The 56124-nt window shown below is 71.8% G+C and carries 54 protein-coding genes (1 of these 54 only partly in view); 32 read left to right on the top strand and 22 right to left on the bottom strand.

Annotated elements, in window-relative coordinates; all coding sequences use genetic code 11:
* The 3 genes from CHC05_RS01880 to CHC05_RS01870 all read right to left on the bottom strand — a co-directional run.
* On the bottom strand, positions 1-663 hold the 5' portion of the coding sequence (locus tag CHC05_RS01880) for an elongation factor G (protein WP_089243950.1). 1278 nt of this gene lie to the left of the window's left edge; only the first 663 of its 1941 coding nucleotides appear in the window; it begins with the start codon at positions 661-663; the stop codon falls past the left edge of the window.
* A 121-nt stretch (positions 664-784) separates the two neighbouring features.
* Positions 785-1126, bottom strand: coding sequence for a thioredoxin family protein (locus tag CHC05_RS01875; protein WP_089243948.1), 342 nt, complete (start codon positions 1124-1126; stop codon positions 785-787).
* Complete coding sequence (locus tag CHC05_RS01870) at positions 1105-1488, bottom strand: MerR family transcriptional regulator (protein WP_089243946.1); 384 nt, start codon at positions 1486-1488, stop codon at positions 1105-1107. The genes CHC05_RS01875 and CHC05_RS01870 overlap by 22 nt, the downstream gene beginning before the upstream one ends.
* Before the next feature lie 84 nt (positions 1489-1572).
* Here CHC05_RS01870 and CHC05_RS01865 point away from each other — a divergent pair, with 84 nt between their 5' ends.
* On the top strand, positions 1573-5040 hold the full coding sequence (locus CHC05_RS01865) for an NACHT domain-containing protein (RefSeq protein WP_089243944.1): 3468 nt from the start codon (positions 1573-1575) through the stop codon (positions 5038-5040).
* On the opposite strand, the gene CHC05_RS01860 is transcribed toward CHC05_RS01865, so the two are convergent.
* The 4 genes from CHC05_RS01860 to CHC05_RS01845 form a co-directional block, all read right to left on the bottom strand.
* The gene (locus tag CHC05_RS01860) at positions 5037-5567 is read right to left on the bottom strand and encodes a DUF302 domain-containing protein (RefSeq protein WP_144022445.1); all 531 of its coding nucleotides are present in this window, start codon (positions 5565-5567) and stop codon (positions 5037-5039) included. The genes CHC05_RS01865 and CHC05_RS01860 overlap by 4 nt on opposite strands.
* A gap of 68 nt (positions 5568-5635) precedes the next feature.
* Positions 5636-7090 carry an NADP-dependent phosphogluconate dehydrogenase gene (gene gndA / locus CHC05_RS01855; protein ID WP_089243940.1) on the bottom strand — a complete coding sequence of 485 codons (1455 nt, stop codon included), beginning with the start codon at positions 7088-7090 and terminating at the stop codon, positions 5636-5638.
* Positions 7091-7209: 119 nt separating this feature from the next.
* Positions 7210-9102, bottom strand: coding sequence for a 4-alpha-glucanotransferase (gene malQ / locus CHC05_RS01850; protein ID WP_089243938.1), 1893 nt, complete (start codon positions 9100-9102; stop codon positions 7210-7212).
* Positions 9102-9452, bottom strand: coding sequence for a hypothetical protein (locus CHC05_RS01845; RefSeq protein ID WP_089243936.1), 351 nt, complete (start codon positions 9450-9452; stop codon positions 9102-9104). Before CHC05_RS01845 ends, malQ begins: the two co-directional genes overlap by 1 nt.
* Positions 9453-9600: 148 nt before the next feature.
* Between CHC05_RS01845 and CHC05_RS01840 the strand changes: the two genes are divergently transcribed.
* The 9 genes from CHC05_RS01840 (at position 9601) to CHC05_RS01800 (ending at position 16938) form a co-directional block, all read left to right on the top strand.
* Positions 9601-10098, top strand: coding sequence for an Asp23/Gls24 family envelope stress response protein (locus CHC05_RS01840; RefSeq protein WP_089243934.1), 498 nt, complete (start codon positions 9601-9603; stop codon positions 10096-10098).
* Positions 10095-10409 (top strand): hypothetical protein, encoded by a 315-nt coding sequence (locus CHC05_RS01835; RefSeq protein WP_089243932.1) that lies wholly within the window; start codon positions 10095-10097, stop codon positions 10407-10409. The genes CHC05_RS01840 and CHC05_RS01835 overlap by 4 nt, the downstream gene beginning before the upstream one ends.
* Positions 10406-10618, top strand: a complete 213-nt coding sequence (locus CHC05_RS01830) for a hypothetical protein (RefSeq protein ID WP_089243930.1) — start codon at positions 10406-10408, stop codon at positions 10616-10618. Before CHC05_RS01835 ends, CHC05_RS01830 begins: the two co-directional genes overlap by 4 nt.
* Complete coding sequence (locus CHC05_RS01825; RefSeq protein ID WP_179266010.1) at positions 10615-11034, top strand: Asp23/Gls24 family envelope stress response protein; 420 nt, start codon at positions 10615-10617, stop codon at positions 11032-11034. The genes CHC05_RS01830 and CHC05_RS01825 overlap by 4 nt, the downstream gene beginning before the upstream one ends.
* Positions 11035-11044: 10 nt before the next feature.
* A complete protein-coding gene (locus CHC05_RS01820) occupies positions 11045-11578 on the top strand; it encodes a DUF6286 domain-containing protein (protein ID WP_089243926.1) in 534 nt (177 codons plus the stop codon).
* A complete protein-coding gene (gene amaP, locus CHC05_RS01815) occupies positions 11578-12150 on the top strand; it encodes an alkaline shock response membrane anchor protein AmaP (RefSeq protein WP_089243924.1) in 573 nt (190 codons plus the stop codon). The genes CHC05_RS01820 and amaP overlap by 1 nt, the downstream gene beginning before the upstream one ends.
* A 126-nt stretch (positions 12151-12276) precedes the next feature.
* Complete coding sequence (rph, locus tag CHC05_RS01810) at positions 12277-14850, top strand: rifamycin-inactivating phosphotransferase (RefSeq protein WP_089243922.1); 2574 nt, start codon at positions 12277-12279, stop codon at positions 14848-14850.
* Between the two features lie 27 nt (positions 14851-14877).
* A complete protein-coding gene (locus CHC05_RS01805) occupies positions 14878-16509 on the top strand; it encodes an AMP-binding protein (RefSeq protein ID WP_089243920.1) in 1632 nt (543 codons plus the stop codon).
* Positions 16510-16515: 6 nt separating this feature from the next.
* Complete coding sequence (locus CHC05_RS01800; RefSeq protein WP_089243918.1) at positions 16516-16938, top strand: hypothetical protein; 423 nt, start codon at positions 16516-16518, stop codon at positions 16936-16938.
* 45 nt (positions 16939-16983) lie between these two features.
* Here CHC05_RS01800 and CHC05_RS01795 read toward each other — a convergent pair whose 3' ends face one another.
* Positions 16984-17961: a sporulation protein gene (locus CHC05_RS01795; RefSeq protein ID WP_089243916.1), complete on the bottom strand. Its 978-nt coding sequence runs from the start codon at positions 17959-17961 to the stop codon at positions 16984-16986.
* Between the two features lie 134 nt (positions 17962-18095).
* Positions 18096-18935, bottom strand: a complete 840-nt coding sequence (locus CHC05_RS01790) for a L,D-transpeptidase family protein (RefSeq protein ID WP_089243914.1) — start codon at positions 18933-18935, stop codon at positions 18096-18098.
* A 28-nt stretch (positions 18936-18963) separates the two neighbouring features.
* On the opposite strand from CHC05_RS01790, the gene CHC05_RS01785 reads away from it, so the two are divergent.
* On the top strand, positions 18964-19683 hold the full coding sequence (locus CHC05_RS01785) for a M15 family metallopeptidase (RefSeq protein ID WP_089243912.1): 720 nt from the start codon (positions 18964-18966) through the stop codon (positions 19681-19683).
* On the opposite strand, the gene CHC05_RS01780 is transcribed toward CHC05_RS01785, so the two are convergent.
* On the bottom strand, positions 19670-20308 hold the full coding sequence (locus CHC05_RS01780) for a winged helix-turn-helix transcriptional regulator (protein WP_089243910.1): 639 nt from the start codon (positions 20306-20308) through the stop codon (positions 19670-19672). The genes CHC05_RS01785 and CHC05_RS01780 overlap by 14 nt on opposite strands.
* A gap of 71 nt (positions 20309-20379) precedes the next feature.
* On the opposite strand from CHC05_RS01780, the gene CHC05_RS01775 reads away from it, so the two are divergent.
* From CHC05_RS01775 to CHC05_RS01750, 6 genes are read left to right on the top strand one after another with little or no spacing between them, the layout of a single operon-like run.
* A complete protein-coding gene (locus CHC05_RS01775) occupies positions 20380-21102 on the top strand; it encodes a hypothetical protein (protein ID WP_089243908.1) in 723 nt (240 codons plus the stop codon).
* Between the two features lie 51 nt (positions 21103-21153).
* Positions 21154-21483, top strand: a complete 330-nt coding sequence (locus tag CHC05_RS01770) for a PadR family transcriptional regulator (RefSeq protein ID WP_089243906.1) — start codon at positions 21154-21156, stop codon at positions 21481-21483.
* On the top strand, positions 21480-22418 hold the full coding sequence (locus CHC05_RS01765; RefSeq protein WP_089243904.1) for a hypothetical protein: 939 nt from the start codon (positions 21480-21482) through the stop codon (positions 22416-22418). Before CHC05_RS01770 ends, CHC05_RS01765 begins: the two co-directional genes overlap by 4 nt.
* A 19-nt stretch (positions 22419-22437) precedes the next feature.
* Positions 22438-23088 carry an NIPSNAP family protein gene (locus tag CHC05_RS01760; RefSeq protein ID WP_245870613.1) on the top strand — a complete coding sequence of 217 codons (651 nt, stop codon included), beginning with the start codon at positions 22438-22440 and terminating at the stop codon, positions 23086-23088.
* Between the two features lie 26 nt (positions 23089-23114).
* Positions 23115-24137 carry a hypothetical protein gene (locus tag CHC05_RS01755; protein WP_144022444.1) on the top strand — a complete coding sequence of 341 codons (1023 nt, stop codon included), beginning with the start codon at positions 23115-23117 and terminating at the stop codon, positions 24135-24137.
* A gap of 41 nt (positions 24138-24178) precedes the next feature.
* Positions 24179-24661: a hypothetical protein gene (locus tag CHC05_RS01750; protein ID WP_089243898.1), complete on the top strand. Its 483-nt coding sequence runs from the start codon at positions 24179-24181 to the stop codon at positions 24659-24661.
* A 146-nt stretch (positions 24662-24807) separates the two neighbouring features.
* On the opposite strand, the gene CHC05_RS01745 is transcribed toward CHC05_RS01750, so the two are convergent.
* Genes CHC05_RS01745 through CHC05_RS01735 form a run of 3 tightly spaced genes read right to left on the bottom strand, consistent with a single transcriptional unit; the run spans position 24808 to position 27970 of the window.
* Positions 24808-25584, bottom strand: coding sequence for an ABC transporter permease (locus CHC05_RS01745; protein ID WP_089243896.1), 777 nt, complete (start codon positions 25582-25584; stop codon positions 24808-24810).
* Complete coding sequence (locus CHC05_RS01740; protein WP_089243894.1) at positions 25581-27050, bottom strand: ABC transporter permease subunit; 1470 nt, start codon at positions 27048-27050, stop codon at positions 25581-25583. Before CHC05_RS01740 ends, CHC05_RS01745 begins: the two co-directional genes overlap by 4 nt.
* The gene (locus CHC05_RS01735; RefSeq protein ID WP_089243892.1) at positions 27047-27970 is read right to left on the bottom strand and encodes an ABC transporter ATP-binding protein; all 924 of its coding nucleotides are present in this window, start codon (positions 27968-27970) and stop codon (positions 27047-27049) included. The genes CHC05_RS01740 and CHC05_RS01735 overlap by 4 nt, the downstream gene beginning before the upstream one ends.
* Before the next feature lie 111 nt (positions 27971-28081).
* Here CHC05_RS01735 and CHC05_RS01730 point away from each other — a divergent pair, with 111 nt between their 5' ends.
* Together CHC05_RS01730 and CHC05_RS01725 are read left to right on the top strand one after the other, a co-directional pair.
* The gene (locus CHC05_RS01730) at positions 28082-29191 is read left to right on the top strand and encodes a sensor histidine kinase (protein WP_089243890.1); all 1110 of its coding nucleotides are present in this window, start codon (positions 28082-28084) and stop codon (positions 29189-29191) included.
* Positions 29188-29853: a response regulator gene (locus CHC05_RS01725; RefSeq protein WP_089243888.1), complete on the top strand. Its 666-nt coding sequence runs from the start codon at positions 29188-29190 to the stop codon at positions 29851-29853. The genes CHC05_RS01730 and CHC05_RS01725 overlap by 4 nt, the downstream gene beginning before the upstream one ends.
* 16 nt (positions 29854-29869) lie before the next feature.
* Here the strand turns inward: CHC05_RS01725 and CHC05_RS01720 are convergent, their stop codons facing one another.
* A complete protein-coding gene (locus CHC05_RS01720; RefSeq protein WP_089243886.1) occupies positions 29870-30643 on the bottom strand; it encodes an SAM-dependent methyltransferase in 774 nt (257 codons plus the stop codon).
* 152 nt (positions 30644-30795) lie between these two features.
* Here CHC05_RS01720 and CHC05_RS01715 point away from each other — a divergent pair, with 152 nt between their 5' ends.
* On the top strand, positions 30796-31128 hold the full coding sequence (locus CHC05_RS01715; protein ID WP_089243884.1) for an Lrp/AsnC ligand binding domain-containing protein: 333 nt from the start codon (positions 30796-30798) through the stop codon (positions 31126-31128).
* Positions 31064-32413: a diaminopimelate decarboxylase gene (gene lysA / locus CHC05_RS01710; RefSeq protein ID WP_089243882.1), complete on the top strand. Its 1350-nt coding sequence runs from the start codon at positions 31064-31066 to the stop codon at positions 32411-32413. The genes CHC05_RS01715 and lysA overlap by 65 nt, the downstream gene beginning before the upstream one ends.
* Here lysA and CHC05_RS01705 read toward each other — a convergent pair.
* Genes CHC05_RS01705 through CHC05_RS01695 form a run of 3 tightly spaced genes read right to left on the bottom strand, consistent with a single transcriptional unit; the run spans position 32410 to position 34566 of the window.
* Positions 32410-32838, bottom strand: coding sequence for a hypothetical protein (locus CHC05_RS01705; RefSeq protein WP_089243880.1), 429 nt, complete (start codon positions 32836-32838; stop codon positions 32410-32412). The two genes, lysA and CHC05_RS01705, sit on opposite strands and share 4 nt — an antisense overlap.
* Entirely contained in the window at positions 32835-33404 is a 570-nt protein-coding gene (locus tag CHC05_RS01700; RefSeq protein ID WP_089243878.1) for an RNA polymerase sigma factor, read from the bottom strand. Before CHC05_RS01700 ends, CHC05_RS01705 begins: the two co-directional genes overlap by 4 nt.
* Positions 33394-34566 carry a S8 family peptidase gene (locus CHC05_RS01695; protein ID WP_089243876.1) on the bottom strand — a complete coding sequence of 391 codons (1173 nt, stop codon included), beginning with the start codon at positions 34564-34566 and terminating at the stop codon, positions 33394-33396. The genes CHC05_RS01700 and CHC05_RS01695 overlap by 11 nt, the downstream gene beginning before the upstream one ends.
* 123 nt (positions 34567-34689) lie before the next feature.
* Between CHC05_RS01695 and CHC05_RS01690 the strand changes: the two genes are divergently transcribed.
* The gene (locus tag CHC05_RS01690; RefSeq protein WP_089243874.1) at positions 34690-37287 is read left to right on the top strand and encodes a CHAT domain-containing protein; all 2598 of its coding nucleotides are present in this window, start codon (positions 34690-34692) and stop codon (positions 37285-37287) included.
* Positions 37287-37916: a LysE family translocator gene (locus CHC05_RS01685; protein ID WP_089243871.1), complete on the top strand. Its 630-nt coding sequence runs from the start codon at positions 37287-37289 to the stop codon at positions 37914-37916. Before CHC05_RS01690 ends, CHC05_RS01685 begins: the two co-directional genes overlap by 1 nt.
* A 63-nt stretch (positions 37917-37979) precedes the next feature.
* Here the strand turns inward: CHC05_RS01685 and CHC05_RS01680 are convergent, their stop codons facing one another.
* The gene (locus CHC05_RS01680; protein ID WP_089243869.1) at positions 37980-38924 is read right to left on the bottom strand and encodes a LysR substrate-binding domain-containing protein; all 945 of its coding nucleotides are present in this window, start codon (positions 38922-38924) and stop codon (positions 37980-37982) included.
* Between the two features lie 54 nt (positions 38925-38978).
* Between CHC05_RS01680 and CHC05_RS01675 the strand changes: the two genes are divergently transcribed.
* The 7 genes from CHC05_RS01675 to CHC05_RS01645 all read left to right on the top strand — a co-directional run bounded on the left by CHC05_RS01675 (position 38979) and on the right by CHC05_RS01645 (position 50749).
* Positions 38979-39860 (top strand): serine hydrolase, encoded by an 882-nt coding sequence (locus CHC05_RS01675; RefSeq protein WP_245870612.1) that lies wholly within the window; start codon positions 38979-38981, stop codon positions 39858-39860.
* A gap of 149 nt (positions 39861-40009) precedes the next feature.
* Complete coding sequence (locus CHC05_RS01670; RefSeq protein WP_245870611.1) at positions 40010-40936, top strand: MBL fold metallo-hydrolase; 927 nt, start codon at positions 40010-40012, stop codon at positions 40934-40936.
* Positions 40933-41478, top strand: a complete 546-nt coding sequence (locus CHC05_RS01665; RefSeq protein ID WP_089243863.1) for a DUF4232 domain-containing protein — start codon at positions 40933-40935, stop codon at positions 41476-41478. The genes CHC05_RS01670 and CHC05_RS01665 overlap by 4 nt, the downstream gene beginning before the upstream one ends.
* Before the next feature lie 9 nt (positions 41479-41487).
* Positions 41488-42114, top strand: coding sequence for a LysE family translocator (locus tag CHC05_RS01660; RefSeq protein WP_089243861.1), 627 nt, complete (start codon positions 41488-41490; stop codon positions 42112-42114).
* Between the two features lie 317 nt (positions 42115-42431).
* Positions 42432-45530: an OmpL47-type beta-barrel domain-containing protein gene (locus CHC05_RS01655; protein WP_425426696.1), complete on the top strand. Its 3099-nt coding sequence runs from the start codon at positions 42432-42434 to the stop codon at positions 45528-45530.
* A 15-nt stretch (positions 45531-45545) separates the two neighbouring features.
* Positions 45546-46739, top strand: coding sequence for a multicopper oxidase domain-containing protein (locus CHC05_RS01650; RefSeq protein ID WP_218824384.1), 1194 nt, complete (start codon positions 45546-45548; stop codon positions 46737-46739).
* A 38-nt stretch (positions 46740-46777) separates the two neighbouring features.
* Positions 46778-50749 carry a ThuA domain-containing protein gene (locus tag CHC05_RS01645; RefSeq protein WP_179266009.1) on the top strand — a complete coding sequence of 1324 codons (3972 nt, stop codon included), beginning with the start codon at positions 46778-46780 and terminating at the stop codon, positions 50747-50749.
* Between the two features lie 42 nt (positions 50750-50791).
* Here CHC05_RS01645 and CHC05_RS01640 read toward each other — a convergent pair whose 3' ends face one another.
* Positions 50792-51925 (bottom strand): anhydro-N-acetylmuramic acid kinase, encoded by a 1134-nt coding sequence (locus CHC05_RS01640; RefSeq protein ID WP_089243857.1) that lies wholly within the window; start codon positions 51923-51925, stop codon positions 50792-50794.
* Between the two features lie 85 nt (positions 51926-52010).
* On the opposite strand from CHC05_RS01640, the gene CHC05_RS01635 reads away from it, so the two are divergent.
* Both CHC05_RS01635 and CHC05_RS01630 read left to right on the top strand, forming a co-directional pair.
* Positions 52011-52556 (top strand): carboxymuconolactone decarboxylase family protein, encoded by a 546-nt coding sequence (locus CHC05_RS01635; RefSeq protein ID WP_089244678.1) that lies wholly within the window; start codon positions 52011-52013, stop codon positions 52554-52556.
* A 68-nt stretch (positions 52557-52624) separates the two neighbouring features.
* Positions 52625-53464, top strand: a complete 840-nt coding sequence (locus CHC05_RS01630) for an NmrA family NAD(P)-binding protein (RefSeq protein ID WP_089243855.1) — start codon at positions 52625-52627, stop codon at positions 53462-53464.
* Here the strand turns inward: CHC05_RS01630 and CHC05_RS01625 are convergent.
* From CHC05_RS01625 to CHC05_RS01615, 3 genes are read right to left on the bottom strand one after another with little or no spacing between them, the layout of a single operon-like run.
* Complete coding sequence (locus CHC05_RS01625) at positions 53461-53862, bottom strand: AtzH-like domain-containing protein (protein ID WP_089243853.1); 402 nt, start codon at positions 53860-53862, stop codon at positions 53461-53463. The genes CHC05_RS01630 and CHC05_RS01625 overlap by 4 nt on opposite strands.
* A gap of 6 nt (positions 53863-53868) precedes the next feature.
* Positions 53869-55440, bottom strand: coding sequence for a regulator (locus CHC05_RS01620; RefSeq protein ID WP_089243851.1), 1572 nt, complete (start codon positions 55438-55440; stop codon positions 53869-53871).
* Positions 55437-56117, bottom strand: a complete 681-nt coding sequence (locus tag CHC05_RS01615) for a cysteine hydrolase family protein (RefSeq protein ID WP_089243849.1) — start codon at positions 56115-56117, stop codon at positions 55437-55439. Before CHC05_RS01615 ends, CHC05_RS01620 begins: the two co-directional genes overlap by 4 nt.
* Positions 56118-56124: the final 7 nt, after the last annotated feature.

Below are 56124 nucleotides of genomic sequence, written 5' to 3'. Positions count from 1 at the left end.
CGAACCGGCGTACACGGGATGGATCCAGGATTTGGCGGTCTGGACGGCGAGCTCGGCGCGGAGCGTGCCCGCCGGGACGCCGCCGTCTTCGACGAAGGCGGCCAGGACGCTGTCGGAGCGTGTGGCGAGCAGGTCGGCCAGACCGGATTCACCGGGTACGAAGGTGGCCGCGCGCGTCCCAGCGTCCCGGACGGCGCCCATCGGCTGCGGGCACAGGCCGAGCCGTCGCGAGAGGTCGGCGAGCAGCGCTTCCGGCCGGGCACCGCCGCGGTCGACCTTGTTGAGGAAGACCAGCAGCGGGATGCCCAGGCGGCGCAACGCCCGGGTCAGCACCCGGGTCTGTGGTTGGACGCCCTCGACGGCGGAGACCACGAGGACGGCGCCGTCGAGCACGGCGAGGACCCGCTCCACCTCGGCGATGAAGTCCGGGTGGCCGGGCGTGTCGATCAGGTTGACGGTCACGTCGCCGATCGGGAACGACACGACGGCGGCCTTGATCGTGATGCCGCGTTGCCGTTCGAGGGCGAGCGTGTCGGTGCGGGTGCTGCCGTCGTCGACAGAGCCGAGCTCGTCGATCACACCGGCGGCGTGCAAAAGCCGCTCGGTCAGGCTGGTCTTACCGGCGTCGACATGGGCGAGAATTCCGAGATTGAGCGTGCGCAAGCGAGCTGTCCTTCGCGTGGGCGGCTGAGTGAACCGAACTGGCCGACGGAACGAACTCGCTAGCTGGACGCATCTCGGGAATCCTCTCTGTGTCGTGGTTTTTCAGCTCATCAGACACCGGTCAGGCCGGCAACCCGTTTTCCACGAGCAGGGTGCGCAGGGCCGACTTGGGGCGGGCGCCGACGGTGGCGCTGACCAGCTCGCCGCCACGGAAGATCAGAAGCGTGGGCAAGGACCTGACCTGGTACGCCCGACAGGTCGCCGGGTTCTCATCGGCGTCGAGGGTGGCCACGGTCATCCGCCCGTCGAGTTCGACGGCGAGCTCGGCGAGGCTACGCGAGATCGCGTGGCAGGGCGGGCACCAGTCGGCCCAGACGTCGACGACGATAGGCCGAGGCGACGCGAGGACGAGATCGGCGAAGGTCTCGTCGGTAACGGTGACTAGCAGGTCCTGCTGGAGCATGTGCTCTCCCGACTCTCGATGGCGACGGTCAGCTGGCCGTGGAGCCGCTCGCGCACCTGACGCATCCGCTCGATCCCGGCGTCCACCTCAGCGATCTTGCGCCGCAGCACGGCGACCGAGTCCGGACAGACGTCCCCGGACGAATGGCCGGCCCGCAGGCAGTCGACGAACGGACGTATGTCGTCGAGCCCGAACCCGATCCCGAGCAGAGTCCGGATCTCCCGCACCACCCGCAGGTCCGCGTCGTCGTAGACCCGGTACCCGTTGGCCGACCGCGCGGCCGACAACAGCCCGTGCGTCTCGTAGTAGCGCAAGGCCCGGGTGCTCGTGCCGGCCCGCTCGGCCAACTCCCCGATCAGCATGCACCCGACGCTAAACCTTTCCCCCGATGTCAAGGCAAGGCCGCCGCACTAGGCTGGGCATCCCTTCACGTCGGAGGCGTGTCGATGGTCACCGAAGCGACCCTGTTCCGGCTGGCGACGTCGGCGGCCACGATGACCTACCGGGCCTGGGCGCGGAAGCACCGGCTGACGCTGAAGAACGCGACACCAGACGCGCTGCTGGCGGGCCGGTTCACCGAGCCGTTCCAGCGCAGCCGGGCGACGCGCCGGCTCGGGGAGATCGCGGACGAGGTCGCGCGAAAGCTGGAGCCCATCCTCGCGGTGGAGTACCCGTCGCTGCTGGACAACGAGCGTGAGGCGGCGAGCCTGGCCGTCGCCGGCACGCTGGACCGCAGCGACCTGTCAGCCGCCGATTTCCTGGAGATGGATCTCGACCCGGCCGCCCTGGAGCAGCAGCTGAAAAACGACCCGACTTTCGTCCGTGAGGTCGCGCTGTTGAACGACGCGGGCCGGGTCTTCGTGGACCAGCTGGTCCGCGACCTAAGCAACTACGTCATCGACATGGTGATGAGCCTGCCGGACTTCCAGAGCGCCGCGGCCCGCGACCTGATGACCCGCGACAGCGAACTGCTGACGCTGGTGCGCCGCATCCTCGACGAGATGCCGACGGCCGCCAAGCTCAGCCCGGAGGGCTCGGATGACGAGTTTCTCGGGCGCTACCGGATGCACCTTGCCCGACACCTCGACTGGCTCCAGCTCTTCGGCCTGGATGCCAGTGGCACCCAGAGTCGCTACGCACTGAGCGTCGCTTACATCACGCTGACGGCTGAGAACGCGGACCGCGCCGACAAACGCATTCATGGTGCTTTCGCGGCTGACAAGCTTGATGCCTTGTGGGCTGGGGCACAGTGGTTAAGAGAATCCACTAACGTTCGGTTCTTGTCGCCGCCGACCGTCGTGACGGTTGCGGCGCCGAGCGCCTTTCGCATCCAAGATCGAGTCTTGCGCGCCCATTGGTCCCCGTTGAAGGGTTCGCGGACAGCCGCTAAGACGACGCATCTCTCGACGTTGGTGAGCTACGACGTCAAACATAGCTTGTTCGGCGAGTTTGGTAGTCGTCGGATCGACGAGTTACTCGCCTTCGCAGATAGCGCGCTCGTTGTCGGTGATGCGGGCTCCGGCAAGACGACGTTGCTCCAATGGCTCGCGGTGAACGCCGCCAAACAATCCTTCGTGGGTCCGTTGGAACTATGGAACGCGGTGGTTCCGGTCTTTATCCAGCTCCGGCACTACCGAGGCGCGAAACTCCCGACCCCTGGCCAGTTCCTGGAAACCGCCGCGCCGAACCTGGCCGACCGCATGCCCAAGGGCTGGATGAGCAGGCAGCTGGACAGCGGTCGCTGCCTACTGCTGGTCGACGGGCTCGACGAGTTGCCACCGGCTGAGCGTTCTGCGGTCAAGCCGTGGCTGCAGCGACTCGTTGACGAGTTCAACGTCAGGGTGATCCTGACCTCGCGTCCTGCCGCCGTGAAAGAAGGTTGGCTCGACGAGGTCGGGCTGGGTACCTACCGGCTGGAGCCGATGAGCCTCGCCGACGTCGTGCAGTTCATCAGACACTGGCACGAGTCTGCCGTGTCCGGCGTGGAGGACGGCAGCGAGAAGCGGGAAATCCTCGCGCTGGCCGTGCCTCTGGCCGCCCGCATCCTCAACCAGCCCGCCTTGCGTCAGTTGGCGACAACCCCGTTGCTCTGTGCTCTGCTCTGCGCGCTCAACCGTGGAATGCGCAGCTCGATTCCTCAAGACCGGATGCACCTGTACCGCGTCGCGCTGGAGATGTTGGTCGAACGCCGGGACGACGAGCGGAATGTCCCGAACGCCGAGATACGCCTATCGCTGCGCGAGAAGCTCGACATTCTCCAGAACATCGCCTGGTGGTTCCAGCTCGCCGAACGAAGTGAAGCCGATCGCTCCGACATCGAGCCGCAGGTGGCCAAGCGCCTGCGACTCACGGAGATCAGCCACTCCGCCGAGGAGGTCCTCGACTATCTCCTGCTGCGCAGTGGCGTCCTGAGGCAACCCTCGTCCGGCCGGGTCGACTTCGTGCACAAGACGTTCCAGGAATACCTGGCAGCCAAGGCCGCTGTCGACGAGAACCTGGTGTCGATGCTGATCGAACGTGCGCGCGAGGACTCTTGGCGCGAGGTCGTCATCATGGCCGCGGGCCACGCGTCGCTGAACCAGCGGGAAGAACTTGTCAACGGGCTCCTGGCCGCCGGTCGTGAACGACCGCGGCTCCGCCACCGGCTCCACCTGTTGGCGGTCGCCTGCCTGGAAACCTCACCACAGCTGAAGCCCGAGACACGCGAGCAGGTTGCTGTCGCTCTGGAAAACCTCGTTCCGCCGAAATCCATCCGCGACGCGCAGGCGCTAGCGGCGGCCGGCGTGGCGGCCGTGCCGCACCTGGCCGGGCTGGGCCGCCTACGCGCGAACGAGGCCGCCGCCACGGTCCGGGCGCTGGCCCAGATCGGCGGAGACCCGGCGCTCATCGCTCTGGCTGTGTACAGCACGGACCGCCGCCGATCGGTCGTACGCGAGCTGCTGCGGGCGTGGCGGAGCTTCCCGCCAGAGGCATACGTTCGGACCGTCCTTGCCGACTCCCCGCTGGAGGACGGGACACTGTCGTTGACGGACCTGGATCACCTTCCGTACCTCTCCGAGCTACGGATGCTCCGCGCGGTCAGGCTCAGCGTGCCGGCCGGCCGCGCGAACCTGGAGATCATCGGGCGGGTGCCGACGCTCACCGAGCTGAGCCTGGGCTTCGAGCCCGACCTGGAGTCGTTGGAGCCGCTCACCGGGCTGACCGAGCTCGCGAGTGTGCGGCTCGACACGTGCGGTGCGTTGCGCTCGCTCGCCGGGCTCGAGAGCGCGCCGCTCGCGTCGCTCGACGTCAGGAACTGTGGGTCGTTGACGGACATCACGGCCGTCTCACCGACGAGGCTTGCCCGGCTCGTGCTCGCCTTTACCCCCGTCAGCGATCTGAGCCATCTCACAGAGGCGCCCGCGCTGACCTACGTGGATGTTGCCTTCTCCGACGTGGACACGTTCGCCGTGCTCGCGGCGCTGCCCGCGCTGCGGCAGTTGCACGCACAGATGATCCCGGCCGCCGACCACGACGTGCTGGCTGAGAGTGGGTCGCTGCAGGATCTCACCGTCACGGTCCCCGACGATCGGGCCGACCTGGCGTTCCTGCCGGCGACGCTGCGTTCGCTCGTGGTCAACGGACGGAGCCACGCTCGGCTCAGGAGCCTGGGTGGGGTGGAAAGGTGCACCGAGCTCACGCACCTCACGCTGGCGGGCCTCCCCGAGCTCGAGGACATCATCGCCCTGGGCTCGCTCGAGAAACTCGAGTGGGTCTTCTTTCAGGGCTGCGAGGCCTTGGCCGATCTCGGCGTGCTGCTGCGGATGACAAGCCTGGTCGAGCTGGTCCTCTCGGACGTCCCACTCGCGGACGTGACCGCGTTGCGGCGGCCGGGCCTGAAGGTCACGGTCGACGGCGACGTCGTCCAGCTTTAAGGCCTCGTCAGCTCCGGTGGGACCGGCAGGTCGACCTTCTGCAGGACCGTGGCGATGGCCTCTTCGACCTGGGTCGCGTGGTCGGTCAGGTCCGCGATCGCGTAGCCCGCGAACAGGTCGCACGGTTTGTCGAAGGTCAGCGTCGAGTCATCGCCGGGCTGCTCTGAGATGGTCAGCCGCACCGGCAGATATTCGATGATCGCCGGGTCGTGTTTGTAGAGGCCCTCTTCGATCACCAGGTTGTCGGCCAGGTACGTGACCGCGCGCAGTTCGTGGCCTGCCAGCCGCATGACCGCGCTCGGGTCGAACGTCGAGATGTTGACCAGGCCGTCGCCCGCGCTGCGGTTCGACAGGTTTTCCAGGGCCGGCCAGCCTCCGCCGCCCTTGGCCTCCGCTACCGCCGTGCCCCAGGACCAGGACGGCACGGCACGTTCCCATTGCTTGCGGAACTGGTCGTACGACCGCCCCGTGTGGAACACGAAGCGCCGGACCGGCCGGCTCAGCACCGATACATCCTGCTCGCTCATCGTCCTCGCCTCTTCCCCGTCGCCGCGGCCCCAGGATGGTTGGGGCCGCGGCCGGAGGCGACACCCCGTTAGGCGTCGACCTCCCGCTTGTCGTCGGCCCACATCGTGTGGAAGGAGCCGTCGCGGTCGACGCGCTGGTACGTGTGCGCGCCGAAGTTGTCTCGTAGGCCCTGGATCAGTGCGGCGGGCAGCCGGGGGCGGCGCAGCGCGTCGACGTAGGCCAGCGAGGAGGAGAAGACCGGGGTCGGCACGCCGCCGCGGATCGCGGTGACCAGCACGCGGCGCCAGCTCTCGAAGCCGTTGGCAACAGCCTCGGCGAAGTACGGCGCCACGAGCAGGCTCTCCAGGTGCGGGTTCTCGGCGTACACCTCGCGGATCCGGTCGAGGAACTTGGCCCGGATGATGCAGCCGCCGCGCCAGATCGTCGCCATCGCGCCCGGGTCGATGCCCCAGTCGTTGTCCTTGCTGCCGGCGCGGATGTGGTCGAAGCCCTGCGCGTACGCGACGATCTTGGAGGCGTACAGCGCGTTGCGCACGTCCTCGACGAACTGCTTGCGGTCCTCGACGAGGCCCGCGATGTCGGTGTCGGCGGCGCGCCCCTCATAGGTCGAGAGAGCGGCAGCGCGCTGAGCCACGTGACCCGACAGCGACCGCGCGAACGTCGCCTCGGCGATGCCGGTGATCGGCACACCCAGGTCGAGCGCGCTCTGCACGGTCCAGCGGCCGGTGCCCTTCTGCTCGGCGCGGTCCTGGACCACGTCGATGAACGGCTGGCCGGTCTTGCCGTCGGTGTGCGCGAGCACCTCGGCGGTGATCTGGATCAGGAACGAGTCGAGGTCGCCGCTGTTCCACTCGCGGAAGATCTCGGCGATCTCCGCCGGCGAGGCACCCAGACCCGCGCGGAGCAGGTCGTACGCCTCGGCGATGAGCTGCATGTCGGCATACTCGATGCCGTTGTGCACCATCTTGACGAAGTGGCCGGCCGCGCCGGGGCCCACGTGGACGCAGCACGGCGTGCCGTCGACCTGGGCGGCGATCTTCTCGAAGATCGGGCCGAGCTTGCGGTACGACTCCGCGGAGCCGCCGGGCATGATGCTCGGGCCGAGCAGGGCGCCCTCCTCGCCACCGGAGACACCGGTGCCGACGAAGTGCAGGCCCTTGGCCGCCAGGTCACGCTCGCGGCGGGCCGTGTCGACGAAGTGGGCGTTGCCCGCGTCGATGACGATGTCGTCCTTCTCCAGCAGCGGCACGAGCTCGTCGATCACGGCGTCGGTCGCCTTGCCGGCCTTGACCATGACGATGACGGCGCGCGGGCGCTTCAGCGACGCGACGAAGTCGGCCATCGACTCGCTCGGGATGAAGTCGCCCTCGTCACCGTGGTCCGCGACCAGGCTGTTGGTGCGCGCGACGGTCCGGTTGTGCAACGCCACGCTGAACCCGTTGCGGGCCAGGTTGCGGGCGAGGTTGCGACCCATCACCGACAGGCCGGTCACGCCGATCTCGGCGCGAGCTTCCGTGCTCATCTACCCCTCCGTGCTCTTCTGTCACGCGGGCGGCCGGTTCGTCGACGCTGACCGGTGAGCCGCCGTCCGTGTTGACGCGGGTGCCCCTCTGGGGCAATAGCAAACCCTGTCTGCCCGATTTAATCCCGCCTCCGCGGTGGCCGCGCCGCGGCCAGCAGACGCGCGGTGGCGCGTGCTCCCGGATGCTCCTGGATCTCCTCCCGAGACAGCGGTAGCGGCAGCCGCCAGTTCGGATACTGGTCGGTCGTGCCCGGCAGGTTGGGCTGGCGGGTCTCGCCGAGGACATCGTAGAGCGAAGCGGTGATCAAGCGGGCTGGGCTGGCCGCCAGTGCGGCGTGCATCGCAGTGACGATCGAGTCATCGTCCTCTTCGGACAGTAACCCGGCGTCACGCAACATCGCGATGAGTGCCTGCCGGTCGGCCCGGGCCCGCGACCGTTCGGCGTCCTCACCGGTGGCCAGCAGCCCGAGCCGGGACCGGACCCGCACGTGCTCCTCGGTCAGGAAGCCCTTCGCGGTCGGCAGGTCATGGGTCGAGATCGTCGCGAGCGCGGTACGCGGCCAGGCGCGCGGTGGCACGAACGCCTCGCCGTCGCGGGTGAACCACAGCACGGTCGAGCCGAGCATGTTGCGCCCGCGCAGCGCCCTGGTCACCGACGGTTGCACGGTGCCGAGGTCCTCGCCGACCACGACCGCGCCGGCCCGGTGCGCCTCCAGGGCGAGGATGCCGAACATCGCGTCGGCGTCGTACCGGACGTAGGTGCCCTCGGCCGCGCCGGCGCCCGGCGGGATCCACCACAACCGGGACAGGCCCGCCACGTGGTCGACCCGCAGGCCGCCGCCGTGCCGGAGCAGGGCGCGGAGCATGTCCCGGTACGCGGCGTAGCCGGTCGCCGCGAGCCGGTCGGGCCGCCAGGCGGCCAGGCCCCAGTCCTGGCCGAGCTGGTTGAAGGCGTCCGGCGGCGCGCCGACCCGCACGCCCTGCGCGAGCACGTCGCCGAGCTGCCACCCGTCGGCGCCGCCGGGGTCGACCCCGACCGCGAGGTCGTGCACGATCCCGACCGGCATGTCGCGCGCGGCCTCGGCGGCCGTCGCGAGCTGCTGGTCGCAGAGCCGCTGCAGCCAGACGTAGAAGCCGACCCGGCGGGGATCGGCTGTCGCGTTCCCCGGAGAGCGCAGCCCTGCGGGCCACTGCCTCCAGTCGGTGCCGTGCTCCTCGGCGAGGACGCAGTAGGTCGCGAAGGCGGTCAGCCCCGGGTCGTCCGCCGGCTGCGGCCCCGGATACAGCAGCTCCAGGGCGGTCCGCTTGGCCGTCCAGACCGCGTCGTAGTCGATCAGCTCGCCGTCGTCGGGCCGCAGCGCGTCGACCTTGGCCTGGAGACCCGGGTCCGCCTGGAGGTATTCGACGGTGTCGGTGACCCGGATGTAGAGCGGGTTGGCGAACCGGCGGCTGGAGGGGGAGTAGGGGGAGGCCTGCACGGGGTGGTTGGGGCCGATCGCGTGCAGCGGGTTGAGCAGCACCAGTCCGGCACCGGTGCCGGCGGCCCAGCCGGCGAACTCGCGCAGGTCGCCGAGGTCGCCCATGCCCCACGAGGTCCGCGAGCGCAGCGCATAGAGCTGCACCATCCAGCCCCAGGCCGCGGGTGGCGGCGGCAACCGCCGTGGCGCGACCACCAGCGTGGCCTGCTGGTGGTCGACGGTCAGCCGGTGCCAGCCCAGCGGCAGCCCGGCCAGCTCGGTGACCTCCCGGGTCGTGCCGTCCTCGAGGGTCACGGTGCCCCGCAGGTCGCGCCGGTCGCCCTCGCGGACCACGATCGTCGGGGGCAGCCCGCGGTCGGTGGTCGCCGCGGCCAGCGCGGTGCGGATCGCCGCCGGGCTCGTCGCGTCGACGTCGAGCAGCCCGAGCACGCGTACGACGATGTCCCGGTCGACCTGGGTGCGCCGCCCGTCGGCCGCGTCGTAGGCGGTGACCACCCCGTGGGCTGCGGCCAGCCGGCGCAGGTCGCGTTCCATCAGCCGGTGACCTTGTCCAGATATTGCAGCAGGTCGTGCGCGGCGAGCTCGACCTCCTTGTGCTTCCACGAGGAGGCCCGGTAGACCACGGCGATCAGCCCGCTGCGGTGCAGCCGGCGCAGGTCGCCGTACACGAACGCGTAGCGGGCCTTGGTCTCGTCGGCGGCGCCCTCGGTCAGCCCGAGGTGCCACTCGGCGAGGTCGGCCCAGCTGTGCCGTTCGAGGTAGGAGTTCTCGTCGTCGGCCCGGGGCTGCGCGACACCCCAGTCGCTGTCGAGCACGTACTGCTTCGCGTCGATCAGTTGGCGCGCCTTGCGCACGGCGTCCTTGTTGAGCGCATACCTGGCCATGCGGCCATGTTCCCCGAACCGACCGGTGCCATGCCCTACCCACGCCGGGGCGATGAAACCCTTTCTATGGGGGTTTAGCAGCAATGATTACGGTAAGACAAGTGTCGTTGCACTACCTGCCGTCAATCCTCATGAACAGGACGTAGCGATGACGCAGACTGCCAGCAGGACGGACACGCAGCAGCACCTCAGGGGCGGTGGCCAGAACGGTGACGGCAAGATCACCGTGGCCGACGGCGTGGTCCAGAAGATCGCCGGAATGGCCGCACGCGAGGTGTCCGGGGTGTATGCCATGGGCACCGGCACCGCCCGGACCATGGGCGCGGTGAAGGAAGCGCTGCCCGGCACGACCTCGAGCCCGGCCCAGGGCGTCGGGGTGGAAGTGGGCGAGAACGAGGCCGCCGTCGATCTCGACATCGTGGTGGACTACGGCGTCTCCGCCAGCGAGATCGGCCGGGGTATCCAGCGCAACGTGAAGTCGTCGATCGAAAAGATGACCGGGCTCGACGTCGTCGAGGTGAACGTCAACATCAACGACGTGCACCTGCCCGACGACAGCGAGGGCCTCACGAGCGGCAGCGGCAGCGGGAGCGGGAGCTTCAGCACCAACGCCAACAGCAGCGGCGGCCAGACCCGGGTGTCATGAGCGTCCAGGCGACCACCGACGCCACGGTCGACGGTGTCGACGTCGACAAGATCGCGGCCGCCGCACAGGACTGCCCGGCCGTCGACGCGCTCGTCGAGGGTCCGCCGGCGATGGCCGCCACGTATCTTCCCCGGCGCCGGGTCACGGGGATCCGGATCGAAGATGACGTGGTGACCATCCAGGTGCGGCTCCGATGGGGGTCGACGGTCGGGCAACTGGCCCAGCAGGTCTGGGCGGCGGTGCGACCGCTGGCCGGCGGGCACCGGGTCGACATCGTGGTGGCCGACATCACGGGGGGTACGGAGAGATGACCAAGACGATTTTCGGTACGGCGATCGGCATCGCGCTCGGGTTCGCCGTGGCGTTCGGGAACTTCGGGGACCTGGCCCTCGTCGGCCTGTTCGCGCTGGTCGGATACGGCGTCACGAAGGTGGTCACCGGCAAGATCGACGTGGGCGCCACGATGCAGCCGATCCAGCGCCGCTTCCAGCGGAGCAACCTGTCGCGGAGCAACCAGTGACCCAGGATCGGCCGGTGGTGACCGGGTCGCGGCTGGAGAGTCCGGTGCGGGTGCTGCCCGACCCGGACTACCTCGGCGACGTGATCATCTCCGAGCGGGTGGTGGCCAAGATCGCGTCGCAGGCGGTGTACGAGACGCCGAGCGCCGGTGCGGCCGCCCCGCGGCTGTTCGGCAGCGTGGCGCCGGGCGCCGGGCACATGGGCATCCGCTCGTCCGACCTCGCGGCCCGGCCGAAGACCAGCGCGCAGATCGACTCGTCGGTGGTCTACGTCGACATGGCGATCAGCGTCCGCTGGCCCGAGTCGCTCGCCGACGTGACCGAGCGCATCCGGGACACGGTCGAAGACCGGATCAAGGCGTGGACCGGGTTGACCGTGGCACGGGTGCGCATTTCCGTGACCGACCTCGTCGCCTGACGGAGTTCCGATGAAGAAGCTCAACCGGATCCTCGCGATCCTCTTCTCGCTCGGCTTCATCTTCCTGGCGATCCTGATCGTCGTGGAGCTGATCTTCGAGCGGGCCGGTGCCGGTCCGGCGATCGTCAACTGGCACAGCCTGTACGACTGGATGGCCACCCACACCTGGAACTCCCGCAGCGTACGGATCATCGGCGGGCTGTGCGCCCTCGGCGGTCTGGTGCTGCTCGGCCTGCAGCTCATCCCGCGCAAGAAGGAGCGGCTGAAGGTGAGCGGCGGCCGCGACGAGATCGACGCGGCGATCGACCGGCGCAGCGTGGTGCGCACCGTGCAACAGGCGGTCGGCGACCTGGACGGCATCAGCCAGGCCCGGGTGGCGCTGCACGGCAACAAGGTCACGGTCGACGCCCGGAGGCGGGCGGAGGCGGCCGAGGGGATCACCACCGAGACGGTCGCCGACGCCACCCACCGGGCGGTCGACGAGCTACACCTGCGCCGACCACCCAAGATCACCGTCAAACTGGCCACGGCAAGGGAGCGGTGATGCGCGGACACGCTGACCGGACCAACCGGACGATCATGATCGTGCTCGGGGCGATCTTCGCCGCTATCGGTGGCGCGATCATCGCGGCCAACACCGGGCTGTTCGCGAGCGGGTTTCCGCAGCGGACGCTGCTGGAGAATCCGGCCGTGAGCTGGATCGGTGGCCACAGCACCTGGTTCTGGCCGATCGCCGCCGCGGCGGCCACGTTGCTCGGCGTGCTGTCGCTGATCTGGTTGATCAAGATTCTGCGCGGGCCGCCGAAGGCCCACGACATCTCGATCGACGGCAGCGCGCGGACCACCGTAGGCGCGACCGCGCTGCGCGACGCGCTGACCAACGAGATCCAGAGCTACCGCGGCGTCGACGCGGCCAAGGTGCGGGTCTACGGCGACCCGATCCAGCCTCGGCTCGGCGTCAAGGTCAACCTCACCGCGGACGCCCGCGTCGCAGAGGTGCGCAACCGGATCGAGCAACAGGCCCTGGCACATGCCCGGGAGGCCCTGGACGCGCCGCAGATGCCGGTCACCTTGGACCTGGGCGTCAGCAAGAAGAGCGGGCCGCGCGTCGAGTAGCGAGCCACGGAAACGACGAAGGGCGAGGAGAGAGATCTCCTTGCCCTTCTTAACGTATAACGCATTGGGGGTCTTGCGGCAAGACCCGGGTCGTACCGCAGAATCGCCGGCTCGGAGGTGTCGCAAATGCGCGAACGGTACGTTGTGGATCTGACCGAGGTCGGCGAGACCCAGGTCGCGGTGGTCGGCAGCAAGGGTGCACACCTGGGTGAGCTGTCGAGAATCGACGGCGTCGCGGTGCCCGCCGGCTTCTGCGTGACGACGGAGGCCTTCGTCGCCGCCGCGCCGCCGATCCACGACCAGCTGGACCGGTTGGCGCGCCTGCACCCGGACGCCCGCCAGGAGATCGCCGCACTCAGCGCGGAGATCCGCCGGACCATCGAAGCGGTCGACCTTCCCGCGGAGGTGGCGGCGACGGTCCGCGCCGCGATCGAAGACGGCACGCCCTACGCCGTGCGGTCCAGCGCGACCGCCGAGGACATGCCCACAGCGTCGTTCGCGGGCCAGCAGGACACGTACCTCAACGTCGTCGGGCCGGAGTCGATCCTGCGCCACATCAGCCGGTGCTGGGCGTCGCTGTTCACCGAGCGCGCGGTCACCTACCGCATCCGGAACGGTTTCGACCACCGGAAGGTCCACATGGCCGTGGTGGTGCAGCGGATGGTCGTGCCGCGGGCGTCCGGCATCCTCTTCACCGCCGACCCCGTCACGGGCGACCGCACCGTCTCGGCCATCGACGCCGGCTTCGGCCTGGGCGAGGCCCTGGTCTCGGGCATCGTGAACCCGGACGTCTTCAAGGTGAAAGACGGGGACGTCGTCGGACGGGAGATCTCCGCCAAACAACTCGCCATGTACGCGCTAAAGGAAGGCGGCACCCAGGTCCGGGAGGTCGACCCGAGCGAGCGCGAGCAGCCGGCGCTGACCGACGAGCAGGTCGTGCGGCTCGCCGCGCTCGGCCGGCGGATCGAGGCGCACTTCGGCCGCCCGCAGGACATCGAGTGGTGCCTGGTCGACGACGACTTCCAGATCGTGCAGAGCCGGCCGATCACCACGCTGTTCCCCGTGCCCGCGCACGCCGCCGACGGCACCAACCACGTCTACCTGTCCGTGGCGCACCAGCAGATGATGACCGACGCCATGAAGCCGCTGGGCTGGTCGATGTGGCAGCTCACGGCCATGGCGCCGATGATCGAGTCCGGCGGGCGCCTGTGGGTCGACGCGACCCGGGTGCTGTCCACGCCGGCTGGCCGCGCGGGCTTCCTGGCGATGGCGGGCCGGACCGATCCGCTGACCAGGGACGCCCTGGAGACGGTGCTGGACCGGGGCGACTTCGTCCCGACGCTGCCGGACGCCGCCCCGCCCCAAGGACCGGGCCAAAGAGAGCCGATCGCGAACGACCCGGCCATCGTCACCGAGCTCGTCGACCGCAGCGAGGCCTCGCTAGCGGCGCTGAAACGCGACATCGCCACGAAGACCGGACCAGCTCTGTTCGAGTTCCTGCTGGAGGCCTTCGGCGAGCACAAGCGGGTGCTCGCCGACCCGTTGAGCATTCAGGCGATCATGGCCGGGATGGAGGCCACCTGGTGGCTCAACGACCACCTGCTGGAGTGGCTGGGTGAGCGCAACGCGGCCGACCAGCTCACGCTCTCCGCGCCGGGCAACATCACGGCCGAGATGGGGCTGGCGCTGCTCGACGTCGCGGACGTCGTCCGCCCGTACCCGGAGGTGGTGTCATTCCTGCGGGCCGGCGTGGACGACGGTTTCCTGGACGAGCTGCCCAAGCTCGCGGGCGGAGTCGAGGCGCGCGACGCCATCGAGGCCTACCTGGACCGGTACGGCATGCGCTGCGTCGGCGAGATCGACATCACCAGGCCACGGTGGAGCGAACAGCCCAGCGCCCTCGTGCCGCTGATCCTCGACAACGTCACGTTCTTCGAGCCGGGCGCGGGTGAGCGCCGCTTCGAGGCGGGCCGGCGGACGGCGGAGGAGAAGCGGGCGGAGGTGCTGGCCCGCGTGCGCGCCCTGCCGGACGGTGCAGGCAAGGCCGACGAGACGGAGCGGATGATCGATCGGGTACGGATCTTCACCGGCTACCGGGAGTACCCGAAGTACGGCATCATCGCCCGCTACTTCGCCTACAAGCAGGCCCTCGTGGCGGAGGCCGACCGGCTCGTGCGGGCCGGTGTGCTCGCGGCCCGGGAGGACGCCTTCTACCTGACCTTCCAGGAGTTCCACGAGGTCGCGCGGACCAACCAGGCGAACGACCAAGTCGGCCGGCGCCGGGAGGCATTCCGGTCCTACGAGACGCTCATCCCGCCCCGGGTGCTCACCTCGGACGGCGAGGCGCTCAACGGTGCGTACCGGCGCGACGACGTGCCGGCCGGTGCGCTGGTCGGCGTCCCGGTCTCCGCCGGCACCGTCGAGGGCCGCGCCCGCGTCATCCTCGACCTGGCCAGGGCCGACCTCCAACCCGGCGACATCCTCGTCACGGCGTACACGGACCCGAGCTGGTCGCCCCTGTTCGTCGCGATCACCGGACTGGTCACCGAGGTCGGCGGGCAGATGACCCACGGCGCGGTGATCGCCCGCGAGTACGGCCTGCCTGCGGTCGTCGGCGTGCCCGGCGCGACCCGGCTGATCGCCGACGGGCAGCGGATCCGCGTGCACGGAACGGACGGCTACATCGAGCTGCTGGAGTGACGTAGGTTGCCGGTAGGAGGAGGCGACATGAGTGAGCTCGCGTACGCCAGTGGACCGTCCGACACCGAGCTGCTGGCCGACACCATCGGGCAGAGCCTGGCCCGCACCGCCGCCCGCTTCCCCGACCGCGAGGCCCTGGTCGACGTGCCCAGCGGTCGCCGGTGGACCTACCGTTCGCTGGCGGCCGACGTCGACGAGTTGGCGCGCGCGTTCCTGGCCCTCGGCGTCGGCAAGGGCGACCGGGTGGGCATCTGGTCGCCCAACCGTCCGGAGTGGGTGCTCGTCCAGTACGCCACGGCCGCGATCGGCGCGATCATGGTCAACATCAATCCGGCGTACCGGCGGCACGAGGTCGGTTTCGTGCTCCGGCAGTCCGGGATCTCGGTGCTGGTCTCCGCGCTCACGCACAAGGGCAGCGACTACCGCGAGATGGTCGAGTCCGTGGCCGGCGAGTGCCCAGGGTTGCGTACCGTCGTGTATCTCGACGACCCGAGCTGGACCGATCTGCTCGCCCGCGCCGCCGACGCGACCGCGGCCGACCTCGACGCCCGCACCGCGACGCTGACCAGCGACGACCCGATCAACATCCAGTACACGTCGGGGACGACCGGCTTCCCGAAGGGCGCGACGCTGTCGCACCACAACATCCTCAACAACGGCTACTTCGTCGGCGAGCTGATCAGCTACACGGAGCACGACCGGATCTGCGTCCCGGTGCCGTTCTACCACTGCTTCGGCATGGTGATGGGCAACCTCGCGGCGACCACGCACGGCGCGTGCATCGTCATCCCGGCACCGTCGTTCGAGCCGGCGGCGACGCTCGCCGCCGTCGCGGCCGAGCGGTGCACGTCGCTGTACGGGGTGCCGACCATGTTCATCGCCGAGCTCGACCTGCCGGACTTCGCCGACTACGACCTGAGCAGCCTGCGCACCGGCATCATGGCCGGCTCGCCGTGCCCGGTCGAGGTGATGAAGAAGGTGGTCGACCGGATGCACATGTCGGAGGTGTCGATCTGCTACGGCATGACCGAGACCTCGCCGGTGTCGACGCAGACGCGGGTCGACGACGACCTCGACCGGCGCACCGGGACGGTCGGCCGGGTGCTGCCGTTCCTCGAGGTCAAGGTGGTCGATCCGGCGACCGGGGTGACGTTGCGCCGCGGCGAGCCGGGTGAGCTGTGCACCCGGGGCTACTCGGTGATGCTCGGCTACTGGGACGAGCCCGAGAAGACGGCCGAGGTGCTCGACTCCGCCCGCTGGATGCACACGGGCGACCTGGCGTCGATGCGGTCCGACGGCTACGTCAACATCGTCGGCCGGATCAAGGACGTGATCATCCGGGGTGGCGAGAACGTGTACCCGCGCGAGATCGAGGAGTTCCTCTACCGGCACCCGAAGATCGCCGACGTGCAGGTGATCGGCGTGCCCGACGAGAAGTACGGCGAGGAGGTCATGGCCTGCGTGATCCTGCGGGACCCGGCCGACGCGCTGACGGTCGACGAGGTGCGCGCGTTCTGCCAGGGCCAGCTCGCCCACTACAAGGTGCCGCGCTACGTGCGGGCCGTCGAGTCGTTCCCGATGACGATCAGCGGCAAGGTACGCAAGGTCGAGATGCGCGAGTGGGCGGTCGGCGAGCTGGGCCTGTCTTCGGTAGGTTGACGCCCCGTGGGATACCACGTGGCGCCTTCGGGGCGACTTCACCTGGCGGCGTCGGACGACGCCGCCGCCGTCAAGGCCGTCAAGGCCGCCTGGGCCGGGCTCGAGCGCCCGTTCGACGCGGCCGGCTGGCCTCCGCACGACACGCTGTGCGACATCGCCTGGATCGCGGCGGCCGCGCTCACCAGGGACGGCGACTGGATCGAGTTCGCCCACGACGAGGACGGCGATCCGAAGTGGAAGGACGAGGCGACCGCGTTCTTCGTCGCCATCGCGCCCTTCGTGCGCTGGGGGACCGTCTCGTTCGAGGGTGAGGACGGCGCCACCTGGTCCTACGCGTACGTGGACGGGCGGCTGACCCAGACCGGCTGGAACGGGTACGACGGCGCGCTCGAGCCGTTCGGCGAGTACGTCGCGTTCCCCTCGGAGTAGACGGACGTGGGGGCGGCCCGAACCGGGCCGCCCCCACTGATCCGGTTACTCGCCGAAGTCGCCGAAGTCGCCCCCGTCGTCTTCGAATGCCTCTTCGATCAGCTCGCCGGCGATCATGCCGCCCGCGACGCCGAGCGCCGCGCCCGCGACCATGCCGCCCATCCCGCTGCCGTGGTGACCGCCGTGGCCATGGCTCTTGCCGTGCCCGCCCATCCCGGCGAAGCCGCCGCGGCTGGCGAAGAACGCCTGCCGGGCCTCGACCGCCTGGCGCACCCAGCCGTCGACGACCTGCGCCCAGTCGGCGGTGTCGGCGTGCGAGTGCGGCACGGTGTAGCGCCCGTAGGCGTCGTGGCCGCCGACGAACATGCCGCCGCGCTTGTCGAACTCGAGCACCACCTCGACGGTCTGCGGGTTGGCGACGAACGTGAGCTCGACCTCGCTGATGCCGTGCGCGTACTGCGGGCCCGGGTAGAACTCGATCTCCTGGTAGAACGGCAGGCTCTGGTGCACGCCGTGCAGCCGGCCGTATTCGAGGTCGGCGCCCTTGAACCGGAAGCCGAGCCGGCCGAACGCCTCCAGGATGCGCTCCTGCACCGGCAGCGGGTGCACCGCGACGTGGTCGAGGTCGCCCTTGTCGACCGCGCGGTCGATCGCCACCTCGGTGCGCAGGCCCATCGTCATGCCGTGCAGGCGCTGCCCGTAGACGTCGGTGACCGGCGTCTCCCACGGCATGTCGACCTGGAACGGGATGGACAGCTGCTGGCCCGCCGCCAGCTTGGTGCGCCCGGCCACGGCGGTGCGGTGGAACTCGCCGACCGTGCTGTGGTCGCCGTGGTCGCTGTCGACCTCGATGCGGGTAACCAGGCCGAGGGTGATGTGCGCGAGCTCCACGTCGCTGTTGCCGCCGGTCAGGTTGACCTGGCCGGTGAGCGGCAGGCCCGGGCGGGTGTTGGAATTGGACAGCACCGTGTCGACGCTGGGGCCGCCGACACCGAGGGCGCCCAGCATCTTCTTGAAGACCACGTTGTTCTCCTGAGTCGTCAGTCAGGGCCGCGATCCGGTGCAGCGCAACACGTTGCGCGCGGCACTCCACATCGGAGGATGCGACCGTGCGGGGGACCGTACCAGGCGAATCTGACAGTTCGCTGAGAGTAGTCTTAGTAGCGGTCGAGCTCGCTCGCCGGCGCCATCACGATCCGCGGCTTGGCCGCCGGGTCGAGCCAGCGCAGCACCTTGACCAGATCGGACTCGACCAGCGCGACGCAACCGGCGGTCGAGCGCCCGGGCACCGAGACGTGCAGGAAGATGCCGCTGCCGCGCGGCGGGTTGGCCTCGCGCACCGGAATGTTGTAGTTGATGACCGCGAAGTACCGGTACTGCGGGTTGGTCTCCCAGAGCGCCTCGCTCGCGCCGCCCGGGTCGGGGCCGTGGAAGAACGAGTTGTAACCGTCGGTGGCCGGGTTTTCGTTCCACCAGTCGTTGGCGACCAGCTTGTGGTAGCCGTAGCGGACACCCGGGTTGCCGGCGATGCCGTACATGGTGCCGCCGAAGCTGTAGACGCCGGTCGGGGTGGTCAGGTCGCCCTCGACCTTGCTGTCCTTGAAGCCCTTGGTGCCGAGGCGGGCCGGCATCGAGTCGAACGCCGGTGTCCAGTTGCCGCCGCGCTTGCCGAACGCCTGCAGCGTGCCGGTGCTCGTGCCGAAGCCGTTGGCCTTGACCACGATGACCTGGGTGGTGTCGGCCGGCAGCGTCCGCAGCCGCGACGCGTCGTTCGTCGTCTTGGTGCCGGCCGGCTTCGGGCTGGGCAACCGGCTCGGGGTGGGCTTGGCGCTCGGGGTCGGCACGTCCGCGCGGCGGGCGAGCCCGTCGCGGGCCTCCATCAGGTCGGCCGCACCCGGCGTGCCCGCGACCGCGCCCTGCTCGCCGGTCACGGTGCCGCAGGCCGCGAGGGCCAGCACGGTCAGGACTGCCAGCGCCGACCGCCGCAGTGCACGCACGCGAACCCCGATCCGTATCGTATGGACGATGGTGCGGTCGAAACCCTACCGGTTGGCGGTCCTGGCGGTGGCCCTCGTGATCGCGGGCTGCGCTGGGCAACCGGCCGAATCCGCCGCGTGGTCACCGCCGTCCGACTCACCGCCGCCGCCCTCCACGTCGCCGTCCGCGCCAGCCGAGGCACCGGCCTTCTCCGCCGCCACCGAGAAGGTCACCGCCGCCGACCTCGGCGCGAGCTGGAAGTCCGGCTGCCCGGTCGGCCCGGCCAGCCTGCGGCTGCTGCGGCTGAGCTACTGGGGCTTCGACGACGAGCCGCACACGGGCGGGATCGTCGTGCACAAGGACGTGGCCGCCGACGTGACCGCGGTGTTCCGCACGCTGTTCGCCAAGCGCTTCCCGATCAGAAGCCTGAAACCCGTCAGCGAGTACGGCGGCAGCGACGACAAGTCCATGGCGGCCGACAACACGTCGGCGTTCAACTGCCGCAACGCGGTGTCGTCGGGGAAGCCGTCCTGGTCGGTGCACGCGTACGGGAAGGCGATCGACGTCAACCCGGTGGAGAACCCGTACCTGTTCGGCGACGAGGTCCTGCCACCGTCGGGCCGGGAGTTCGTGGACCGCTCGCCGTACCGCCCGGGCATGGCTGTCAAGGGCGGCGTGCTGGTCAAGGCATTCGCGTCGGTCGGCTGGAAGTGGAACGTGGGCGGCGCGAACCCGGACTACCAGCACTTCAGCACTACGGGCCACTGACCCCGAAGCTCCCGAAGAAGCGCTCGGCGGCGGCCCGGTCGCCGGTCAGGTCCAGGTCGTCGGCGGCGATCGCCGCCGGCACGGTCAGGTCGGTGAAGATCAAGCGCCACAGCGTGGGTACGTCGGCCCGGACGGTTGCGTCCACCTCGGCGTGCGCGCCGCGGGTCACGCCGACCGAATCGGCTGCCAGCGTGACGTCGAACGCGTCGGCGCCCACCAGCAGCCGGACCGCCGTCGGTCGGGGCGCCGGCCGGCGCAGCGCCTTGAGCAGCAGCATGAACGCGTCGGTGCTCATCTCCGGCCCGTGCGCCCCGGGCGCGTTGGCACCCCATCGGCTCAGCTCGACCAGCACCGGCTCCAGCGCGTGCCCCCGGTCGGTCAGCTCGTAGGCCGACGCACTGACCGGCGGGCCGAGCTCGACCTTGCGGACCACGCCACTGTCCTCGAGCTCGCGGAGCCGCTGGCTCAGCACGTTTTGGCTGGCCTTGGGCAGGCCGGCGCGCAGGTCGCGGAACCGCTTGGGGCCGAAGACCAGCTCGCGGACCACCAGCAACGCCCACCGCTCACCGACCGCGTCGAGAGCCAGGGCGGTACCGCAGTCGTCCTCGTAGCTGCGCTGTGACATGGATCAAGTGTACGAACCCGCACCGCTCGGTGCTAGTGTCGCACTCGTCGGTCCTAATTTAGGAGTGAGACATGGACGCACAGCTCGGCCGCGTGCTCGACGCCCACGGTGGGCTCGACCGCTGGCGCACCCGCACCACACTCACCTCCCGCATCACCTATGGCGGCCCGTTCTGGGAGTTCAAGGGCCATCCGGGCTTCGTGGGGGAGAGCCTCGTCGAGGCGCGCCTCCAGGACCAGTGGATCCGCCACCGTGACGCCGCCACCGGTCGGGAGTTCGTGTTCGACCGCGCGGCAGACCGCCTCACGGTCACCGATGTCGACGGCGCCGTGCTCGACAAGCTCGAGAATCCCCGCTTGACCTTCGCCGGCTACACCCCGGAGACCCCGTGGAGCCTGGCTCAGATCGGTTACTTCCGCGCGTACGCCACCTGGCACTACCTGGTCGAGCCATACCTGTTCACCTGGCCGGGCGTCGAGGCGCGCGAGGTCGAGCCGTGGACCGAGGGCGACGAGACGTGGCGGGTCCTGCGGGTCACCTTCCCGGAGACGATCCACACGCACAACGCGACCCAGCTCTACTACTACGACGACGCCGCGCGGCTAAGGCGGATGGACTACGCGCCCGAGGTCAACGGGAGCACGCCGGTTGCCCACTACGTCCGTGATCATCAGGTCGTGGACGGCGTCCCGGTGCCGTCGCGGCGGCACATCCAGCTGCGGAACGACGACCGTACGCCCGACCTGTCGTGGACTCCGATCACCCTCGACCTGGCAGACATCGCTTTGCACTGACTCGAATATCTTCGTTGCGAAGATATCGTCGTGTCCGATACGTTGGCGGGCATGCGTGAACCCACGTTTCTGATTCTCACCGCGCTTGCCCGCGCGCCGATGCACGGCTACGGGCTGATCACCGAGGTCGCGGAGCTGTCCGGCGGGCGGGTCGACCTGCGGCCGGGCACCCTCTACGGCGCGCTGGACCGGCTTGCCGACGACGGCCTGGTCGAGCGCGACCGCGAGGAGATCGTCGACGGTCGGGCGCGCCGCTACTACCGGCTGACCGACCGGGGCGAGACCGCGCTCGGCGCCGAGGTCGAGCGCCTGAGCCACACGGTGCGCGCCGCCCAGGCGCGGCTGTCCGCCCGCGCGACCCAGCGACCGGCCGTCGCATGACGCGCTCACTGGCCGACCGCTACCGGTCGCTGCTGCGCTTCTACCCGGCCGACTACCGCGCCGAGCGCGGCGACGAGCTCGTCGACACCTATCTCGACCTGGCCGAACCGGGGCAGCGCCGGCCCCGCCCAGCCGATGTCGCCGACCTGGCCCGCGGCGGCCTCCGCCAACACCTGCGGGCTCGCCATGCCCACGGCCTGGCCGACGCGCTGCCGTTCGCCGCGATCCTGGCGCTGTCGACCGCGACGGCGCTGGCCGCCGTGTGGCTCGTCGCCGCGGAGACGGTCACCATTCCGATGGGCGTGTTCTGGACGTCGGTCGGCCCGTTCGCCACCCTCGGCGCGGTGGCGTGGATCGCCTGGCTGCTGGCGGCGGTCGCGGCGCTGGCCGGGTGGAGCCGCCCGGTCGTGCTGGTCGCCCTCCTGGTCACCGTCGCCACGATCCCGGTCTCCTGGCTGACGTCGTACGCCCGGCCGCCGTTGTTCGTGCTCGTTCCGCAGGTCGCGCTCGGCCTGTTCGCGCTGTTCCTGCCGGCCCGGCGGGTGAGTTACGAGCCGATCGTGGTCGCGGTCGCCGCGACCGGGGCCGCCGTGCTGATCCGTGGGGACTTCTTCTACTACAACCTGTTGGACGTGCTGGCCTTCGCCGCGGTGGGCCTCGCGCTGGTCATCGCCGTTTCCGGTGCCGTGTTCACCTCCCGCGGCGACGCCCGGGGCTGGTTGCCGGCCCAGGTGTTGCTCGGTCCGATCCTGTTGTTGGCCCTGACCCGGCTGGCCGAGCCCGGCCAGCAACGCTGGCCGGAGTTCTCGGGCGCGGTCCTGACCGCGGTCGTGTCGACGGTGGTCGCGGCCGCCGCGGTCCCGGCGAGCGTGTGGCTGTCGGGCCGCCGCCGACGCACCCGCTGCGCCGCCTGCGGGCAGCGGTCGATCGGATGATCATGGCAGGATCGGTGGCGTGACCATCGTAGAGCTTCGGCAGTACACCCTCGTGCCCGGTGAGCGGGACACCCTCGTCACGCTGTTCGACGCGAACTTCGTGGAGTCGCAGGAGGCCGAGGGCATGCGGGTGGTCGGCCAGTTCCGCGACCTCGACCGGCCCGACCGGTTCGTCTGGGTGCGCGAGTTCCCGTCGATGGCCGTGCGGCAGGCGGCGCTGACCGGGTTCTACTCCGGACCCGTCTGGAAGGAGCACCGCGACGCCGCCAACGCGACGATGCTCGACTCCGACAACGTGTTGCTGATGCGGGCGATCGAGCCCTTCAGCGGGTACGAGCCCCGCGACACCCCGGTCCCGCCGGGGCGGGTCGTCGTGGCGGGGCTGTGCCCACTGGCCAGCACCGACTACGCCGCACACTTCGACCGCGTCGTTCGGCCGGGGCTCGGGGCCACCCTGCTCGGCACCAGCCAGACGATCCACGAGACCAACACCTTCCCCGCGCTGCCGGTCCGGGAAGGGGAGGACGTGTTCGTGTGGTTCGCCCGGCTCGATCCTGGTGACGACGTCGACGCGTTCGCCGAGCGGGTGGCCGGGCTCGACACGTCCGGCCTGGCGGGGCCGGTCGAGCTGCTGCGGCTCGCGCCCACCACCCGGTCCGCGTTGCACTGACGGCGTGCGCGCCGACAATGGACGCCGTGCCCGACGTCATCAGCTTCGGTTCTGACGACCGGCCCCGGCGGCCCACCCGCCGGGTCGTCATCGTCGGGGCCGGCCTGGTCGCCGTCGCCCTGGGCGCGATCGCCGTCCTTGCCCTCGGCGACGAGCCCGGGACGCCACCGGTGGCGTCCCGCCCGAGCCCGAGCCCCGTCGTCACCTCGGCCCCGCCGTCGCCCAGTGCGCCCGAGCATCCCGGCCCACCTTGCCTCCCGGTCGGCTGGGGGCAGCGCCCGGCGCTTCCCGCACCCGTGGCGGGGCTGCGGATCGACCAGGCCGCGACCGCTGGCGGCGCCCTCGACCGCTGTGACCGCACGGCCGTCGACGGGCCGTGGACGGTGGTCGTGCGCGGGCCCGGTGGCTCGCTCGGCCGCGGGGGAGCGGTGGTGACCTTCCCGGCCGACCCGCTGCGGTCGGGCCGCGCCGTCCTGGTCGGCACCGCGCGGGCCCGCGCGGCCAGCGGCGTCGTCACGTGGCCGATCGCCGGCAAGAACGCCCGCGTCCGGGGCGACCTGACCGAATCCGACCTGGTCAAGCTCGCCGCGCTCACCCACGTCGTCGACGGCCGGCCGACCGTCGACCCGCCCGCGGGGTTCACGGTGGTGGCCCGCGGTCCGTACCGGGCGCCGTCGCTGCACGAGCTCCGCTACGGCGGCGCGGACGTCGGCGAGCTGGCCGCCCTGGGCCCCTTGGTCTACACCGGAGTGACCAGCGGTGGCTGGTTCGAGGACCAGCTCTACGCCGAGGCCACCCGCGACGGCGGGACGGTCGACGGGCAGCCGGCCGTGATGTTGGGCGTCGCGGGCGGCAGCGCGACCCTCGCGTGGGAGCCGGCGCCGGGGTTGGTGGCCTTCGTCGGCTACAGCGGCGGCGAACCGGGCGATGCCGCCCTCGCCGCGCTCGGCCGCCTCGCCGAGCGCACCCGGGTCCTCGACACCGCCGACTGGCAGGCACTCGGCCCGGTCGTCGCCGACCAGCAGATCGGGCTGGCCCAGATTCGCTGATCCGCGACGATTCGTACCATTTCCTGCCTATCGTCCATTGCGTGATGCTGTTGCGTACGGCGATCGGGTTGGGTTCCGCGGCGATCGTCCTCGCGTTGACCGGCACCGCGGCGAGCGCCGTCGAGATCACCACCACGAACGCCGACGGCGTCGCCCTCACCGTGTCCGGCGGTGACGCCCGACCCGGCACGACCGTCGTGGTCACCGGCGCGACCGGCAGCGGCCCGGCGCTCGACGTCGCGTCCTGCGCCGCGCCCGTCGGCCCTGGCGGGAGCTGGTCGTGCGAGCTGACGGGCCTGCGCCCGGGCGCCTGGACGCTCAACGCCGCCGGCACCGACGACGACGGCGCCGCCGAGACGACGACGCCGCTGCACGGCGTCCAGGTCGGCCCCGGCGACCCGGCGGCGCTGGCCAGGACGGGGGCGCCGACCGACCACCTCCCGCTGGCGGCGGCCGGCGCCGCGCTGCTCGCGCTCGCCGTGAGCGTCCTCTACCGCGTTCGCCGGCTAAGGCGTGTTTCATAACTGGGGCCGGGCTGCGGCGGGCCCAGGCGCCGCCTGGCCGCACGGCGCCTTCACCCGGATACAACACCGGTATCCGGGCAAAGCCGCCGCACACCCAGACGACCCCTGGACTCCGCCTCGCCTCGACCCCAGTTATGAAACACGCCTTAGGCGTCGCGAAGGCGCAGTAGCAGGCCGCCGAGCAGCAGCGCGCCGGCCGACCACAGGGCCAGCACCCCGAGCCCCGGCCACGGGCCGATCGGCAGGGACGGCAGGTCGACCGTGTGCAGGATGGCCGTGCCCGCGTCGCTCGGCATGATCTGCCGCAGCCGGCGCACCCAGTCCGGGTCGGAGACCACCGCGACCAGGATCGGTGCCATGTAGAGCACGCCGAGCACGACGCCGACCCCCGTCGGGGCGTCGCGCACCGCCGCCGCGATGCCCAGGCTGAGCAGGGCGACCAGCGTGAGGTAGAGCGCCGAGCCCGCGAACGCCCGCAGCGTCCCGCCGTCGGTCAGCGACAGCGGCGCGTACCCGTGCTCCGCCGTGAAGCCCCGACCCGGCATGATCAGTCGGCCGGCCAGCCACGCGCCGAGCACGCCCGGCACCGCCGCCGCCAGCGTCGCACCGGCGACCACCAGGCTCTTGGCACCCAGCAGGATCGCCCGGGACGGCGTCGCGGCCAGCGTCGTGCGGATCATCCCGGTCCGGTATTCGTCGCCGACCACCATCACCGCGAGCACCGCCACGACCGCCTGACCGAGCTGCACCCCGGTCAGGGCGACCAGCGGCGCGTCCACCCCGCAACCCGTCGCGGCGCAGCTCACCGCACGGGCCGCCACAGCGCTCAGCGCCGTCGTGAGCACCGCCGCCAGGACCACGAGCCAGAACGGCCCGGCGGTCGTACGCAGCTTCGTCCACTCCGCGTACAACGCCGATCTCATGCGTCCCTCCGGCGCAACAGGGCGGCGGCGATCGCCAGGGCCAGCGCGGTCCAGGCGCAGAGCACCGCGAAGCCGCCCCAGGCCGGGAGGGGGAAGAAGCCGAAGGCCGGCGTGTACGCCTGGTCGACCTGCGGCCACTCGGGCACGGTCTGCTGGACCGCGAACGCCGCCGCCGGCGTGATCCGCAGGACCCAGTCGGCGGTCGCGGCGGGGAGCACGGCCGCCGCCGAGAGGATGTACGGCAGCGTGATCAGCACGACGACCGCCGCCACCGCGCCCGCACCGCGCCGCAGGATCGTACCGATCGCCAGCGCGAGCACCGTCGCCACGGCGATCAGCGCCGCGGTGCCGACCACGATCCGCACCTGGGTCAGCGCGTCGGCCGGATAGGCGTTGTCGCCCCGGATCGCGGTGCCGACCAGCAGTGCGGCAGTGGCCGCGACCAGGCCGACGGCGAACGTGACCCCGCCGAGCACGACCGACTTCGCGGCCAGCACCCGGACCCGGGACGGCGTCGCGGCGAAGGTGGTGCGGACCATCCCGCGCCGGTACTCGGTGGTGACGAACAGGACGCCGAGCACGGCCAGCACGGTCAGCGCCAGGAACCCGCCGCTGAGCGTCTGTTCCAGCTTCGGACCGGTGCCGCCGTCGACCGGCGCGATGTCGCCGCCGCCGCGCAGGACGAACGTGTCGCCGGTGCGGGTGGAGGTGCCCTCCGGGCGGTTCGGCGAGTCGTCGGCGCCGACGTCGACCATGGTCCAGTCGCCGCCCGGGCCGGTCAGGTTGTCGAACGTGCCCGTCGCGATCGCCCCGCCGCCGACCACGCTGGTGCCGCCGACGAACTGCTCGTACTCCTGGTGCGGTGGGGTGGCGACGAAGATCCCGGCGCTCATCTCACCGGTGGCCAGCGGCGCGCTGCCGACCGTCGTCCAGGCGGCGCCGTCCGTCGACGCGTACGCGGTGACCGTCCCGCCGCGGCGGACCAGCCGCAGCCAGCGCGCGTCGGCCGGCCCGGCGAGGTCGTGGATGAAGTCGTGCTGCAGGCGTACGCCATGGGATCCGGTCACCATCACCGCCGCGTACGGCGAGCCCGGCGTGGTGCCGTCCTTGATGATGAGGCCGGCCTTCGCCCACGGTTCGGGCGTCGCCTCCTCCCGCTCGGTGGGCACCGGCTCGTCGGGCGTCGGTGGCCGCAGCGCGACGCCGGTCAGCGAGGCCACCCGCACCGTGAGCGTCCCGTCGCCCGCGAGGGGCTGCTGGAGGAACGTGAAGCCGTCGAGCACCGGGGTCCCGTCCGACGCGCGCGGCAGTTCGGCCCGTGCGCCCGGACCGCCGACGCGGGCGTCGGTGCCGGCGGCCGCCACGACGGCGAGGAGCACCATCAGCACGACGGCGATGCCGCAACCGACGAGCCAGCCGCGTACGGAGCGGAACTTGGTCAGCTCGGCCCGGACCAACCCGATCATCGGGCCACCTCCGTCGCCCGGAACTCGACCGCGTCCCGGGTCAGCTCCATGTACGCCTCCTCGAGCGTCGCCCGATGCGCGGCGATCTCCGAGAACGGGACGCCGGCCTCGCTGAGCACGGTCACCACGCGGTCGGCCGGCAGCCCGTCGACGGTCAGGGTGTCGCGCTCGGTCACGGCGACCGTGGCGCCCACCCGGGCCAGCGCCGTCATCGCCTCGGTCCGGGCCGTGGTCCGCAAGGTGACCCGGTCGCTCGACGCGGCGGCGATCAGGTCGGCGACGCTCGTGTCGGCGACGACCTTGCCCCGGCCGACGACCACCAGGTGCCCGGCGGTGTCCTGGAGCTCGCTCATCAGGTGGCTGGAGACCAGCACGGCCCGGCCCTCGGCGGCCAGCGCGCGCAGGAAGCCCCGCATCCACCGGATCCCCTCGGGGTCGAGCCCGTTGAACGGCTCGTCGAGCATCAGCACCGGCGGGTCGCCGAGCAGGGCACCGGCCACGCCGAGGCGCTGGCGCATGCCGAGCGAGTAGCCACCGGCCCGGCGCCGGCCGACGTCGGCGAGCCCGGTCAGCGTGAGCACCTCGTCGACCCGCTGGCCCGGCAGCCCCTGCGAGTGCGCCTGCCACAGCAGGTGGTCGCGGCCGCTGCGGGCCGGGTGGAGGGCGGACGCGTCCAGCAGCGCGCCGACGTGCCGCAGCGGCGTGCGCAGGCTCCGGTACGGCCGGCCGCCGACCAGGGCGGTGCCCGCGTCGACCCGGTCGAGACCGAGCACGACGCGCATGGTGGTGGACTTGCCGGCCCCGTTGGGCCCGACGAACGCGGTGACCCGCCCCGGGGTGACGGTGAACGTCATCCCGTCCAGCGCGACGGTCGACCCGTACGCCTTGCGCAGGCCGTTGACCTCGATGGTGGCTTCCATGACACGTCACGCTACGAACCGCGGCGGCCCGGGTCGTCCCGCGCGGGAGCCATCTTCGACATCCCTGACACGAGGGACGACCCCGGCGGCGGGTGAGGCGAGAATGGCACCGTGAATCGGCCCGGGACCTGTCCGGCGGCCGTCGCCGCGCTGGCGGTGGCCGCCGCGGCCGAGGCGTTGGTGCGGTTCGTGGCGTCCCGCGACGTCGCCGGCGCGTTCCTGGTGCTGTTGGCCGCGTTGGCGGTGGCGTCGACGGCGCCGCTCGCCCTGCGCCGGGACACGACCGCCGCGCTGGTGGTCACCGCGGCGTCGGTGGTGGCCCTGGCCGGGTTCGGGCTCTTCACCGTGGCCGGTCTCCTGGCCCAGCTCGCCGCGGCTTACCGCGTCGGCCGCCGGGGCGCGCTGGCCGTGGCGGTCCCGCTCGGCCTCCCGTACCTGGTGCTGGCCTTCTTCACCCCGGTCGGTGTCGTGCTGGCCGCGCTGGTGCCGGGGTTCGCGCTGGCCGGGGTGGCCCGCCGGGTGAGCCGGGCCGACGCGGCGCACCTGGCGGCCCAGGACGCGTTCGCCGGGACGCTGGTCGAGCACACCGCGCGCGGCGAGCGGGCCCGGATCGCCCGGGAGCTGCACGACGTGGTCGCACACCACATCTCGATGATCTCCGTGCAGGCGGAGAACGCGCGGCTGACCACACCGGGGCTGCCGCCGGCGGGCGCGGAGCGGTTCGCGGCGATCGGTGGCACGGCTCGCGCGGCGTTGACGGAGATGCGGCGGTTGCTGGGCGTGCTGCGCTCGGACGCCCCGGCCGAGCCGGAACGCCAGCCCCAGCCGGGCCTGCGCGAGTTGGCGGCGTTGCTCGACGAGGCCCGCGACGCGTCCGGTTCCGGCACCCGGCTGATCCTGCGCGGCCCGCCGGTGCCGTTGGACCCGGGGGTGGAGCTCGCCGCGTACCGGATCGTCCAGGAGGCCCTGACCAACGCCCGCCGCCACGCACCCGGCGCCGCGGTCGATGTCGAGATCAGCTACCGCGCCGACGGTCTGGTGCTGCGGATCCGCGACAACGGCCCAGGACCCGGGCCCGCGTCTAACGGAGGCCATGGCCTTAGCGGCATGCGCGAGCGCGCGGCAGCGGTCGGCGGCCGGCTCCGCACCGGCGTCTCCGGCCCCGCCGGCGGCTTCGTCGTCGAGGCCACCCTGCCCGTCCCGACCGAGGAGGACCGATGATCCGCGTGGTGGTGGCCGACGACCACGAGGTGGTCCGCGGCGGCTTCGCCGGCCTGCTGGCCACCCAACCGGACATCTCGGTGGTGGGCACGGCGGCCGACGGCGCCGCGGCGGTCGAGGTCTGCGCCGCGCGCTCGCCGGACGTCGTCCTGATGGACGTGCGGATGCCCGGCATGGACGGCATCGAGGCGACCCGCCTGCTGACGGCGACGGCGGCCCACCCCCGGGTGCTGATCCTGACGACCTTCGACCTCGACGAGTACGTCTACGACGCGATCCGCGCGGGAGCGAGCGGCTTCCTGCTCAAGGACGTCCGGGCGGAGACCCTGTTCGACGCGGTACGCGTGATCGCGGCGGGCGAGGCCCTCCTGGCCCCGACGGTGACCCGCCGCCTGATCGGCGAGTTCGCCCGCCAGCACCGCCCGTCGGCACCGGCCCCGGTGGCGCTGTCGGCGTTGACGCCGCGCGAGACCCAGGTGCTGCGCCTGGTCGCCGAGGGACTGTCCAACCCGGAGATCGCCGCCCGCCTGGTGGTGACGGAGGAGACGGTCAAGACCCACGTCAGCCGCATGCTGACGAAACTTGGGTTGCGCGACCGCACCCAGGCGGTGGTCGCCGCGTACGAGACCGGCCTGGTCGTGCCGGGCGCGACCCGCGACTAGCGGCTGGCGACTACGGCTACGGCTTGCGGGCGACGCCGCCCATGCCGTCGAGTTCGGCCGTGTCGCCGGGGTCGGCGCGCCAGCGGGTCGTGGCCACCAGGCCTGGCTCTTCGAGCTCCAGGCCTTCGAAATACCGGGCGAGCTCGGCCGGCTTGCGCAGGACGTATCCGTGGGAGACCTTCGCTCCTTCGGTGATCTCGTCGCTCGCGTCCGTGCCGTCGTTGATCACGATGTAGCTGCCCGGCGGCACCGCCTCGACGAACGCGGCGACGACCGCCAGCGCGTCCTCGTACGACGGGATGTTGCCCAGGATGCCGAGCATGATGACCGCCACCGGTTGCCCGAAGTCGATCACCTTGCCCGCTTCGCGCAGGATGGTGTCGGGGTCGCGGACGTCGGCCTCGATGTAGTCCGTGACACCTTCCGGGCTGCTGGTCAGCAGCGCGCGGGCGTGCACCAGCACCAGCGGATCGTTGTCGACGTAGACCACCCGGGAATCGGGCGCCACCGCCTGCGCGATCTCGTGGGTGTTGTCCGCCGTCGGCAGCCCCGTACCCAGGTCGATGAACTGGCGGATGCCCCGCTCGGCCGTCAGGTGGCGCACGGCCCGGCCCAGGAACGCGCGCTGCGCCCGGGCGTTGTCGACGATCGCGGGGAAGACCGCGCGGACCCGGTCGCCCGCCTCCCGGTCGACGGCGAAGTTGTCCTTGCCGCCCAGCCAGTAGTTCCAGACCCGGGCGCTGTGCGGCGCGCTCGTGTCGAGCGTGGATACCTGGTCCTCGTCGGTCATCGGCCTGACTCCAGGAAAAATCGACGGTTTCAGCACCGGAGCATAGCGATTGCGAAGATCGCGTCAAGGACGAGTCAGGAGCGGGGCCGAGCGCGTAGCGAGCGCGTCAAGGTCCTTTTCACCCGCCTCCCGCGCGCCGCACGATCGATGGCATGAGCGGAGAGGTCGAAGCGGTGGTTCTGGTGTGGCTCAACCACACCCAGGACGCGCCCTGCCTGGAGGCCTACCTGGCGAATCGGCCGGAGGTGGTCGATGCCTGGTGGGTCGCCGCCGACAGTGATGCCGTCGTCCGGGTGCGGTGCCGGGACATGGCGGCCCTCGACGGCCTGGTCCGTGGGCTCCGGCATCACGCCGGGGCCGGACGCACCTCGACCCACCTCGTGCTGCGGCCGTTCGGCCCGCACAAAACAAGGAGCTGGCATGAGCCTCTCGGATCTCATCCCGTCACTGCGCACGTCGCTGCCACCGCAGCGGCTGTGCACTGAGATCTGGCCGTCGTCGACCCGGCACACCGGGCACGGCGCGATCAGCATCGGTGGCGTCGATCTCGCCACGCTGGCGGAGCAGTACGGCACACCGGCGTACGTCATCGACGAGGGAGAGGTCCGGGACCACTGCCGGGAGTACGGGGCGGCCTTCGGCAAGGAGCATGTCGTGTACGCGGCCAAGGCGCTGACCAGCCGGGCCGTGCTCCGCTGGGTGATGGAGGAGGGGCTGGGGCTCTCCGTCTACTCCGAGGGTCAGCTCTCGGTCGCCGCCGCGGTCGGTTTCCCGGCCGAGCGGATCGTGTTGCACGGCGACGCCAAGACGCCGGCCGACCTGCAGGCGGCCCTGGACTACGGCGTCGGCCGGGTGGTCATCGAGTCGGCGTCGGAGGTGACCCGGCTCGCCGCGCTCGCGACCAGCAAGCAGAAGGTGCTGATCCGGGTGCTGCCGGCCCACGACGACCTGTTCGACGGGGTCGCCGGCATTCCCGCGGCCAGCGACGCCGACCGGTTCGGGGTCTCCGCGCCGAGCGAGGCGTTCGACGACCTGGTCAAGCGGATCGTCGCCCAACCCAAGCTGGAGTTGTACGGCCTGGACTGTTACGTCGGCTCGCAGATCAGCCGGTTCGGCGGCTACGAGCGGGCGATCCAGCGCCTCGTCAGCGTGGCGGGACATCTCACCCGTACCAAGGGAATCGTGGTCCGGGAGATCAACATCGGTGGGGGCCACGCGGCGCCCGCCGTCGACGGCGAAACCCCCTTCGCCGTCGCCGCGTTCGCAGGCCGGGCCCGGGCGGTCCTGGGTCTGGCCTGCGAACGCCAGGGTGTGCCGGAACCGGAGCTGGTGGTGACGCCGGGTCGGGCGGTCGTCGCCCGCGCCGGGGTGGCCCTGTACCGGGTCGTGGCGGTTCGCCGCGAGCCGGGGGGCTGCCAGCTGCTCGCCATCGACGGAGGGCTGAGCGACAACCCCCGGCCCGCCCTCTACGGCGCCCGCTATACGGCCGTCCTGCTCGGCCGGGCCGGCACCGGTCCCACGGTGTCGAGCACGATCGTCGGCCGTCATGACGAGGCCGGCGACGTGCTCGCCCGCGCGGTGCCGCTCCCGGCCGACCTGCGCCCGGGCGACCTGTTGGCCGCTCCCGGCGCCGGCGCCTACCACCTGCCGCTGGCGTCCAACTACAACCTGGTCGGTCGCCCGCCGCTGATCGCCGTGCGGGACGGTGCGGCCCGGGTGGTCGTCCGTCGGGAGACGATCGACGACGTGCTCTGCCGCGACATCGCTTAGATCGTGATCCACTCGGTGACCACCACGGCGTCGCCGGCGCGCAGGTGCAGCCGGAACATGCCGCGGGGGATCGGGCCGAGGACGAACCAGCCCAGCTCGTCGACCTGCGCGACCGCGACCACCCCCGAGCGGTCGCGCAGCTCGATCTCGCCGGGCCGGGGCGGCACCACCTGACCGTGCAGGGCGTCGTCGGTGAGCTCGACCTCGATGGTCAGGTCGCGGGCGGCGAAGGTCAGCGCCCGCACCGCGGCCGGCTCGGCCCGGGTGCCGACCGGGGTGTCGGTGTCGGCGGACAGGGCGGCGAGCTCCGCGTCGACGGTCCGCCAGGCGTACGCGGCCCGGCCGATCTCCCGGATCCGCTCGGGCACCTCGGCAGCGGCCTTCCGCGCTTCGGCCAGCGCGGCAACGATCTCGGCATCCGTCATGATTGTTCCACCCCCGCGACCGCGGCCAGGGCGGGGTCGCGCCGCAGCCGGTCGAGGCAGCGCCGGCGGGTCGGCCCGATCGCGCCGATCGGGGTGCCGGTGCTGCTGCTGATCTGGGCGTACGGGGCCGGCGGGTCGTCGAAGAGCAACGTCAGCAGGTGCCGGCAGTGCTCGGGCAGGTTCTCGAACGCGGCCCGCAGCGCGATGTGCCGCTCCTGGGCCAGCAGCAGCTCCTCGAACGCCGGGTCGTCGACGCTGTCCAGGTTGGACTCGTCGCCGACCGGCACCTGGTGCCGGCGCCCCCGCAGCGCCGTCAGGCACTCCCGGCGGACCGTCGTCGCGAGCCAGCCGGGCAGGGCCGCCGGCTCGCGGATCGTGTCGAGGCGCTCGACCAGCCGCAGCCACACGCTCGCGGCGACGTCCTCCGCGTCGGCGCCGCCGAGCCCGAAGCGCCGGCAGATCGCCCACACCAGCGGTGCGTAGCGGTCGACCAGCGCGTCCCAGGCCCGCGCGTCACCGTGCCGGGCCCGCACGACCAGGTCGACGACCGACGGGTCATCCCGCATGACCCGCCGCCGACAGCGGGAACGGCCTGACGTCGGAGGCGGGATCGCCGAGCAGTCGTGCGAGCGTGTCGGCGGGCCGCTCGCCGGGGCGCAGCGCCGCCGCGACCGCGCCGCTGACGTTCGCCGCCGCGAAGGAGGTGCCGCTCCAGGTCGCGTACCCGGTGAAGTCGAGAACCTTGTCGTCGATCGTGAGGGTGACGTCGGTCAGGTAGGTGGACGTGACACCGGAGCCGTGCGCGACACAGTCGACCCACGGCAGCTCCGGGGTGATCTGGGCGAGGTCACCGGCGAGGTTGGTGGCGCCGACCGCGATCACGCCGGGGAAGGCCGCCGGCCAGGCCGGCACCGTCGGCTTGTCGCTGCCGCCGTGGTTGCCCGCGGCGGCGACCAGCAGCGTGTGCCGGCCGTGTCGCGCGACCGCGCGGCGCAACGCCAGCGGCCCGTTCGGACCGCCGAGCCGGCAGCCCAGCGACAGGTTGACGACGGCGTAACCCTCGGGGTCGTCGGCCAGCTTGGCCAGCGCCACGGCGGTTTCCCAGTTGGTGGCGCGGCCGTGGGCGTTGAGCACCTTGTGCACCACGATCTCGCAGCCGGGTGCGCGCTGGGCGATCAGCCCCGCGACGAAGGTGGCGTGGCCGGCCCAGGCCTCCACCGGGTCGTTGGCGGCATCCGCTCCACCGGGTGCCTCGGTCGCGTGGCCCTTGAGCGCGGGGTGGTCGACCAGCCCGGTGTCGAGCACCGCCACCCGCACGCCCGCGCCGACCGTGCTGTCGGCGATGGGTGCCTGGCTGGCCGGGGCCGGCATGAGGTCGGTGGTGAAGGCCATCGGCTTGGTGTGCGGGTAGCCCACGATGCCGGTCATCGTCGGGTCGGGCGCCATCTCGGGCACCCACCCGCCGAAATCGGCGGCGAAAGCCTGCCGCAACTCGTCGATCACCAGCTCGATGGCGGCGACGTCGTCGGCGGGGAGGCCCTTGCTCGCGCCGAAGGCCGGGACGCCCTCGAGGTGCAGGCGGCTCAGGCCGAGCGCCTCGCTGTCCGCGACCTCGGTGACGTCGAGCCCGAGGTCCCTGATGCGCTTCTTGACCAGCTCACGATGGGGATGGTCGACGACGAGGTCGCCGGCGGTGTAGTCGTCGGAGGGCTCTAGGAAGGCGGTCACGGGTTCCTCCAGCGGAACGGACGGACGACGCGGTCGACCCACGGACACACTATCGGTCGCGGTTGATACACCCTCGGCTAATTTTTCTGGAGTACGGACGCCGTCCCCCGCGAGGATGAGGGCGTGGACGCGCGGGCCGAGGCGGACGCGGTCGCGCTGCTCGCCGACACCCACCCAGGCAGGGTGCCGCCGCTGGCCGCGCGGGCGCTGGTCGCCGCACGCCGCTCCGGCGACGCGGCCGCCGCCGCGATCACCCAGCGGGCGTGGGGCCACGCGCTGCTCCAGACCGGCGAGATGGACGACGCCATCCGCCACCTGCGCTCGGCGATCACGCACGGCCGGCGGGCCGGGCTGACCACGGTGACGGGCGAGGCCCGGGGCAAGCTGGCGTACGCGCTGGTGATGCGCGGCCGCCCGCGCCAGGCGCTGGCCGAGGTCGAGGCCGCCCTGGGCGCCCTGGACGGCGTCGCCGCCGACCGGGCGCGGGCCCAACGGGCGGTGATCCTGACCGAGATCGGCCGGCACGACGAGGCCCTCGCCGACTTCCAGGCGGCGCTCCCCGGGCTGCGCGCGGCCGGCGACGAGATCGCGGTGTCGCGCCTGCTGACGAACCGGGGAGTGCTGCACACCCACCGGTACGCGTTCGCCGCCGCCGTGGCCGACCTGCGCGCCGCCGAGGCGATCTCGGCCCGGCTCGGCCGCCCGCTCGCCGTCGGCATCATCGTCGAGAACCTCGGCGTCGCCGAGGCCCTGCGCGGTGACGTGCCGGCCGCGCTGGCCCACATCGACCGGGCCGAGGCCGTGATCGCCGCCAACGGGGGCCACGTCGCGTTGGCCGTGTACGACCGTGGCGTGCTGCTGCTCGCCGCCGGGCTGGCGACCGAGGCGCGGCAGGCGGCTGAGCGGGCCGCGACCATGATGCGCCGCGAGGGACACCGGCTGAAGGTGCCGGAGGCCCGGCTGCTGCTGGCCCAGGCCGCAGCGGCGGCCGGCGACTGGCGCGCGGCGGCGGACAACGCCCGCCGGGCGACCCGGGAGTTCGCCGCCCAGCACCGGGTGGAGTGGGCCGCCCTGGCCCGGCTCACCCTCCTCCAGGCGGGCCTGCGGGCGGGTGGCGCCCGCCCGGCCCGCGGCGCCGACGACCTGGTAGCCACCCTGACGGACGCCGGCTGGCCGGCCGCGACGGTCGAGGCACACCTGGTCGCGGCCGCGCTGCGACCCCGGGTAGCCGACACCCACCTGGCCGCCGCCGCCCGGTGGGCCCACCGCCGGGTGCCGGCGGCGATCCGGGCCCGCGGCTGGTACGCGGAGGCGTTGCGCCGCCAGCACACCGAGCCCGCCGGGGCCGTCGCCGCGATCCGCGCCGGGCTGCGCATCCTCGACGAGCACAGCGCCTCGCTCGGCGCCGCCGACCTGCGGGTGCACTCGGCCGCCCACCGCCGCGAACTGACCGCGCTGGGAGTCCGGCTCGCGCTGCGCGACGGGCGTCCGCATCGGCTGCTGGAGTGGGCCGAGCGAGGCCGGGCGACCCGACTGGTCCACCGGCCGGCGCGGCCGCCCGCCGACCCGCTGCTCGCCGACCTGCTGGCGCAGCTCCGGGGCGTCGCGTTCGAGCTCGCCGACGCGGGCGCGGCGGAGACCGCCCGGCTGGTGCCGCGCCAGGTCGCTTTGGAACGCCGGATCCGCGACCATGTCCGCACCCACCGCGCGGCCGGCGACACCCCACTGTGGACGCCGGTCGCGGTCGCCCCGTTGGCCGCGGCGCTGGGTGACCGCGTCCTGGTCGAGTTCGTCGAGTCCGACGGCATCCTGCACCGCCTGACCCTGACCGGCGGCCGCCTCACCGCGCGCCCACTCGGCCCGCTGCCGCCGCTGGCCGACCTGGTCCGCCGCCTGCCGTTCGCCCTGCACCGGCTGGCCCGCCCGGGCGACGCCCGCCGCGCGGCCGCCGAGGCCCTACTCTCGGGCGCCGCGTCCCGACTCGACGCCGCCCTACTGAGCGGGCTGCCGGACGGCCCCCTGGTGATCTCTCCGACGGGCGCGCTGCACAGCGTGCCGTGGTCGATCCTCCCGTCCTGCGCGGGCCGCCCGATCGCGGTCTCCCCATCAGCAACCCTCTGGTACGCGGCAGGCCGGGGTCCCGCTGGTGCGGAGGTGGCGGTGGTCGCGGGGCCGAGGCTGCCCGGGGCGCGGGAGGAGGCGCGGCGGGTCGCCGCGATTCACGGCGTCGTGCCGTTGCTCGACGCGCCCGTCGACCAGGTGCTCGCGGTGATGGGGAAGGTCGCTGTGCTGCACCTGGCCGCGCATGGGCGGCTGTCGACCGGCAACCCGCTCTTCTCCGACCTGCTGCTCGCCGACGGGCCGTTGCTGGTGCACGACCTGGAACGGTTGGAGAGCACTCCGCACACCGTCAGTTTGGCCGCTTGCGACAGTGGCCGGGCCGCCGTCTACGCGGGTGACGAACTGCTCGGGCTCAGCGCTACGCTGGCCGCTCGGGGGACCGCGCAGCTGGTGGCACCGGTGTTGCCGATCCCGGACCTGGCCACCGAGCCGGTGATGGTCGGCTACCACGAGCGCCTGGCGGCCGGTGCGCCGCCGGCCGTGGCGCTCGCCGCGACCCAGCACGCGCTGCGCGACGCCGACCCGCACGTGCGGGCGGCGGCCGCCGGGTTCAACTGTTTCGGACACGGCTTCATCGCACCGTTCCCAGGGGGTCCATAGTGGATATCCATCTCGTGCTCGCGTTCGTCGCCGCCTGCACGTTGCTGTCGCTCGCGCCCGGTCCGGACCTGCTGTTCGTGGTCGCCAACGGCGCCGCCGGTGGCCGGCGGGCCGGGGTGCTCGCCGCGCTCGGCATGTCGACCGGGCTGGCCGCGCACACCGTGGCCGCCGCGTTCGGGCTCGGCGCGCTGATCAGCGCCGCCCCGCAGGCCCTGACCGCGGTGCGGATCGCCGGTGCGGCGTTCCTGCTCTACCTGGCGGTGGCGACCTGGCGGAGCAGCCGCATGGAGCTGGAGCAGCAAGCAGTGCAGCGCCGGTCGCTGCGCCGCACCTACCTGATGGCGACCCTGACCAACCTGGCCAACCCGAAGGTCATCCTGTTCTACCTCGCGTTCGTGCCGCAGTTCGTCGGCACCGGCCCGGGCACGTGGCCGGTGACCGCCCAGCTCCTCGTGCTCGGCCTGGTCTTCATCGTGGTCGGCCTCGCCGTCGACGGCACCGCCGGCCTGCTCTCGGGAACCCTGTCCGAGAAGATCACGGCCCGCCCCGGCATCAGGCGGTGGATGGAACGGGCCTCCGCCACCGTGTTCGCGGGCCTGGCCGCCCGCCTCGTCGCCGACAGCAGGTGAGTCGGGTGTCGCCGACCGGCCAGGCCGGCGTGGCTGCCCGGCTTGTCGCGGAAACAAGGTGAGTTAGGGGTAGACGACTGACCACGGTTGCACCCGGTCGGGGCCTGCGGTCGGCTGCCGGACCAGGTTCGGGCCCGCGAGGATCGCTGCGGCCACCGCGCCGAAGGTCGGTGCCGCCGGGTGGGGTGAGCGGTCCGGCCAGACCGCCGAGGTGCGGCGTTCCAGCACCGAGCCGGCGAGTGGGCGCCAGGCGACGCGGGGCTCGCGTCGGGCGGTGGTCTCCGGTTCGAACGCCACGCACTGGCGGCCCAGTACCAGGCCCAGCAGGAAGTCCGGGTTGTGGGCGTGCCGCACCCGGGTCGGGCGGAAGCCGTGGTCGCGGCAGGCGTCCAGGATCTCGTCGTACCAGCCCGGTGCCGTGGCTCGCGGGAAGATCGCCAGGTCGTGACCGGCCAGGTCGGCCAGGGAAACCTCCCGCAGCCGGGCCAGCGACGCCGTGCGGGGGAGCACTACCCCGAGTCGGACCGCTACCACCGGTCCGGCGGCAAAACCGTCGACGGGGTGGTGCACCAGGCCCACGTCGAGCCGGGCCTCGGTCAGCATCCGGAGCTGCTCTGCGCTGGTCAGCTCGTGCAGGTCGACCTCGAGCCCGGGCGCCCGCGACGCCATTCCGGCCAGCAGCGCCTGCAGCGTCACCGCCGGTGTCTCCGGCGGTACGCCGGCCCGCAGCGTGCCGAGCTCGCCGTCGCCGACCTTGCGCATGAGCAGCCGGATCCGCTCCTCGGCGGACAGCAGCGAAGGCGCCTCCGCGCACAGCAGCCGGCCCGCCACGGTCAGCGCGACCTGGCGCCGGGAGCGGTCGAACAGCTCGACGCCGAGCTCGCGCTCCAGCCGCTGGATCGCCTGGCTCAGCGGCGGCTGCGCGATGCCCAGCCGGTCCGCGGCCCGGCCGAAGTGCAGCTCCTCGGCGACGACGAGGAACTGCCGCAGGTGCCGGGCTAGGTCCACCCGGCCGAGGATATGCGTTCGGATATGAGTCGCGGCGCGGTACCGTCGGTCCCCGTGTCGGACCTGGATCGGATCGCCGGAATCTTCGCCGCCGTCGGGGTGGACGCGCAGCTGCATGCCGTCGACATCGACCGCGGCACCCAGCTGTCGGTGCGCGCCGACGAGCGGGTGGTGCTCGCCTCGATCTTCAAGGTGCTGCTGGTCCTGGAGTTCGCGCGGCAGGCGGCGGCCGGCCAGCTCGACCCGACCGAGCGGGTGCTCGTGCGGGCGGCGGACCGGCTCGGCGGCTGGGGCACCGCGGGCTGCGCCGACGACGCTGAGCTGTCGCTGCGCGACCTCGCCTACTTCGCCATGTCGTTCACCGACAACACCGCGGCTGACCTGCTCCTGCGCCGGGTCGGCCCGGACGTGCTCCCGCTGCTCGCGGCCGAGCTCGGCCTGACCTCGACCCGGATCACGGGCGGACCACGCGAACTGCTGGAGTCGATGTACGAAGACGTCGGCGCGGCCGGCGACGAGGAGTTCGTGAAGATCTTCCCAACCCTGGACCCCGACCGGGTACGCGCCATGCGGGTCTTCGACCCGGACCAGACCACCTCCAGCACGCCCCGCGAGGTCACCCGGCTCCTCGAGCTGATCTGGCGCGACGAGGCCGGACCACCCGCCGCGACGGCCATGGTCCGCGGGCTGATGGCCCGCCAGATCTTCTTCACCCGGATCGCCTCGGGCTTCCCGAACGGCGTCCGCGTCTCCGCCAAGACCGGCACGCTGCCCGGCCTGCACATGGAGGCGGGAGTCGTCGAATACCCGGACGGCGGCCGCTACGCCCTGGCCATCTTCGCCCGCGCCCACCAGCTCGACTTCCGCCGGATCGACGTCGACCTCGCGATGGGAGAGGCGGCCCGCACAGCCGTCGAAGCGCTGCGGGCGAGCTGAGTTTCCCACCACGACGGCGCCCGAGGAACCGCCCTGACCAGCACCGATACGCGTATCCATATCGGCTGTTTATGATCTTGATCTTGGACGCCAAGCGATCGCCGGTGCTTGGGTCTCAACCCATGACACAACTCAACCGTCGAGGCCTGTTGCGCACTGCGGCTGTCACCGGACTGGCCGCCACGGGGGCGGCCGGTCTCGCGACCCCCGCCCAGGCCAAAGCCCCGCGCGATTGGCGCCCGGGCGCCGCGACCTTCCGCTGGTTCGGCACCGCCGGCTGGCGGATCGACATCGGTGCCCGGACCGTCCTGGTCGACCCGTACCTCAGCCGCTACTGGACCGGCCTGTTCGACACCGGCCTGGTGCTGTCGACGCCGCTGACGGTGGCCACGGCGACCGTCGACGCCAACGTCGGCCGCCCCGAGACGATCCTCGTGACCCACTCGCACTGGGACCACTTCAACGACGTGCCCCACATCGCCATCCGCACCAAGGCCCGGGTGCTCGGGACCATGACCACCTACCAGCTCGGCCTGGCGTCCGGCATCCCCGTGGGCCAGCTCGGCCCGGTCAAGGGCGGCGAGGTGCTCGACTTCGGCGACTACACCGTCGAGGTGGCCGGATCGCTGCACAGCCGCAACGCCAGCTACTCGGTCGGCATCCCCGGCGTGCGGCTGAGCCCACCGCCCAAGCCGGCCACGGTCGGCGACCTGCCGGAGGGCGACACCCTGGCCTACCTGCTGAGCGTCCGCGACGGCCCGGCGGTGTTCTTCATGGGCGCCAGCGACTTCGTCGCCCGCAACGTCGACGGGATGCGGCCGGACATCGCGATGGTGGCCATGGCCTCGGCGACCACCACCCACGAGTACGTGCCCCGCCTGCTGGAGGCGCTCGGCAAGCCGCCGGTCGTGGTGCCCGTGCACTGGGACAACTTCGAGAAGCCACTGGAGAACCCGCCGCCGGTGGCCCCGGCCGACCGCGAGCGGCTGGATGCGATGATCACCTCGATCCGGCGGGTCGCACCGCGCACCCGGATCGTCCTGCCCGACTACCTGAAGCCGTACACCTTCGCATGACGACCGTCTCCCGGCGCCTCGGCGCGCTGCTGTCCGCGGGCGCCCTGCTCGCGGCGTGCGACGCGCCGGGGCCGCCGCCCCTTCCGCCCACGCCGCCGCCCACCGCCACCACGGCCGCCTGCGTCGACGGCGTCAGGCTCACCGCCGGCCCGGTCGACGCCGCCTCCGGCCTGCGGGCGATGGGCATCGTGCTGGAGAACTGCGGCACCCGCCCGTACACCCTCCACGGCTTCCCGGTCGTGCGGGTGCTCGACGACCAGCGCGCCGCGGTCGACGTGACGGTCGGCAACGGCTCGGAGCCGGTGAGCGCGAAAGACTCCTGGGACGCCCCAGCCCGCGCCGTGACGGTCCCACCTGGCGGCACGGCACGCGCCCGCGTGCTGTGGCGTAATACCGTGACCGCGGGTGACCCCGTCATCGCCACCTACCTGTCGGTCGCGCCGACGAAAGGCGCGAAGGAACAGCTGCTCACCCCCGACGGCGGCCTCGACCTCGGCACCACCGGCCGGCTGGCCGTGAACGCCTGGACCGACGCTGGGTAAGGTCGGATCATGAGCTGGAGCGCGTACGGGTCCTTCGTGGTCTTCGCGATCGTGCTCATCGCGATCCCCGGCGCGGACTTCGCGGTGACGGTGCGCAGCACGCTGGTCGGCGGCCGCCGCCAGGGTCAGTGGACCGCCGCCGGCATCACGTCGTCCAATGTGGTGCAGGGCCTGCTCGCGGTGGCCGGCCTCGGCGCGATCGTGGTGCGGGTCGAGCCGGTGTTCCAGGCCGTCAAGTGGGCCGGCATCGGCTACCTGCTCTACCTGGCCGCGCAGTCGTTCCGCTCGGCCGTCCGCGGCGACTACGCGGCCATCGAAGGCGGCCCGGGCGTCACCGGCACCGCGTGGACCGGCTGGCGGCAGGGCTTCCTGTCCAACATCACCAACCCGAAGGTGCTGGTCTTCTACCTGGCGGTGTTGCCGCAGTTCCTCGGCCCGGGCACCCCGGTCGCGGTGCTGGTGGTGTTCGCCCTGACCCACGCCGCCCTCGGGCTGCTCTACTCGCTGCTGGTCGTCGCCGGGCTGCACCGGGTGCACCGGGTGCTGAGCCGCCGCCGGGTCCGCCGCGCCCTGGACGCCGCCACGGGCGCCGCCCTGACCGCCTTCGGCGCCCGCCTCGCGGCCGAAAGCGCCTGACCGACGGCCGTCCACAAGGGCCCTCCGCCGCTGTCCGTGGTGGACCAACAGATCAAAACGATCAGGATCGTCCGTACTTTTGCTCACGAAGATAAAAGTCTGCTCAACATCATCGAAAGATGTTTACATGTTGATGATCAGCGATTAGGGTCGGTCGCACACCAGAAGGTTTCATCAATGTAAACGGCGTCACGAGCTGTGCACCTCGTGCGTCGTTCACACGCCCACGTCCCCGACCACCAGGCATCGCCGACCCGCGACAGCGGGCGGGCGAGGTCTGCCTTGCCATGTCATCCGTCGGTCGACTTGCGGAAGGTATGCCGGACATGCCCATTGTTTCCAGGCGAAGGCGCCTGCTCACGAGACTCGGACAAGGCCGGTTCACCCGGCCGTCCGCCGCGTTCGCGGCCGTAACCACCATGCTGGCCAGCGTCGTGCTGGCTGGGGTCATCTCGGGGACCAGCCCGGCCTCGGCCGCCGCGCCCCAGCTACAGGCCCAGGTGCTCACCTGGACGGCAGCGGACAGCTTCCAGGCGTACGCCTCGGTGCCCACCACCGCGACCGCCGGACCGACCACCATCGTCTTCGAGAACAGCGCGGCGACCGGCAACACCACCGGGATGCAGCACACGCTGACCTTCGACACCGGTGACCCGCGCTACAACAGCGACGTCAACGTCAACATCATGGCGGACCCGTCCGACGGCAGCGGCGGCCGGCACACCGTCGAGGTGAACCTGACCCCGGGCACCTACCGCTACTTCTGCGCGATTCCCGGCCACGGCCAGATGACCGGCCTGCTGGTGGTCACCGGCAACGGCGGAGACACCACGGCGCCCGAGGTGAGCGCGCAGGTCGCCGGCGACCGCGACGGCGACGGCAACTACATCGGCGCGGCGACCGTCACGGTCGACGCGACCGACGCCGGCTCCGGCGTGGCCCGCGTCGAGTACGCGCTCGACAGCGGCCCGTTCGGCACCTACTCCGCGCCGGTCACGGTCAACAGCCCCGGCGCGCACACGGTGCGCTACCGGGCGACCGACGTGGCCGGCAACACCTCGGCCATCGGGACCAGCCAGTTCACCGTCGTCGCACCGTCCGACCCGGACACCACGGCACCCACGGTGACCGCGGCGGTCGACGGTGACCAGGACGAGAACGGCGCGTACGTCGGCTCCGCCACCGTTACGGTGACCGCCACCGACACCGAGTCCGGGGTCGCCTCGGTCGAGTACTCGCTGGACGGCGGCGCCTTCGCCGCCTACACCGCGCCGGTCACCGTCAACACCGTCGGGCAGCACACGCTGCAGTTCCGGGCGACGGACGAGGCCGGCAACACGTCCAGCGCGCAGTCGGTCGCCTTCGCGGTCGTCGACGCGCCGGACCCGGACAACACCGCGCCCGAGGTGACCGCCACGGTCGCGGGCGAGCAGAACGGCGACGGGGCGTACGTCGGCACCGCGACGGTCACCGTCGCCGCCACCGACGCGGGCTCCGGCGTGGCCACGGTCGAGTACTCACTCGACGGTGCTCCTTACGCGGCCTACACCGCGCCGGTCGCCGTGACCCAGCCGGGTGCGCACACGCTGAGCGCCCGCGCCACCGACGAGGCCGGCAACACCTCGGCACCGGAGACGGTGGAGTTCACCGTCGCCGACGCGTCCGGCGGGGACACCACCGCGCCGACCGTGACCGCCGCGGTCGCCGGAGACCAGAACGAGCAGGGTGCGTACGTGGGCAGCGCCACGGTCACCGTCACCGCCACCGACACGGAGTCCGGTGTGGACACCGTGGAGTACGCGGTCGACGGCGGCGCCTACGCGCCGTACACGGCACCGGTCACCGTCACCGCGACCGGTGCGCACACCGTCACGTTCCGGGCCACCGACGAGGCCGGCAACACCTCGACGCCGGGCAGCGTGCAGTTCGCCGTCGTCGACGCGCCGAACCCGGACCAGACCGCGCCCACGGCGAACGCGACCGTGGCCGGCAACCGGGACAACACCGGCGCGTACGTGGGTGCGGCGACCGTCACCGTGACCGCGAGCGACACGGACTCGGGCGTGGCCACCGTGGAGTACTCGCTGGACGGCGCACCGTACGCGGCCTACACCGCGCCGGTCAGCGTCAACCAGCCGGGCAGCCACACGGTCAGCTACCGGGCGACCGACCGGGCCGGCAACACGTCGACGCCGGGCAGCGTGCAGTTCCGGGTCGTCTCGGCGACCGCCGACACCACGCCGCCGACCGTCAACGCCGCCATCACCGGCCAGATGAACAGTGGCTGGGCGTACGTCGGCAGCGCGACGGTGACCCTCACGTCGAGCGACGCCGGCAGTGGTGTGCTGCGCACGGAGTACGCGGTCAACGGTGGTGGCTACCTGGTCTACACCGGGCCGGTCACCATCAACACCCCGGGCACGCACACCTTCACCTACCGGGCCACCGACCGGGCCGGCAACGTGTCCAGCACGGCGTCCGCCACGTTCGTCGTGGTGGAGAGCGGTCCGCCGCCGCCGAGCTGCCGGGTCGCCGACAACCGCACCACGGTCTGGATGGGCACCCACAACTCGGGCGTCGCGAACCGCGTCGTCGAGGGTGGCTGCAGCATCAACGACCTGGTGCTCGACGAGTCCCCGTGGGCCAGCACCGCGGAGTTCGTCGACCACGTCACGGCGCTCGCCGACCGCTGGCACCAGCGCTCGCTGATCCCGCTGCGGGACCGCAACGGTCTCGTCCGCGAGGCCCGTGAGTCCAATGTGGGCAAGTCCGAGGCGGTGCAGGGCTACGCGCCGCTGCTGGACACCAAGGCCGCCTCGTTCAAGCTCTGGGAGCAGGTCGGCGCCGGTGGCTTCCGCCGCAACGCCGACGGCTCGATCACCAGCAAGCCGGTCGACGGCCTGGGCATGCTCTGGTTCCCGGTCCGCACGTACGGCGACTTCTCGATCAAGCTCCAGTGGCGGGACGACGCTCCGGGCACCGGCCGGGCCAACAGCGGCGTCTTCGTGCGCTTCCCGCAGGTGCACCAGCACCCGCAGGAGCCGCGGCCGGAGTGGGTGGCCATCAAGTACGGGCACGAGCTGCAGATCTTCGACAGCCCCACGGGCGACCAGTACAAGAGCGGCTCGGTGTACGGGTTCGACCAGGTCAACCTGGCCGACGCGGGAGTGACGGCCAAGGGCACCTGGAACGACTACGAGATCCGGGTCGTCGGCCAGCACTACTCGATCTTCCGCAACGGCAAGCTGATCAACCAGTTCACCAACGGTCCTGGCCAGCTGTTCAACCCGCCGCGCGCCGACGACCCGGGCACCGACGGGCGCCAGAACGCGGAGGGCTACATCGGCCTCCAGAACCACAGCGCCGCGGACACGGTCAGCTTCCGCAACATCCGGATCGCTCCGCTGACCCCGTAAGCAAAGGACAGACCAGTGGACAACGAAACCACGCGCTTCGGGCACGTCGGTGGTCCGCGCATGTGGGCCATCGCGATCCTCGCCGTGACGCTGGTCGGTGCTGGGGTCCTCCGGTTCGGCGGCCAACAGGCCGCCGGGCCGGGGGCACCCGCGGCGGCACCGGCAGCGATCTCCGCCGAGAAGGCCGCCCTGGCGGCCCTCGCGCCGGGGGACCGCCCCGACGGCTGCATCCAACCCGACCGGCGGATCCAGCTGTACGCGGTCGAGCTGCCCAAGGAGGGCACCCAGATCCGGCTGGGCTACGGCCTGACCCCGGAGACGGCCTCGTACCCGGGACCGCTGATCGAGATGATCGAGGGGGAGTGCCTCGCGATCACGTTGCACAACCAGGTGCCCGAGGCGACGCTCGCGGCGCTGCGGCAGGACCCCAACCTGCCGCTCGGCGTCTCGCTGCACACCCACGGCGTCAAGTACACGCCGACCTCCGACGGCACCATCCACACGGACTCGTGGGTGCCGCCGGGCGGCCAGCGCACGTACATCTGGTTCGCCAAGCCCCGCAACCCCAGCACGGGAGCGCAGGGCACGGCCGGCTACTGGTGGTACCACGACCACATGGTCGGCACCTCCCACGGCACGCGGGGGCTGAGCTCGGGCCTCTTCGGTGGGCTGGTGGTGCGGCGGCAGGGCGACGTGCGCCCCGACCGGACGTACGTGACCGTCTTCGGCGACCTGCAGTCGATCAACCTGCGCCGGGGTGCCGCGACCGACACCTGTGACCCGGTCAACCCGGTGCCCGGCCCGACCTGCCTGATCGCGAAGAAGGGCGAGCGGGTCGAGTTCCTGGTGGTCGGCATGGGCAACGACATGCACACCTTCCACCTGCACGGGCACTCCTGGGCGGACACCCGCACCGGGATGCTCGACGGCACCAACAAGGCGCTGGTCGACTCGGTGCCGGTCATCGACAACAAGACGCTCGGCCCCGGCGACTCGTTCGGGGTGCAGGTCGTCGCCGGTGACTCGGTCGGCGCGGGCAACTGGATGCTGCACTGCCACATGCAGTTCCACTCCGACCAGGGCATGGCCACGATGCTGCACGTCCTCAACCCCGACGGCACCCTCGCACCGCACAGCGCCGACCACGCGCCGGTGTCGGCGGCGGGTGCCCCGGCCGCGCACGCCGGTCACCAGGGGAGCGGGACGTGATGACCACAGGATTCCGGGAGCCTCACGAAGGAGCAGGAATGGCCCATCGACAGCGGCCGAGATTGCGCCGCGCGATAGCGCTGGCCTCGGCGGCCGTGCTCACGCTCGGCATCATGACGGGACCGGGATCCCCACCGGCCGCCGCGGCAGCGGCACCGACCTGGGGCGCCAACGCGGTCAACGTGCTCGTCTTCCACGGCCCGGTCGAGCAGCAGGACGACCCGGTCACCAAGGCGGTCGCCGCCGTGCGCAAGCTCGGCAACGAGAACGGCTTCACCGTCCGGGTGTCCAGCAACCCGGCCGACTTCAACAAGGACAACCTCGCCAAGTACCGCGGCGTCGTCTTCCTGTCCGCCAACGGCGTCACGCTCGACGACGCGCAGGAGGCGGCCTTCCAGGCGTACGTCAAGGGTGGCGGCGGCTTCGTCGGCGTCCACGACGCGGTCCGCGCGCAGCCGGCCTCGGAGTGGTTCACCGGGCTGGTCGGCAGCCGGCCGGCGCCGAGCCTGCCGAACGCCGAGAAGGTCGTCGAGTCGGCGGCCAGTGCCCAGAACACCCCGAACGAGGGTGTGGCCCAGCTCTTTGACGGCCGCACCGGCACCAAGTGGCTGACCTTCGCCCGCACCGGCTGGGCGCAGGGCAAGCTCGCCGCCCCGACGGTGATCAACCGGTACGCGCTCACCTCGGCCAACGACTTCCAGGGCCGCGACCCGCGGGACTGGAAGCTGCAGGGCTCCAACGACGGCCAGGCCTGGACCGACCTGGACACCCGCACCGGTCAGACGTTCGACCAGCGGTTCCTGACCAAGCAGTACACGTTCACGAACACCACCGCCTACCAGTACTACCGGCTGGACGTCTCGGCCAACAGCGGTGAGCCGATCATCCAGCTCGCCGAGCTGTTCCTGATCGGCCCGGACGCAGGCCCGCCGCCGGAAGCCAACGTGCAACAGGCGACGGTCAGCCTGACCGACCGCCAGCACCCGGCCAACGACGGCCTGCCGCTGACCTGGACCCGCTCGGACCAGTGGATCAACTGGGACCCGAACCCGACCGGGACCGTGCACACCATCGCCCAGGTGCAGGAGAACACGTACAACGCCGGCCTGTCCGGCAACGGCGCGTTCCACCCGATCTCCTGGTGCCGCGACTACGACGGCGGCCGCTCCTTCTACACCGGGATGGGCCGCACCGACGCCAGCTACACCACCGACACCAGGTTCCTCGGCCACCTGCTCGGCGCGATCAAGTGGACCACCGGCCTCGTGCGCGGTGACTGCCAGGCGACCATCGCGGCGAACTACAAGGTCGAGCGGCTGACCGCGGCGAACCAGCCCGGCCAGCTCGACCAGATCGGTGAGCCGCACGGCCTGACCATCGCGCCGGACGGCACCGTGTTCTACATCGGCAAGGCGGCCTGCCCGTCGGGCCCGATCGTCGACTGGAACAACCCCAACGTCGGCCTCGGCTGCGGCACGATCCACTCCTGGGACCCGCGTACCAAGGCGGTCAAGCTCCTCACCACGCTCAAGGTGATGGGCAACCGGGGCAGCGGCAGCGAGCTCGTCAAGAACGAAGAGGGTCTGGTCGGCATCACGCTCGACCCGAAGTTCGCCGAGAACGGCTGGGTCTACGTCTACTGGATGCCGCACGAGTCGATCGACCGCGAGAAGCGGATCGGCCAGCGGACGGTCTCGCGGTTCACCTACGACAAGGCCGCGCAGACCATCGACCAGGGCACCCGCAAGGACCTGCTGCACTGGGACACCCAGATCCACAGCTGCTGCCACGCCGGTGGCGGCATGACCTTCGACGAGTCGGGCAACCTGTTCATCGGCTCCGGTGACAGCAACTCGTCCGGTGGCTCCGACGGCTACTCCGGCAACAACTGGACGCAGGAGTTCGCGGGCACCTCCTTCCAGGACGCGCGCCGCACCGCAGGTAACACCAACGACCTCAACGGCAAGATCATCCGGATCCACCCGGAGGCCGACGGTACGTACACCATCCCCGACGGCAACCTGTTCACCGGCCTCGAGGGCGGTGGCGGGAAGGCCCGTCCGGAGATCTACGTGATGGGCGTGCGCAACATCGCCCGGATCGCCTGGGACCCGGTCAACGACTGGCTCACCGCCGCGTGGGTCGGCCCGGACGCCGGCGCTCCCAGCCCGGAGCTCGGCCCGGCCAAGTACGAGACGGCGACCGTCATCACCCAGGCCGGCAACCACGGCTGGCCGTACTGCATGGGCAACCGGCAGCCGTACCGTGACCGCAGCACGACCGACGCGACCCAGCTCACCGGGTGGTACGACTGCGACAACCCGAAGAACGAGTCGCCCCGCAACACCGGTCTGGTCAACCTCCCGCCGATCCGCAACAACATGATCTGGTACTCGCCCCAGGGCGGTGGACCGGTCTTCCCGAAGCGGACCGACGGCAGCGGCCTGCCGACCTACGTGCAGTCCGAGACCACCTACACCCAGCCGTACCTCAGCGGCGGCGGTCAGGCCATCATGGACGGTCCGACCTACCACCTCGCGAACGTCGACGTGAACAGCGGCGTGGCCTGGCCGGCGTACTGGGACAACAAGTGGTTCATCGGTGACCAGTCCAACGCCAACAACCGCGTGGCCGTCACGGTCAACCCGGACACGGCGGCACAGGCCGGCGCACCGGCCTTCGCCGAGGACCTGCGGCGGATCATCCCGGGCGGCACCAACGGGCAGACCCAGCTCCAGTCCTGGATGGACGCCAAGTTCGGCCCGGACGGCGCGCTCTACATGCTCGACTACGCCGGCGGCTTCTTCAGCCTGCACAGCAACCAGAAGCTGATCCGGATCACCTACACCGGTGGCCAGGCGACCCCGAACCCGGGTCTGGCCACGGCGATCTCGGCGACCCCGAGCACGCCGCGCACCATCGACTTCTCCAGCAACAGGGTCGGTGGCGTCGCCTGGGACTGGGACTTCGGTGACGGCACCAAGGGCTCCACGGCGCCGCACCCGAAGCACACCTACAAGCGCTACGGCACCTTCACCGCCAAGCTCAAGGTGACGTACGCCGACGGTGAGGTCGTCGAGTCGAGCATCCCGGTCACCGCCGGGTGTGTCGCGGCCGACGCCCGTCCGACGGTCTACTTCCTGGAGACCGACAGCGGTGTCGCCAACCGGCAGGTCGGCGGCGGCTGCACGATCAACGACCTGATCGACGACGAGACGACCTGGCCCAACCGTGGTTCCTTCGCCGACCACCTGGAAACGGTGATCGCGGAGCTCACGGCGGCCCACGTCGTCGACAACCAGGAGGCCAACACGCTGCGGCGGACCGGCACCCAGTCGCCGATCGGTGCCACCAACGGCTACCAGACGCTGTTCAACGGCACGGCGTACTCGCTGGCCGGCTGGCGGCAGGCACCCGGTGGCTCGTTCGGCCTGCGGCCGGACGGCTCGATCCGCAGCAGCGGCGGCCTGGGCATGCTGTGGTACGCGGACCAGGAGTTCGCGGACTACTCGATCAAGATCCAGTTCAAGGACGTCTCACCCGACAACGTACGGGCCAACGGTGGCGTGTTCGTCCGATTCCCGGACCCGCGTACCCCGCTGGAGCAACGCCCGCCGGGCACCTGTGGCACGGTCGGTTCGGCGCGGTCGTCCCAGGCCTGGGTCGCGATCTTCTGCGGCCACGAGATCCAGATCTACGACGGCGAGACGGGCGAGGTGCAGAAGACCGGCTCGGTCTACAACTTCGACCCGAACAACCTGTCGCAGGCCGGGCCCACCCCCAAGGGTGTCTGGAACGACTACGAGATCCGCGTGGTCGGCCAGCACTACACGATGATCCGCAACGGCGTGGTGATCAACGAGTTCGACAACACGCCGGGCAAGAACTCGTCGCGGGCGGGTGACCCCCCGACCGACCTGCGGCAGTTCGTCAGTGGCTTCATCGGTCTGCAGAACCACGGCACCAACGACCTGATCGAGATCCGCAACGTGCGCGTGCGCACCTACTGATCTCTTTCAGCTGACCGGGTACGGGCTTCGGCCCGTACCCGGTCACTGCATTTCCAGCCGTTTCGGCATGTTCTCCATCGGGTGCGGAAGCTGCAACGGCTGCGCGCCGGGCGTGATCGATCCGGCCACCCGCGGCCCGCGCGCACCCGTCGCGGACGGCACCGCACCGGGGAGACCGTGCCAGGTCAGCCAGCCGACGAGGGCGAACAGCACGGCCTCCTTCGCGTCGGCCGGCAGCCCGAGCTCCTCGGAGCGGTGCACGGTGGTTTTGGGCGCGCGGGCGGCGAGCCGGTCGAGCAGCGTGCGGTTGTGCACGCCACCGCCGGAGAGCAGCACGTGGTCGAGCCGGTGCCGGCGCAGCTCGGCGGCGACCGTGGCCGCCGTCAGCTCGGTCAGCGTGGCCAGCAGGTCGGCCGGCGGGTAGCCGCCCGCACCGTCCAGGTAGGCCGCCGAGAACAGCTCCTTGCCCGTCGACTTCGGCGGCGTCCGTGCGTAGTAGGGCTCGACCAGCAGCCGGTCCAGCAGCTCGGACCGCACGGTGCCGGTGGCGGCCAGCGCACCGCCACGGTCGTAGGGCTCACCGGTCACCGCGAGGGCGGCGGCGTCGATCAGGGCGTTGCCGGGCCCGGTGTCGTACGCCGTCACCTCGCCCGGCACCGCCACGGTGAGGTTGGCGATCCCGCCGAGGTTGACCGCGCCCCACCGGCCCTCGCGCCCGGCGAGCAGCATCAGGTCGAGCACGGGCACGAACGGCGCGCCCTGCCCGCCGGCCGCGACGTCGCGCACCCGCACGTCGGCGACGACCGGCAGCCCGGTGCGCTCCGCGATCCAGGCGGGCTGGCCGAGCTGGAGCGTCCCGTCGGTGGCGGCGTGGAAGATGGTCTGCCCGTGCGAGCAGACCAGGTCGGCCGGGCCGGCCGCGTCCAGCACGGCGGTCGCGGCGCCGGCGAACGCCTGACCGAGCCGGGTGTCGAGCGCGCAGACGGCGCCGAGCCCGACCTTCCCGGGCGGCAGCGCCTTGCGGATCGCGGAGCGCAGCTTCGGCTCGTACGGCGTGGTGGCGTGGTGCAGCAACCGCGCCCGCAGCTCGTCGCCGTCGGGTGTCCGGGTGAAGGACACCAGTGCCGCGTCGATGCCGTCGTGCGAGGTGCCGGAGCTCAGGCCGAGTACGCGCATCGCCCCACCCTGTTCCCCGGCGGTGGTGCCCGTCAATCGGTCACGGGGCTGACGGCCGCGCCGGAGCGTGGCAGGCTTCGCGCTCATGGCACATATCGACCTGGGGTTCGACGAGCACGAGTCGCCCGGCATCGTGGGGCTGATGCGCTACCGGCCGGAGACGGGCGGGCCGCTGTCGGCCCTCGCCGAGGCGCTGCTGGTGGCGCCCAACTCGCTCTCGCGTGGCGAGCGGGAGCTCATCGCCTCGCACGTGTCCGCGCTCAACGACTGCGCGTTCTGCCGTGACTCGCACGCTGCGTTCGCGGCGGCGCAGCTCGAGCCCGGCATGATCCTCGTCGAGCAGGTGCGCGCCCACCCGGAGACGGCGCCGATCTCGGCGAAGCTGCGCGCCCTGCTGGCGATCGCGGCCGCGGTGCGCGCCGACGGCAAGGCGGTGACCGAGGTGCTCGTCGACGCGGCCCGGGCGGCGGGCGCCACCGACGTCGAGATCCACGACACCGTGCTGATCGCGGCCGCGTTCTGCATGTTCAACCGCTACGTCGACGGCCTGGCCACGTTCGCCCCGACGGACCCGGCCGCCTACGCGGAGTCGGCCCGGCGGGTCGTGGAGCTGGGTTACGTGGCGCACTGAGACGCCCGCTTATGCCCGCGAGCGCTTGAGCCATTCAGGCACACGCCGATCCCGGCTGTACTCGAGGCATGACAACCAACGACCAGACCATTCTCGTCATCGGCGGCACCGGTAAGACCGGGCGGCGGGTCGCCGACCGGCTCACCGCGCGGGCCGTCCCGGTGCGGATCGGCTCGCGCACCGGCACGCCGCGGTTCGACTGGGGCGACCCTGCGACCTGGGCGCCCGCGTTCGAAGGCGTGCGGGCCGCGTACGTCACCTACTACCCGGACCTCGCCGTGCCCGGCAGCCCGGCGGTGCTCGCCGCCCTGGCCCGGGTCGCGGCGGCGGCCGGTGTCGAGCACCTCGTGCTGCTCTCCGGGCGCGGCGAGGAGGAGGCGCAGGCCAGCGAGGAGGCGTTCGCGGCGGCGGTTGCCGGCACCGGGAGCGCGTGGACCGTGGTGCGGGCTAGCTGGTTCATGCAGAACTTCAGCGAGGCGTTCATGGCCGACGGCGTGCGCTCCGGCACCCTGGTGCTGCCGGCCGGCGACGTGCCCGAGCCGTTCGTCGACTGCGACGACATCGCCGACGTGGCGGTGGCCGCGCTGACGGGCTCGGCGCCGTCGGGTCGCGTCTACGAGGTGACCGGGCCGCGGGCGCTGACTTTCGCCGAGGCCGCCGCGGAGATCTCGAAGGCCGGCGGCCGCGAGGTCACCTTCGTTCCCGTCCCGGTGCCGGCCTACGCCGAGGAGCTACGCGGCTACGGCCTGGCGGACGACGAGGTCGCGCTGATCACCTACCTGTTCGGCGAGGTGCTCGACGGCCGTAACGTGCACACCACGGACGGCGTCCGGGCAGCCCTGGGCCGGGAACCACGCGACTTCGCCGACTACGCCCGCGACACCGCCGCGACCGGCGCCTGGTCCTAGAGCAGACGCGGGCTGACCAGACGGGTGGCCTCCATCGACACGTGCGCCGAGACGATCCGCCAGCCTTCCGGCAGCCGTACCCACGTCTGGGTCTGTCGCCCGACCGCCGGGTCGCCCGGGTAGCCGAAGAACGTTGTCACCACGGCCGTGTCCGGGCCGAAGGCGGTGATCCGCGTGTCGTGCAGGGTGCGGCCGGGTGGCAGTGGGGGCTGGGCCCGCCGCCACGTCCGCTGTTCGGCGGCGCCGACCTGGTGGTCGGCGACGCCGAAGCGGACGACGGCGGCGGAGTCCCAGAAGAAGTCCACGACGGCGTCCGGGTCGGCGCCGACCAGGGCGGCCTCGTAGGCGGCGAAGGCGACGGCGACCTCCGCCACGATGTCGGGACGGTCGATCTCCATGCCGGGTCAGACCTTCGCCGCGACCGGTTCCGGTGCTTCCGCCGGCTCCGCCACGACGACGGGTTCCGGGCGGCGGCCGAGGGCGACCAGGGCGCAGACCCCGGCCACGAACAGGTAGCCCAGCGCCACCTGGCCGTTCGCGTTCCACTCGACCTTCTCGCCGTGGATCAGGCCCACGAACGACAGCAGCGACCCGGCGAGCGCGAACGCCGCCGCGTGCAGGAACCGCTTGTCGATAATGAAGGCCACGATCGCGCCGAGCACGAGACCGGCCAAGATCGCGCCCTGACCGAGCACCATCAGCCCGTGGTAGAAGACGCCGGCGCCCTGCAGCGCCGCGTCGCCCACCTGGAGCGCGGTCGTCCCCGCCGCGGCGAGCGCGTTGTCCATCTGCCCGGTCGCCCAGGCCGCGATGTTCGGCACGAGCGCCGCGACCACCGCCGGGGCGTGCGCCCTGGGCGAGGCCTGGAAGGCCTGCGCGCCGATCAGCAGTCCGATGTAGAGCAGGATGGGCACGATCGCCGGTGTCGGGAAGACGGCGCCCAGCAACCCGAACAGCCCGAAGAAGCAGAGCAGCGCGATCACCACGCCGGTGGCCATCGAGTAGCCGGTGCGGCCGCCGGCCGCCTTCCAGCCCGGGTGCCCGACGTAGACGGCCGGCGGGAACGGCGAGCCGAGCGCCGAACCGACGATGGCGCCGAACCCGTCGGCCAGCAGCACGCTGCGCAGGTTGTAGTTGTCGCCCGCCGTGGCCGCCGACTCCACGTTGGTCATCGCCTCCGTGAAGTTGTAGACGCCCAGCGGGATCGCGGTCGCCAGCAGCGGCGCCATGTCGCCGAGCCCGTCGAGCAGCAGCCCGAGACGCAGGTCCGGCACCGCGATCGCGATGTCGCGGGCCGCCGCCGAGACGTCCGGCACCGACATGAAGCCGCCGATCCAGCCGATCGCCGTGCCGAGCAGCAGGGCGGCCAGGCCGATCGGGATGTTGCCGGGCAGCTTCACGTCGGTGAGCAGGCCGACCAGCAGCAGGGCCAGCACGGGCAGCGCGATCCAGGCCGCCGCCCACATCTGTGCCGCGGGGTTCATCGAGATGAAGGTGACCGAGATGCCGGCCAGGGTGCCGAGCAGGGCCGCCCGGGGCGTCCATTTCCGGATGTACGGGCCGACGAACGCGCCGATCAGCACGATGACGCCGATGATGAACGCCCACGCCAGCCCGGCCTGCCAGGCCCGCACCGGGTCCTGGGTACGCAGGTAGATCGGCAGCATGATCACGAAGATCACGATGAACATGTGCGGCACGCTCGGCCCGTACGGCAGCGCGGTCACGTCGGTGCGGTTCTCCCGCCGGGCCAGCCGGCGCGCGAGGTACGTGTAGTAGACGTTGCCGAATACCAGCGCGATGCCCAGCGCGGGCAGGATCGTGCCGAAGACGACGCCGGAGGCCAGGTGCACGACGCCGAGGCAGAGGCCGGTCAGCGTGAGGACGTTGACCAGCACGTTGACGCCGAAGCCGAAGAACGCGTTGGTGTCGCCCCGGACCCACCACGGGATCCGGAGGGCCGTCGGTTGGCTCATGAGATCTCCTCGAGGTGCCGGGCGGGGAGTGCGGCGAGGAACTCGGTGGAGGTGGCGACCCAGCCGAAGATGCCGCCCTGCGCGGCGATCATCTCCAGGCCGACGCGCTGGAAGTCAGGGAAGTACGAGCCGACGCAGTCGGCCAGCACCAGGCATTCGAAGCCGCGGTCGTTGGCCTCGCGCACGGTCGTGTGCACGCAGACCTCGGTGGTGACGCCGGCGACGACGAGGCTGCGTACGCCGGTCAACAGCTCGGCGAGCTCCGTCGCGTAGAAGGCGCCCTTGCCGGGCTTGTCGACGACCGGCTCGCCGGGCAGGGGAGCGAGCTCGTCGACGATGTCGTGCCCGTACTCGCCGCGCACCAGGATCCGGCCGTTCGGCCCGGGATCACCGATCCGCAGGTCGGGCGCGCCGCGCAGGAGCTTTGCCGGCGGGCAGTCGGACAGGTCGGGCAGGTGGCCCTCCCGGGTGTGGATGATCCGCAGCCCGGCCGCGCGGCACCCGGCCAGCAGCGCGGCGGTGGGGGCGATCACCCGGCGGAGCTGGCCGACGTCGTTGCCGAGCGTCTCGCCGAAGCCACCGGGTTCGAGGAAGTCGCGCTGCATGTCGATGACGAGCAGCGCCGTCGTGTCGGGGTCGAAGGGGAACGGCGCAGGGCGCGCGGGGACTGTGGCCATGTCGACG

The sequence above is a fragment of the Asanoa hainanensis genome, assembly GCF_900188485.1.
Taxonomy (GTDB): domain Bacteria; phylum Actinomycetota; class Actinomycetes; order Mycobacteriales; family Micromonosporaceae; genus Asanoa; species Asanoa hainanensis.
The sequence above is the reverse complement of the archived record's forward strand: the minus strand, read 5'-3'. Positions and strand labels throughout refer to the sequence as shown.

Coding starts and splice junctions, on each gene's coding strand:
- CHC05_RS01875 (WP_089243948.1), bottom strand. CDS start 1,126: ATGCTCCAGCAGGACCTGCTAGTCACCGTTACCGACGAGACCTTCGCC.
- CHC05_RS01870 (WP_089243946.1), bottom strand. CDS start 1,488: ATGCTGATCGGGGAGTTGGCCGAGCGGGCCGGCACGAGCACCCGGGCC.
- CHC05_RS01865 (WP_089243944.1), top strand. CDS start 1,573: ATGGTCACCGAAGCGACCCTGTTCCGGCTGGCGACGTCGGCGGCCACG.
- CHC05_RS01860 (WP_144022445.1), bottom strand. CDS start 5,567: ATGAGCGAGCAGGATGTATCGGTGCTGAGCCGGCCGGTCCGGCGCTTC.
- gndA (WP_089243940.1), bottom strand. CDS start 7,090: ATGAGCACGGAAGCTCGCGCCGAGATCGGCGTGACCGGCCTGTCGGTG.
- malQ (WP_089243938.1), bottom strand. CDS start 9,102: ATGGAACGCGACCTGCGCCGGCTGGCCGCAGCCCACGGGGTGGTCACC.
- CHC05_RS01845 (WP_089243936.1), bottom strand. CDS start 9,452: ATGGCCAGGTATGCGCTCAACAAGGACGCCGTGCGCAAGGCGCGCCAA.
- CHC05_RS01840 (WP_089243934.1), top strand. CDS start 9,601: ATGACGCAGACTGCCAGCAGGACGGACACGCAGCAGCACCTCAGGGGC.
- CHC05_RS01835 (WP_089243932.1), top strand. CDS start 10,095: ATGAGCGTCCAGGCGACCACCGACGCCACGGTCGACGGTGTCGACGTC.
- CHC05_RS01830 (WP_089243930.1), top strand. CDS start 10,406: ATGACCAAGACGATTTTCGGTACGGCGATCGGCATCGCGCTCGGGTTC.
- CHC05_RS01820 (WP_089243926.1), top strand. CDS start 11,045: ATGAAGAAGCTCAACCGGATCCTCGCGATCCTCTTCTCGCTCGGCTTC.
- amaP (WP_089243924.1), top strand. CDS start 11,578: ATGCGCGGACACGCTGACCGGACCAACCGGACGATCATGATCGTGCTC.
- rph (WP_089243922.1), top strand. CDS start 12,277: ATGCGCGAACGGTACGTTGTGGATCTGACCGAGGTCGGCGAGACCCAG.
- CHC05_RS01805 (WP_089243920.1), top strand. CDS start 14,878: ATGAGTGAGCTCGCGTACGCCAGTGGACCGTCCGACACCGAGCTGCTG.
- CHC05_RS01785 (WP_089243912.1), top strand. CDS start 18,964: ATGGTGCGGTCGAAACCCTACCGGTTGGCGGTCCTGGCGGTGGCCCTC.
- CHC05_RS01780 (WP_089243910.1), bottom strand. CDS start 20,308: ATGTCACAGCGCAGCTACGAGGACGACTGCGGTACCGCCCTGGCTCTC.
- CHC05_RS01775 (WP_089243908.1), top strand. CDS start 20,380: ATGGACGCACAGCTCGGCCGCGTGCTCGACGCCCACGGTGGGCTCGAC.
- CHC05_RS01770 (WP_089243906.1), top strand. CDS start 21,154: ATGCGTGAACCCACGTTTCTGATTCTCACCGCGCTTGCCCGCGCGCCG.
- CHC05_RS01765 (WP_089243904.1), top strand. CDS start 21,480: ATGACGCGCTCACTGGCCGACCGCTACCGGTCGCTGCTGCGCTTCTAC.
- CHC05_RS01745 (WP_089243896.1), bottom strand. CDS start 25,584: ATGAGATCGGCGTTGTACGCGGAGTGGACGAAGCTGCGTACGACCGCC.
- CHC05_RS01740 (WP_089243894.1), bottom strand. CDS start 27,050: ATGATCGGGTTGGTCCGGGCCGAGCTGACCAAGTTCCGCTCCGTACGC.
- CHC05_RS01735 (WP_089243892.1), bottom strand. CDS start 27,970: ATGGAAGCCACCATCGAGGTCAACGGCCTGCGCAAGGCGTACGGGTCG.
- CHC05_RS01725 (WP_089243888.1), top strand. CDS start 29,188: ATGATCCGCGTGGTGGTGGCCGACGACCACGAGGTGGTCCGCGGCGGC.
- CHC05_RS01720 (WP_089243886.1), bottom strand. CDS start 30,643: ATGACCGACGAGGACCAGGTATCCACGCTCGACACGAGCGCGCCGCAC.
- CHC05_RS01715 (WP_089243884.1), top strand. CDS start 30,796: ATGAGCGGAGAGGTCGAAGCGGTGGTTCTGGTGTGGCTCAACCACACC.
- lysA (WP_089243882.1), top strand. CDS start 31,064: ATGAGCCTCTCGGATCTCATCCCGTCACTGCGCACGTCGCTGCCACCG.
- CHC05_RS01705 (WP_089243880.1), bottom strand. CDS start 32,838: ATGACGGATGCCGAGATCGTTGCCGCGCTGGCCGAAGCGCGGAAGGCC.
- CHC05_RS01700 (WP_089243878.1), bottom strand. CDS start 33,404: ATGCGGGATGACCCGTCGGTCGTCGACCTGGTCGTGCGGGCCCGGCAC.
- CHC05_RS01665 (WP_089243863.1), top strand. CDS start 40,933: ATGACGACCGTCTCCCGGCGCCTCGGCGCGCTGCTGTCCGCGGGCGCC.
- CHC05_RS01660 (WP_089243861.1), top strand. CDS start 41,488: ATGAGCTGGAGCGCGTACGGGTCCTTCGTGGTCTTCGCGATCGTGCTC.
- CHC05_RS01655 (WP_425426696.1), top strand. CDS start 42,432: ATGCCGGACATGCCCATTGTTTCCAGGCGAAGGCGCCTGCTCACGAGA.
- CHC05_RS01645 (WP_179266009.1), top strand. CDS start 46,778: ATGGCCCATCGACAGCGGCCGAGATTGCGCCGCGCGATAGCGCTGGCC.
- CHC05_RS01640 (WP_089243857.1), bottom strand. CDS start 51,925: ATGCGCGTACTCGGCCTGAGCTCCGGCACCTCGCACGACGGCATCGAC.
- CHC05_RS01635 (WP_089244678.1), top strand. CDS start 52,011: ATGGCACATATCGACCTGGGGTTCGACGAGCACGAGTCGCCCGGCATC.
- CHC05_RS01630 (WP_089243855.1), top strand. CDS start 52,625: ATGACAACCAACGACCAGACCATTCTCGTCATCGGCGGCACCGGTAAG.
- CHC05_RS01625 (WP_089243853.1), bottom strand. CDS start 53,862: ATGGAGATCGACCGTCCCGACATCGTGGCGGAGGTCGCCGTCGCCTTC.
- CHC05_RS01620 (WP_089243851.1), bottom strand. CDS start 55,440: ATGAGCCAACCGACGGCCCTCCGGATCCCGTGGTGGGTCCGGGGCGAC.
- CHC05_RS01615 (WP_089243849.1), bottom strand. CDS start 56,117: ATGGCCACAGTCCCCGCGCGCCCTGCGCCGTTCCCCTTCGACCCCGAC.